This is a genomic window from Streptomyces brevispora (genome assembly GCF_007829885.1).
In the GTDB taxonomy this organism is placed as follows: Bacteria; Actinomycetota; Actinomycetes; order Streptomycetales; family Streptomycetaceae; genus Streptomyces; species Streptomyces brevispora.
Map to the genome: position 1 here is coordinate 5,536,935 of NZ_VIWW01000001.1, position 55,510 is coordinate 5,592,444.

At 71.0% G+C, this 55,510-nt stretch carries 55 protein-coding genes and 4 pseudogenes (2 of these 59 only partly in view); 34 read left to right on the forward strand and 25 right to left on the reverse strand.

The features are described 5' to 3' along the window. Both FHX80_RS25700 and FHX80_RS25705 read right to left on the reverse strand, forming a co-directional pair. On the reverse strand, positions 1-178 hold the 5' portion of the coding sequence (locus FHX80_RS25700) for a nuclear transport factor 2 family protein (protein WP_145766357.1). Its footprint begins 191 nt before the window's first position; 178 of the gene's 369 nt are visible here — the first part of the coding sequence; the start codon lies at positions 176-178; the stop codon falls past the left edge of the window. A 258-nt stretch (positions 179-436) separates the two neighbouring features. Next, the gene (locus FHX80_RS25705; protein ID WP_145767499.1) at positions 437-889 is read right to left on the reverse strand and encodes a DUF5709 domain-containing protein; all 453 of its coding nucleotides are present in this window, start codon (positions 887-889) and stop codon (positions 437-439) included. A 284-nt stretch (positions 890-1,173) separates the two neighbouring features. Between FHX80_RS25705 and FHX80_RS25710 the strand changes: the two genes are divergently transcribed. Together FHX80_RS25710 and FHX80_RS25715 are read left to right on the forward strand one after the other, a co-directional pair. Further along, positions 1,174-1,404: a DUF6296 family protein gene (locus FHX80_RS25710; RefSeq protein WP_145766358.1), complete on the forward strand. Its 231-nt coding sequence runs from the start codon at positions 1,174-1,176 to the stop codon at positions 1,402-1,404. Positions 1,405-1,727: 323 nt separating this feature from the next. Continuing rightward, complete coding sequence (locus FHX80_RS25715; RefSeq protein WP_145766359.1) at positions 1,728-2,312, forward strand: TerD family protein; 585 nt, start codon at positions 1,728-1,730, stop codon at positions 2,310-2,312. Between the two features lie 60 nt (positions 2,313-2,372). Here the strand turns inward: FHX80_RS25715 and FHX80_RS25720 are convergent, their stop codons facing one another. After that, positions 2,373-3,254, reverse strand: coding sequence for a DMT family transporter (locus FHX80_RS25720; protein ID WP_145766360.1), 882 nt, complete (start codon positions 3,252-3,254; stop codon positions 2,373-2,375). 122 nt (positions 3,255-3,376) lie between these two features. Between FHX80_RS25720 and FHX80_RS25725 the strand changes: the two genes are divergently transcribed. Then, the gene (locus tag FHX80_RS25725) at positions 3,377-4,531 is read left to right on the forward strand and encodes a winged helix DNA-binding domain-containing protein (RefSeq protein WP_145766361.1); all 1,155 of its coding nucleotides are present in this window, start codon (positions 3,377-3,379) and stop codon (positions 4,529-4,531) included. 313 nt (positions 4,532-4,844) lie between these two features. On the opposite strand, the gene FHX80_RS25730 is transcribed toward FHX80_RS25725, so the two are convergent. Then, the gene (locus FHX80_RS25730) at positions 4,845-5,687 is read right to left on the reverse strand and encodes a helix-turn-helix transcriptional regulator (RefSeq protein WP_208764727.1); all 843 of its coding nucleotides are present in this window, start codon (positions 5,685-5,687) and stop codon (positions 4,845-4,847) included. A gap of 150 nt (positions 5,688-5,837) precedes the next feature. Between FHX80_RS25730 and FHX80_RS25735 the strand changes: the two genes are divergently transcribed. Continuing rightward, complete coding sequence (locus FHX80_RS25735) at positions 5,838-7,514, forward strand: AMP-binding protein (RefSeq protein ID WP_145766362.1); 1,677 nt, start codon at positions 5,838-5,840, stop codon at positions 7,512-7,514. Next, the gene (locus tag FHX80_RS25740; RefSeq protein WP_145766363.1) at positions 7,511-9,118 is read left to right on the forward strand and encodes an AMP-binding protein; all 1,608 of its coding nucleotides are present in this window, start codon (positions 7,511-7,513) and stop codon (positions 9,116-9,118) included. Before FHX80_RS25735 ends, FHX80_RS25740 begins: the two co-directional genes overlap by 4 nt. 46 nt (positions 9,119-9,164) lie before the next feature. Here FHX80_RS25740 and FHX80_RS25745 read toward each other — a convergent pair whose 3' ends face one another. From FHX80_RS25745 to FHX80_RS25755, 3 genes are all read right to left on the reverse strand, one after another. Next, positions 9,165-9,407 carry a hypothetical protein gene (locus FHX80_RS25745; protein ID WP_145766364.1) on the reverse strand — a complete coding sequence of 81 codons (243 nt, stop codon included), beginning with the start codon at positions 9,405-9,407 and terminating at the stop codon, positions 9,165-9,167. Positions 9,408-9,483: 76 nt separating this feature from the next. Then, positions 9,484-10,020, reverse strand: coding sequence for a GNAT family N-acetyltransferase (locus tag FHX80_RS25750; protein WP_145766365.1), 537 nt, complete (start codon positions 10,018-10,020; stop codon positions 9,484-9,486). 46 nt (positions 10,021-10,066) lie between these two features. Continuing rightward, a complete protein-coding gene (locus tag FHX80_RS25755) occupies positions 10,067-10,789 on the reverse strand; it encodes a hypothetical protein (RefSeq protein ID WP_145767501.1) in 723 nt (240 codons plus the stop codon). A 294-nt stretch (positions 10,790-11,083) separates the two neighbouring features. Between FHX80_RS25755 and gcl the strand changes: the two genes are divergently transcribed. Further along, a complete protein-coding gene (gene gcl / locus FHX80_RS25760; RefSeq protein WP_145766366.1) occupies positions 11,084-12,859 on the forward strand; it encodes a glyoxylate carboligase in 1,776 nt (591 codons plus the stop codon). Positions 12,860-13,234: 375 nt separating this feature from the next. On the opposite strand, the gene FHX80_RS25765 is transcribed toward gcl, so the two are convergent. The 3 genes from FHX80_RS25765 to FHX80_RS25775 all read right to left on the reverse strand — a co-directional run bounded on the left by FHX80_RS25765 (position 13,235) and on the right by FHX80_RS25775 (position 16,782). Further along, complete coding sequence (locus FHX80_RS25765; RefSeq protein ID WP_145766367.1) at positions 13,235-14,692, reverse strand: catalase; 1,458 nt, start codon at positions 14,690-14,692, stop codon at positions 13,235-13,237. 249 nt (positions 14,693-14,941) lie between these two features. Beyond that, a complete protein-coding gene (locus FHX80_RS25770; RefSeq protein WP_145766368.1) occupies positions 14,942-15,841 on the reverse strand; it encodes a 2-hydroxy-3-oxopropionate reductase in 900 nt (299 codons plus the stop codon). A gap of 101 nt (positions 15,842-15,942) precedes the next feature. Then, positions 15,943-16,782, reverse strand: coding sequence for a TIM barrel protein (locus tag FHX80_RS25775; RefSeq protein WP_145766369.1), 840 nt, complete (start codon positions 16,780-16,782; stop codon positions 15,943-15,945). Positions 16,783-17,035: 253 nt separating this feature from the next. On the opposite strand from FHX80_RS25775, the gene FHX80_RS25780 reads away from it, so the two are divergent. The 8 genes from FHX80_RS25780 (at position 17,036) to FHX80_RS25815 (ending at position 24,289) form a co-directional block, all read left to right on the forward strand. Then, positions 17,036-18,211, forward strand: coding sequence for a lactonase family protein (locus FHX80_RS25780; protein WP_145766370.1), 1,176 nt, complete (start codon positions 17,036-17,038; stop codon positions 18,209-18,211). A 90-nt stretch (positions 18,212-18,301) separates the two neighbouring features. Next, a complete protein-coding gene (locus FHX80_RS25785) occupies positions 18,302-18,553 on the forward strand; it encodes a thiamine-binding protein (RefSeq protein WP_244318437.1) in 252 nt (83 codons plus the stop codon). Beyond that, positions 18,550-18,927 (forward strand): helix-turn-helix domain-containing protein, encoded by a 378-nt coding sequence (locus FHX80_RS25790; protein WP_145766371.1) that lies wholly within the window; start codon positions 18,550-18,552, stop codon positions 18,925-18,927. The genes FHX80_RS25785 and FHX80_RS25790 overlap by 4 nt, the downstream gene beginning before the upstream one ends. Before the next feature lie 177 nt (positions 18,928-19,104). Next, a complete protein-coding gene (uraD, locus tag FHX80_RS25795; protein WP_145766372.1) occupies positions 19,105-19,611 on the forward strand; it encodes a 2-oxo-4-hydroxy-4-carboxy-5-ureidoimidazoline decarboxylase in 507 nt (168 codons plus the stop codon). Positions 19,612-19,616: 5 nt separating this feature from the next. Further along, positions 19,617-20,009, forward strand: coding sequence for a hydroxyisourate hydrolase (gene uraH / locus FHX80_RS25800; RefSeq protein WP_145766373.1), 393 nt, complete (start codon positions 19,617-19,619; stop codon positions 20,007-20,009). Positions 20,010-20,016: 7 nt separating this feature from the next. Continuing rightward, on the forward strand, positions 20,017-20,949 hold the full coding sequence (gene pucL / locus FHX80_RS25805; RefSeq protein ID WP_145766374.1) for a factor-independent urate hydroxylase: 933 nt from the start codon (positions 20,017-20,019) through the stop codon (positions 20,947-20,949). 231 nt (positions 20,950-21,180) lie between these two features. Continuing rightward, a complete protein-coding gene (locus FHX80_RS25810; RefSeq protein WP_145766375.1) occupies positions 21,181-22,578 on the forward strand; it encodes an 8-oxoguanine deaminase in 1,398 nt (465 codons plus the stop codon). Positions 22,579-22,813: 235 nt separating this feature from the next. After that, the gene (locus FHX80_RS25815) at positions 22,814-24,289 is read left to right on the forward strand and encodes a nucleobase:cation symporter-2 family protein (RefSeq protein WP_244318438.1); all 1,476 of its coding nucleotides are present in this window, start codon (positions 22,814-22,816) and stop codon (positions 24,287-24,289) included. A gap of 78 nt (positions 24,290-24,367) precedes the next feature. Here FHX80_RS25815 and FHX80_RS25820 read toward each other — a convergent pair whose 3' ends face one another. From FHX80_RS25820 to FHX80_RS25830, 3 genes are all read right to left on the reverse strand, one after another. Next, the gene (locus FHX80_RS25820; protein WP_145766376.1) at positions 24,368-25,231 is read right to left on the reverse strand and encodes a chitosanase; all 864 of its coding nucleotides are present in this window, start codon (positions 25,229-25,231) and stop codon (positions 24,368-24,370) included. 182 nt (positions 25,232-25,413) lie between these two features. After that, a complete protein-coding gene (locus FHX80_RS25825; RefSeq protein ID WP_145766377.1) occupies positions 25,414-26,253 on the reverse strand; it encodes a chitosanase in 840 nt (279 codons plus the stop codon). 197 nt (positions 26,254-26,450) lie between these two features. Beyond that, on the reverse strand, positions 26,451-27,056 hold the full coding sequence (locus FHX80_RS25830) for a TIGR03086 family metal-binding protein (protein WP_145766378.1): 606 nt from the start codon (positions 27,054-27,056) through the stop codon (positions 26,451-26,453). Positions 27,057-27,351: 295 nt separating this feature from the next. Between FHX80_RS25830 and FHX80_RS25835 the strand changes: the two genes are divergently transcribed. Next, on the forward strand, positions 27,352-28,347 hold the full coding sequence (locus FHX80_RS25835) for a fibronectin type III domain-containing protein (RefSeq protein ID WP_145766379.1): 996 nt from the start codon (positions 27,352-27,354) through the stop codon (positions 28,345-28,347). Between the two features lie 179 nt (positions 28,348-28,526). Beyond that, positions 28,527-29,099 (forward strand): annotated as a pseudogene (locus FHX80_RS25840) (glycoside hydrolase family 18 protein); the annotation flags it as partial. 123 nt (positions 29,100-29,222) lie between these two features. On the opposite strand, the gene aceB reads toward FHX80_RS25840, so the two are convergent. Both aceB and FHX80_RS25850 read right to left on the reverse strand, forming a co-directional pair. Next, positions 29,223-30,842, reverse strand: a complete 1,620-nt coding sequence (gene aceB, locus FHX80_RS25845; protein WP_145766380.1) for a malate synthase A — start codon at positions 30,840-30,842, stop codon at positions 29,223-29,225. A gap of 234 nt (positions 30,843-31,076) precedes the next feature. Further along, positions 31,077-31,700, reverse strand: coding sequence for a nucleotidyltransferase family protein (locus FHX80_RS25850; protein ID WP_145766381.1), 624 nt, complete (start codon positions 31,698-31,700; stop codon positions 31,077-31,079). 218 nt (positions 31,701-31,918) lie between these two features. Here FHX80_RS25850 and FHX80_RS25855 point away from each other — a divergent pair, with 218 nt between their 5' ends. Next, entirely contained in the window at positions 31,919-32,221 is a 303-nt protein-coding gene (locus tag FHX80_RS25855; protein WP_208764728.1) for a DUF5955 family protein, read from the forward strand. 114 nt (positions 32,222-32,335) lie between these two features. Here FHX80_RS25855 and FHX80_RS25860 read toward each other — a convergent pair whose 3' ends face one another. Next, a complete protein-coding gene (locus tag FHX80_RS25860; protein WP_145766383.1) occupies positions 32,336-32,968 on the reverse strand; it encodes a response regulator in 633 nt (210 codons plus the stop codon). Then, the gene (locus tag FHX80_RS25865; RefSeq protein ID WP_145766384.1) at positions 32,965-34,170 is read right to left on the reverse strand and encodes a sensor histidine kinase; all 1,206 of its coding nucleotides are present in this window, start codon (positions 34,168-34,170) and stop codon (positions 32,965-32,967) included. Before FHX80_RS25865 ends, FHX80_RS25860 begins: the two co-directional genes overlap by 4 nt. A gap of 110 nt (positions 34,171-34,280) precedes the next feature. Between FHX80_RS25865 and FHX80_RS25870 the strand changes: the two genes are divergently transcribed. From FHX80_RS25870 to FHX80_RS25885, 4 genes are all read left to right on the forward strand, one after another. Continuing rightward, entirely contained in the window at positions 34,281-35,363 is a 1,083-nt protein-coding gene (locus tag FHX80_RS25870) for an ABC transporter permease (protein WP_145766385.1), read from the forward strand. After that, a complete protein-coding gene (locus FHX80_RS25875) occupies positions 35,360-36,040 on the forward strand; it encodes an ABC transporter ATP-binding protein (protein ID WP_145766386.1) in 681 nt (226 codons plus the stop codon). Before FHX80_RS25870 ends, FHX80_RS25875 begins: the two co-directional genes overlap by 4 nt. A gap of 104 nt (positions 36,041-36,144) precedes the next feature. Then, the gene (locus tag FHX80_RS25880; protein ID WP_244318439.1) at positions 36,145-36,438 is read left to right on the forward strand and encodes a hypothetical protein; all 294 of its coding nucleotides are present in this window, start codon (positions 36,145-36,147) and stop codon (positions 36,436-36,438) included. A gap of 113 nt (positions 36,439-36,551) precedes the next feature. After that, complete coding sequence (locus tag FHX80_RS25885) at positions 36,552-36,956, forward strand: nuclear transport factor 2 family protein (RefSeq protein ID WP_145766387.1); 405 nt, start codon at positions 36,552-36,554, stop codon at positions 36,954-36,956. A gap of 179 nt (positions 36,957-37,135) precedes the next feature. On the opposite strand, the gene FHX80_RS25890 is transcribed toward FHX80_RS25885, so the two are convergent. Then, positions 37,136-37,465, reverse strand: a complete 330-nt coding sequence (locus tag FHX80_RS25890) for a hypothetical protein (RefSeq protein WP_145766388.1) — start codon at positions 37,463-37,465, stop codon at positions 37,136-37,138. A gap of 466 nt (positions 37,466-37,931) precedes the next feature. Continuing rightward, positions 37,932-38,732, reverse strand: a complete 801-nt coding sequence (locus tag FHX80_RS25900) for an IclR family transcriptional regulator (RefSeq protein ID WP_145766389.1) — start codon at positions 38,730-38,732, stop codon at positions 37,932-37,934. A 324-nt stretch (positions 38,733-39,056) separates the two neighbouring features. On the opposite strand from FHX80_RS25900, the gene allB reads away from it, so the two are divergent. The 3 genes from allB (at position 39,057) to FHX80_RS25915 (ending at position 41,941) form a co-directional block, all read left to right on the forward strand. After that, positions 39,057-40,400, forward strand: a complete 1,344-nt coding sequence (allB, locus tag FHX80_RS25905) for an allantoinase AllB (RefSeq protein ID WP_145766390.1) — start codon at positions 39,057-39,059, stop codon at positions 40,398-40,400. Positions 40,401-40,402: 2 nt separating this feature from the next. Then, positions 40,403-41,518: an allantoicase gene (gene alc / locus FHX80_RS25910; RefSeq protein ID WP_145766391.1), complete on the forward strand. Its 1,116-nt coding sequence runs from the start codon at positions 40,403-40,405 to the stop codon at positions 41,516-41,518. Positions 41,519-41,611: 93 nt separating this feature from the next. Continuing rightward, positions 41,612-41,941: a putative quinol monooxygenase gene (locus FHX80_RS25915; RefSeq protein WP_145766392.1), complete on the forward strand. Its 330-nt coding sequence runs from the start codon at positions 41,612-41,614 to the stop codon at positions 41,939-41,941. Positions 41,942-42,089: 148 nt separating this feature from the next. Here FHX80_RS25915 and FHX80_RS25920 read toward each other — a convergent pair whose 3' ends face one another. The 3 genes and pseudogenes from FHX80_RS25920 to FHX80_RS25930 form a co-directional block, all read right to left on the reverse strand. Beyond that, the gene (locus FHX80_RS25920) at positions 42,090-42,920 is read right to left on the reverse strand and encodes an aldo/keto reductase (protein ID WP_145766393.1); all 831 of its coding nucleotides are present in this window, start codon (positions 42,918-42,920) and stop codon (positions 42,090-42,092) included. An 80-nt stretch (positions 42,921-43,000) separates the two neighbouring features. Then, positions 43,001-43,231, reverse strand: a complete 231-nt coding sequence (locus tag FHX80_RS25925) for a DivIVA domain-containing protein (protein ID WP_145766394.1) — start codon at positions 43,229-43,231, stop codon at positions 43,001-43,003. 10 nt (positions 43,232-43,241) lie between these two features. Beyond that, positions 43,242-43,734, reverse strand: a pseudogene (locus tag FHX80_RS25930) (SDR family oxidoreductase); the annotation flags it as partial. Between the two features lie 330 nt (positions 43,735-44,064). Between FHX80_RS25930 and FHX80_RS25935 the strand changes: the two are divergent. The 5 genes and pseudogenes from FHX80_RS25935 (at position 44,065) to FHX80_RS25955 (ending at position 47,534) form a co-directional block, all read left to right on the forward strand. Further along, positions 44,065-44,988, forward strand: a complete 924-nt coding sequence (locus tag FHX80_RS25935) for a DMT family transporter (RefSeq protein ID WP_145767503.1) — start codon at positions 44,065-44,067, stop codon at positions 44,986-44,988. Positions 44,989-45,212: 224 nt separating this feature from the next. Further along, positions 45,213-45,473: pseudogene (locus FHX80_RS35955) on the forward strand (sensor histidine kinase); the annotation flags it as partial. Next, positions 45,472-45,834, forward strand: a pseudogene (locus FHX80_RS35255) (LuxR C-terminal-related transcriptional regulator); the annotation flags it as partial. The pseudogenes FHX80_RS35955 and FHX80_RS35255, both read left to right, overlap by 2 nt. Positions 45,835-45,919: 85 nt before the next feature. Beyond that, complete coding sequence (locus tag FHX80_RS25950; protein ID WP_145766395.1) at positions 45,920-47,098, forward strand: cytochrome P450 family protein; 1,179 nt, start codon at positions 45,920-45,922, stop codon at positions 47,096-47,098. 16 nt (positions 47,099-47,114) lie between these two features. Further along, positions 47,115-47,534 carry a PaaI family thioesterase gene (locus tag FHX80_RS25955; RefSeq protein ID WP_145766396.1) on the forward strand — a complete coding sequence of 140 codons (420 nt, stop codon included), beginning with the start codon at positions 47,115-47,117 and terminating at the stop codon, positions 47,532-47,534. A 160-nt stretch (positions 47,535-47,694) separates the two neighbouring features. Here FHX80_RS25955 and FHX80_RS25960 read toward each other — a convergent pair whose 3' ends face one another. Further along, the gene (locus tag FHX80_RS25960; protein ID WP_145766397.1) at positions 47,695-48,714 is read right to left on the reverse strand and encodes a Gfo/Idh/MocA family protein; all 1,020 of its coding nucleotides are present in this window, start codon (positions 48,712-48,714) and stop codon (positions 47,695-47,697) included. Positions 48,715-49,105: 391 nt separating this feature from the next. On the opposite strand from FHX80_RS25960, the gene FHX80_RS25965 reads away from it, so the two are divergent. The 5 genes from FHX80_RS25965 (at position 49,106) to FHX80_RS25985 (ending at position 53,927) form a co-directional block, all read left to right on the forward strand. After that, positions 49,106-50,119, forward strand: a complete 1,014-nt coding sequence (locus tag FHX80_RS25965) for a sugar ABC transporter substrate-binding protein (RefSeq protein ID WP_446447083.1) — start codon at positions 49,106-49,108, stop codon at positions 50,117-50,119. Then, a complete protein-coding gene (locus tag FHX80_RS25970; protein WP_145766399.1) occupies positions 50,116-51,168 on the forward strand; it encodes an ABC transporter permease in 1,053 nt (350 codons plus the stop codon). Before FHX80_RS25965 ends, FHX80_RS25970 begins: the two co-directional genes overlap by 4 nt. Further along, complete coding sequence (locus FHX80_RS25975) at positions 51,165-52,028, forward strand: ATP-binding cassette domain-containing protein (RefSeq protein ID WP_145766400.1); 864 nt, start codon at positions 51,165-51,167, stop codon at positions 52,026-52,028. Before FHX80_RS25970 ends, FHX80_RS25975 begins: the two co-directional genes overlap by 4 nt. A gap of 124 nt (positions 52,029-52,152) precedes the next feature. After that, positions 52,153-53,316, forward strand: coding sequence for an ROK family glucokinase (locus tag FHX80_RS25980; protein WP_145766401.1), 1,164 nt, complete (start codon positions 52,153-52,155; stop codon positions 53,314-53,316). 14 nt (positions 53,317-53,330) lie between these two features. Continuing rightward, positions 53,331-53,927: a hypothetical protein gene (locus tag FHX80_RS25985; RefSeq protein WP_145766402.1), complete on the forward strand. Its 597-nt coding sequence runs from the start codon at positions 53,331-53,333 to the stop codon at positions 53,925-53,927. Positions 53,928-54,009: 82 nt separating this feature from the next. Here the strand turns inward: FHX80_RS25985 and FHX80_RS25990 are convergent, their stop codons facing one another. Beyond that, positions 54,010-54,801 (reverse strand): ABC transporter permease, encoded by a 792-nt coding sequence (locus FHX80_RS25990; RefSeq protein WP_145766403.1) that lies wholly within the window; start codon positions 54,799-54,801, stop codon positions 54,010-54,012. Beyond that, on the reverse strand, positions 54,798-55,510 hold the 3' portion of the coding sequence (locus tag FHX80_RS25995; RefSeq protein ID WP_145766404.1) for an ATP-binding cassette domain-containing protein. 289 nt of this gene lie beyond the right edge of the window; the window shows 713 of its 1,002 coding nt (coding positions 290-1,002); the start codon falls outside the window, past its right edge; the stop codon is at positions 54,798-54,800. Before FHX80_RS25995 ends, FHX80_RS25990 begins: the two co-directional genes overlap by 4 nt.

Consider the following 55,510-nt stretch of genomic DNA (forward strand, 5'->3'; position numbering starts at 1 on the left):
GCTGCTGGGCACCGCTGATCGCGGCCGCCAGCCCGTCGTGTCCCCGCACATCGATGAGCGGGTCGATGTATCCGGCATCGTCGGTGAACGCCGCGGCGACAGCCTTCTCCAGCTCCTCGGGGGTGGCGGCGTTCCAGGCGGCGAAGTAGCGCTGGACGGCGTCGTCGTACGAGGTCATCGTGGGTCCTCTCATCGGTCCCGGCCGATGGGCCGGGCGCGTTGTGCTCATGAGGAACACGATGTCCGACGGAGGGGAACGGGTCGATTACCTCCGGGGTAAGCGCGGGCGGTCGGCTTCGGTCAGCTTCGGTCCGGCCGGCGCCGGGGTTCGTCCAGGAGGCACGTCAGCGCGGTGTTGAGCGCCTCGGCATGGGGCCGGTCGATGGTGTGCGGACCGTGCGCGATCTCCACGGGGCGGCTGTCATGGATGAGGTCGTCATACCTGGCCGTCCAGGACGACGTACATGGCGGCCTCCTCGGCCGATGCCGCGGCGCCGTCGACCCCGACGTCCTCGCCCGCCATGGTGTCCGGGTCGTTCCGGTCCAGTTCCCTGGTGAGGCGCCCGGCGCGTACGGTCCCGACCTCGTCGTCCCAGGGCTCGCCGTCCCCGTCCGGCATGTCGCCCACGCCGTCACCCGGCGTGTCGGTGATCTCGGGCAGTTCCCGGGCCAGCCGGCCCTCCAGGGCCTCGCCGCTGTGCTGCTCGGACGCGGTGGTGCCCAGGTCCTCGACCGCCCACGGGCGCTCGGGCGGGGAGTACCCCTCGTCGAGGACGTCGGCCGGCCCGCGGCTGTCCAGAGTGTCTTCCACGTCGAGCAGATCGGCCGGGTCGGAGGCCTCCGGCTGCTGGGGCTGGTAGACCTCGTCGCCCAGGGCGGCATCCTTCATGATGAGTCCCTTCCCGATGTCGGGGATCCCGGTCATGCCCACCGTACGACGCGGCAGAGAGGGGCACAGCGGCCCAATTCCCTTCGGACTTCCCGTACCTCTTCAGGATAGGGGGCCCGGTGCCGGACCCGCAGCCGTGCGGCCGTGGGCGGGCGGGGACGGCCGGAGTGCGGGAGGATGGAGGGTGTGGGCCGGAGCGCGGAGGGCGCGCACCCGCGGGTTGGGGCCGGCACGGAGAACCACGTGGGCAGGCCGTCCTCGGACGCAGCCACGGAGAGGCCGTCATGGAATATCCGGAGAGCTATCAGCTGGTGTTTCAGTCGTCCGCGGTCGAGGACGACACGGTGATCGTCCGGCGGACCGCACAGGCCGGGGCCGGTGGGTACCCGGTCTACGAGGACGAGACGGGGATCGTCCGGGCGGAGATCAGCGATCGCGGAGAGGTGCGCATGCTCGCCAGCGGCGGGCACCAGCTCCTCGGGACGCCGCTGGTGGTGCGGGTGCCGACCGGTTGAGAACGGGCCGAACTCCTCGTCGAACTGCTCGCCGGGGCCGATGCGTTCGTGCGGAACCCGGGTATCGGCAGCGGGCCGGCACACCGGGCGGATCCTCCCCGGCCCGGACCGCGGCCGCTTCCTCTATCGAGCGGGAATGCGTGAGGAGCCGTCGACTTCGCGGACCCGTATCACGTGCTCATGTCCGATGGCATCCTGCGGACGCAGGACAATCCGACCCGAGGCGTCAAACACTTGGTCGAAATTTTGCCCCTGGTGGGCTGCATGGGGAAGACACCAGGCACACTCGACCTGTAGGAATCTCGCCACGAAGAGGATCACGCATGATCACGTTGAAGAAGGAAGACGGCCCCGCGGATCTGGACGGGGTGACCCATCTGTCCATCGGGGTGTCCTGGGATCCCACAGTCGGCAGCAGTGGCGGGCTGATGGGCAAGCTCCGCCAGAAGAAGGGCACCGACCTCGACCTCATCGCCATCGCGGTGCAGGGCGCGGAGCCGGTGCGGCTGGCCGGGCTGGACTCGCTGGACCCGCTGGGCAACGGCTCGCTGGCGCACAGCGGCGACAACCAGACCGGGCGTGGTGACGGCGACGACGAGACCGTGACCGTCGACTTCGCCCGGGTGCCGTCCAACATCACGTCCATCGTCTTCATCGCCGCGGCGTACAAGAAGCGCAGCTCCTTCCAGGACGCGCGCAACATCAGCTTCAAGGTGTACGATGCGACGGGCGGCACCACCCAGCAGGTCGCCGACATCTGGCCGAGCCTGCTCAGCAACGACAACGGCTGCGCCGTGGCCAAGGCGTTCCGTGTCGGCGGGAGCTGGAAGCTTGAGGTGATCAACGAGACCGGGAAGATCAAGCAGGGCGACGAGCAGGCCCTGATGCGTTTCGCCGTGAGCAAGTAGCCGACGGGCAGCCGGGGCGTGTTCCTGGAGCGAGGCGCCCCGGCCGGTACGCGCGGTGGCTCAGTCCACCCGGCGCTTGCGGGCCGGGGACGTCGCGTTTCCGGTGGCCAGCGGTGACCGCGCCAGCTCGATGCAGCCCGCGGTGATCAGGCCCAGGGCCAGCAGTTCGGGGAGCAGCCACCAGCCGGTGCGCAGTTGCTCGCCGAACAGGGTCACCCCGTACAGGACGCTGATCAGGGCGTCGCCCAGGGTCAGGCACGGCTGGACCGCGACCAGCGTGCCTGCCTGGAGGGCGTTCTGGAGCAGGAACAGGGAGCCGACGCCCGCCGCGGCGGTGCCGTAGAGCTGCCAGGACTCGAGGAGCGCCACCACCCCGCCGCCGTCGCTGAGCCGGGCCATGGCGTCCTTCATCAGGGCGGCGGTGAGCGCGTATCCGCAGGCCGCGGCCAGGCCGAGCAGCGCGGCCCGGAGATTGCCGCGGGTGGCTCGTGCCCCGGCGATCAGGGCCGCCTCGAAGAGGCCGGTCAGGATCAGCGCCGGAACCCACGCCGCCCCGTGCACCGTGGCGCTGCCGCCGCCCGGAGCGGCCGAGGCCATCCCGAGGGCCAGACCGGCCGTCACGGCGGCAGCGCCGTACCAGACGGGCCGGGGCAGCCGCACCCGCATCACGAACCCCGCCAGCAGCAGTGTCGCCGGCAGTTCGATCACGAAGATCGGCTGGACCACCGCGATCGGCCCGGTGGCCAGCGCCACGGCCTGGCAGACGGCCGCGACGATCACCATGGCGATCCCCGCGAGCCACACCTTCTGGCGCAGCAGATGGCCGATCAGGGACACCCGCATCGCCTCCCTGTCGGGGACGTTGATGGCGGCGCGGCGCTGGAGGACGGACGCGGTTCCGTTGCTGAGCGCGGTCAGGATGGCGAAGAAGACACTGATCACCGGTCCATGATGCGGGCGGACGGCGCGGGGACCCGGGTCCCGGCACTCGGCGGCATGGCGGCGGGCCGAGGGCCGCGCGATCAGGACAGAATCCGACCTGATGACCGCGTAGCGTGCCGCCCATGGCCGTGAAGAAGAAGACCTCCGCCACCGCCCCCGCGGTGCTCTCGCCGCGGGCACTGGGGCGCGCGACCCTGGAACGCCAACTGCTGCTCCGCCGCGCCACGATGTCGGCCAAGGAAGCGATCGGGCACCTCGTCGGCCTCCAGGCGCAGAACACCAAGCCGCCGTACTTCCAGCTCCTGGCCCGGCTGGAGGGCTTCGGCCCGGCCGAGCTCGCCGGGTTGATGGAGTCGCGCGAGGCCGTCCGCATCGTCACCCTGCGCTCCACCATCCACACCCACACCGCCGACGACGCCCTCACCCTGCGCCCCCTCGTTCAGGAGGCCCGCGACCGGGAGCTCAGGATCTTCCGGAAACGGCTCGTGGGCGTGGACCTGGACCGGCTCCGGGACATCAGCAGGGCGTACGTCGAGGAGACCCCCCGCACCTCGAAGGAGATCCGCGAAAGGCTGCTCGACGAGTGGCCCGACGCGGACCCGCAGGCCCTGAGCACGGCGGCCCGCTGTGTGCTGCCGCTGGTCCAGGTGACCCCGCGCGGGGTGTGGGGAAGGAGCGGCGGCGTCGCGCTGACCACCGCCGAACGCTGGCTCGCCAGGCCATCCGAGCCGGTGCCCGCGCCCGACGCCACCGTGCTGCGCTACCTCGGCGCCTTCGGGCCGGCGTCGGTGCGGGACATGCAGTCATGGGCCGGCCTGACCCGCCTGGGGGAGGTCTTCGACCGGCTTCGTCCGCGACTCGTCACGTTCCGGGACGAGAACGGCGTCGAGCTCTTCGACCTGCCCGACGCCCCGCGCCCCGACGAGGACACCCCCGCCCCGCCGCGCTTCCTGCCCGAGTTCGACAATGTGCTGCTCGGCCACGCGGACCGCACCCGCGTCATCCCGCCGCAGTTCAAGGGGCGCAACGGGGTGGGGAACCAGACGTACGGAAGCGTGCTGGTCGACGGCTTCCTCGCGGCGGTCTGGCGGCTGGACGCCGGACGGCGCGGCGCACCGACGACCGTCACCGTGCAGGAACTGCGACCGCTCGGCGCGGCCGGGCGCGACGCCGTCACGGAAGAGGCCGTGGCGCTGCTCTCCGCGATGACGCGGGCGACCACGGACGGCAGCGGATACGACATCAGGTTCGCCTCGTTCATCGACTTCGACAGGTGAACGAGGCGCCACGGAACGCCGAACCCGGCCGGTACGCGCGGAACGCCGAACCCGGCCGGTACGCAGGGGACACCGAACCCTGGCCGGTGCACGTGGAACGCTGAACCCGGCCGGTACGCAGGGGACGCCGAACCCTGGCCGGTGCACGTGGAACGCTGAACCCGGCCGGTACGCAGGGGACGCCGAACCCTGGCCGGTGCACGTGGAACGCTGAACGCGGCCCGTACGCACGGAACGCGAAGCCCGGCCCGCACGCACGGGCCGCAGCGCCCGGCCGTACGCCCCGGCGCCTCGTCCGTCCGCCCGTCCCGGACTACGGCAGCAGCCCCGCCCGCCGGGCCGCGACGACCGCCTCCAGCCGGGTGTGCGCACCGAGCTTCCGCATCGCGGAGCGCAGATAGCCCTTCACCGTCTCCGGGCGCAGCCCGAGCCGGTCCGCCGCCACCGCGTTCGTCGCGCCCGCCGCGACACAGGCGAGGACATCGATCTCGCGCGGGGCCAGCTGCACCTCCCCGGACCTCGGCACCCGGGCACCGGCCGCCGACGCGAGCCGCCCGCACACCGCGAGCAGTTCGTCGCGCAACGCCGGGTCGAGGACCTTCGGCACCAGGGCGCGCAGTTCCCGGTGCGCCTCCCTGACGTCCTCCCAGGCATCCGGGGCGGCCCGCGGGTCGGTCACCTCCTCCCGGGTCAGGGCGAGCAACTGCTGCACCTCGTCCCGGACGGCCAGCGCCTGCTCCACATCGCGGGCCGCCGCCACCGCGGCGTCGAACGTGCGGTCCCCCAGCGTGAGGGGCTCGCGCAGCGCCCCGTACAGCACGCCCCGCACCTGGCGCCGTACGACGACGGGTACCGCGACGACCGAGCGCAGGCCCTCCGCGGCCACGGCCGTGTCGTACTCGTGGCTGATGTGGCGCGAGGAGTGGTAGTCGGTCACCGCGCACGGCCGGGACAGTGCGATCGCCTTGCCGCCCAGACCACTGCCGGCCGAGATCACCAGCCCGCGCAGCGCCGCGGTGTGGGCCCCGTTCAGCTCGGCGATCCTGGCGTGGCGGGTGTCGGAGAGCAGTCCGCCGAACGCCACGGGCAGCCCGCTCGTCCGGCGCAGCCGCAGCAGCGCGGCCTGCATCTCCACCGTATCGACGGATTCCGGCACGATGACGCCTCTCTGCCCGGCCCCAGGGGTTCGGCTGACTGCGCAGCACCCCCGTTCGGGGGTGGTGAGACCTGGGTCACTGTTTACATCATGTTCAGACCGACCGGCAATCGGGGCGGGTGAGAGACCGGTCCGCAATGAGGAGGGCACATGTCGGCAACCAGTGCGACGGAGACGTTCCGGGCCGCCCGGGACTTTCTGCTGAAGCACCGCGAGGACTACAGCGCGGCCTACGAGGGCTTCAGCTGGCCCCGGAGCGACCACTTCAACTGGGCCCTGGACTGGTTCGACGTCATCGCCCGGAACAACGACCGCACCGCCCTGCACATCGTGGAGGAGGACGGCGGGCGCACCGAGATGTCCTTCGCCAGGATGTCCGTCCGCTCCAACCAGGCCGCGAACTGGCTGCGCGCCCAGGGCGTAAGGGAGGGCGACCGGATCCTGGTCATGCTCGGCAACCAGGTGGAACTGTGGGAGACCGCCCTCGCCGCGATGAAGCTGCGGGCCGTCGTCATCCCCGCGACTCCGCTGCTGGGCCCGGCCGACCTGCGCGACCGGGTCGAGCGCGGCCGGGTCCGTCATGTGCTGGTCAGGGACGCCGACACCGCCAAGTTCGACGAGGTGCCCGGCCGCTACACCCGGATCTGTGTCGGCGCCGACACCGAGGGCTGGCTCTCCTACAGCGGGGCCGACGAGCAGCCGGAGACCTTCACCGCGGACCGGGAGACCGACGCCGACGAACCGCTGATGCTCTACTTCACCTCGGGCACGACCGCCAGCCCCAAACTCGTCGAGCACACCCATGTCTCGTACCCCGTCGGCCACTTGTCGACGATGTACTGGATCGGACTGAAGCCCGGAGACGTCCACCTCAACATCTCCTCGCCCGGCTGGGCCAAGCACGCCTGGTCCAATCTCTTCGCCCCGTGGAATGCCGAGGCGACCGTCTTCATCTTCAACTACACGCGTTTCGACGCGGCCCGGCTGATGGCCGAGATGGACCGCTGCGCGGTCACCAGCTTCTGCGCGCCGCCCACCGTCTGGCGGATGCTCATCCAGGCCGACCTCTCCCAGCTGACGACCCCGCCGCGCGAGGTCGTCGCGGCGGGCGAACCGCTCAACCCGGAGGTCATCGAGACGGTACGGCGCGCGTGGGGCGTCACCATCCGGGACGGTTTCGGCCAGACGGAGACGGCCGTCCAGGTCGCCAACACCCCCGGCCAGACGCTGAAGGCCGGCTCGATGGGGCGCCCGAGCCCCGGCTTCAAGGTGGTGCTGCTGGATCCGGTCAGCGGGGAGCCCGGCGCCGTCGAGGGCGAGATCTCCCTCGATCTGTCGGCCCACCCGGTCGGCCTGATGACCGGCTACCACGGCGACCCGGACCGCACCGCCGAGGCCATGGCGGGCGGCTACTACCGCACCGGGGACATCGGCTCGCGCGACGAGGACGGCTACATCACCTACGTGGGCCGCGCGGACGACGTCTTCAAGGCCTCCGACTACAAGATCTCACCGTTCGAGCTGGAGAGCGCCCTGCTGGAGCACGAGGCCGTCGTCGAGGCCGCGGTGGTACCGGCCCCCGACCCGGTACGGCTCGCGGTCCCCAAGGCGTACGTCGTGCTCGCAGAGGGCTGGGAGCCCGGACCCGACACGGCCGAGGCGCTCTTCGCCCACTCCCGCGCCGTCCTCGCCCCGTACAAGCGGATCCGGCGGCTGGAGTTCGCCGAGCTGCCCAAGACCGTCTCCGGCAAGATCCGCCGGATCGAACTGCGCGAGGCCACGGCCCGGGGCACCGGCACCGAGTACAACGAGGGGGACCTGACGTGACGGCACTGTCCTACGCGCACGGCACCGGAACCACGGCCCTGCTCGGCGACACCATCGGACGCAATCTCGACCGGGCGATCGACGCGTTCGGCGAGCGCGAGGCGCTGGTCGACGTGCCCTCCGGGCGACGCTGGACGTACGCCGAGTTCGGGGCGGCCGTCGAGGAGCTGGCCCGCGCGTTGATGGCGTCGGGGGTGGCCAAGGGGGACCGGGTCGGCATCTGGGCGGTCAACTGCCCCGAGTGGGTGCTCGTCCAGTACGCCACCGCCCGGATCGGCGCCGTCATGGTCACCATCAACCCCGCCTACCGGGCCCACGAGTTGGAGTACGTGCTGAAGCAGGCCGGCATCTCACTGCTGGCCGCCTCGCTCTCGCACCGCACCGGCGACTACCGGGCGATGGTCGACGAGGTCCGCGCCAACTGCCCCGCGCTGCGCGCCGCGCACTACATCGGCGACCCCACCTGGGGCGAGCTGCTCGCGACTGCCGGATCGGTGACCCCGGAACAACTCGCCGCACGCGAGGCCGGGTTGTCCTGCGACGACCCGATCAACATCCAGTACACCTCCGGTACCACCGGCTTCCCCAAGGGGGCCACCCTCTCCCATCACAACATCCTCAACAACGGCTATTTCGTTGGGGAGTTGGTCGCCTACACCGAACAGGACCGGGTCTGCCTGCCGGTCCCCTTCTACCACTGCTTCGGCATGGTCATGGGCAACCTCGGCATCACCTCGCACGGCGCCTGCATCGTGATCCCGGCCCCGGCCTTCGAGCCCGCCGCCGTGCTGGCCGCCGTTCAGCAGGAGCGCTGCACCTCGCTGTACGGCGTTCCCACCATGTTCATCGCCGAGCTGAACCTCCCCGGCTTCGCCTCGTACGACCTCTCCTCGCTGCGCACCGGCATCATGGCCGGATCACCCTGTCCGGTCGAGGTGATGAAGCGGGTCGTCGCCGAGATGCACATGGACGAGGTGTCCATCTGCTACGGGATGACGGAGACCTCCCCGGTCTCCACCCAGACCCGCCGCGACGACGATCTGGAGCGACGCACGGGCACCGTCGGCCGTGCGATGCCGCATATCGAGATCAAGGTCATCGACCCGGCGAAGGGCGTGACGCTGGAGCGCGGCGCCTCCGGCGAACTCTGCACCCGCGGCTACAGCGTGATGCTCGGCTACTGGGAGCTGCCCGAGCGGAGTGCCGAAGTGATCGACGCGGGCCGCTGGATGCACACCGGGGACCTCGCGGTGATGCGGGAGGACGGCTACGTGCAGATCGTCGGCCGGATCAAGGACATGATCATCCGCGGTGGTGAGAACGTTTATCCGCGCGAGATCGAGGAGTTCCTCCACGGCCACCCCAAGATCGCGGACGTGCAGGTCGTGGGGGTGCCGGACGAGCGGTACGGCGAGGAGATCCTGGCCTGCGTCATCCCCGGGGACCCGGCGGACCCGCCGACCCTGGAGGAGGTGGCGGAGTTCTGCCGCGGACGGCTGGCGCACTACAAGGTGCCGCGCCTACTGGAGATTCTCGAAACCTTCCCGATGACGGTCAGCGGGAAGGTCCGGAAGATCGAACTGCGTGAGAACCACGGCCGGTAGGGCCGGCCCCGGGACCTCGTCCGCCTGAGCGGGGCCCGGGGCGCCGTCAGGCGGCTTCGATGATGTTGCCCGTGGCGGCGTTTTGGGTCGCGGACGCCCATTCGATCAGGAGCACCTCGTATGCGGCGGACTCCACGGAGGACCAGTCCTGTCCGGCGCGGGCGTCGACGAGTGCGCGGATCGCCTCGTTCGCCTCGACCGCGGCGGGGTGGGACGGCTGTGCGAGGTATGCGGGCTGCGGGGTGTGCGGCGGATCCGTGGGTGGAGAAAGCCGTGGAGTTAAGACCATGCGCCCCACTGTAGGGCCCGCCACCGACAACAGACCGAACATTTGTGTCCACTGGCTCGAACGTGACCGATAGCACTCACTGTGGCCGGGCGGTTTCTGTGAGCTGCGGCACGTCCCGGCGCATGCAGACCCTCGGCCACCGGTCCAGGCCGTGTTCCGCCTCCTCCGCCCGGATCTTCCGCAGCCCGTCGGTGAGTTCGGATTCCGTCAGCACGCGGAAGCCGAGCCGCGCGTAGTACGGCGCGTTCCACGGAACGTGGGAGAACGTCGTCAGGGTGAGCCCGCCCAGGCCCTCGGCCGCCGCCCAGCTGCCCGCATGCCCGATGAGGCCACTGCCCAGTCCGCGCCGGGCGGCCGACGGATGGACCGAGACCTGCTCGATATGGCCGGCGCCGTCGACCGGATCGGCGACGAGATAGCCCAGCGGCCGGTCGTCGGCGCGGACGGTCACCCAGGCGCGGCCGGCCCGGCGGTACTCGTCCAGAACGTCCAGGGACGGCGGCTCGTCGTCGGCCACGAGGGACATGCCGACGGTGCGGAAGGGTTCGCCCGCGGCACGCTCGATGTCCTGAAGCAGGGGGAGATCCGAGCGTCGTGCGGGGCGGATACGCATGTCTCAGTATGGCGCGTGATGCCCGCGGAGCGGTACGGGCAGGAGCTCAGGCGCCGGGGCTGACCAGTTCTTCCGCCGGGCCGTTCACCGGCTGCGGGGTCCCGGTCAGATCCATGACGAAGAGCGGGATGACGAGTCCGTCCGCACGCTGCCGGGCATCCGGCGCGTACCCGGCGAGCGAGAAGAACACACCGGACACCGAGGCGCTCAGCGCGTTGAGCCACAGGCATTCGACATCGCGCAACGCGGTCGGCCGGGTGGTGGAGTCGACCTGGGCGATCAGCCCCGCCGCCCGCAGATCGATCCGGGACGAGGGGCGTCCGGCGGGCTGGACGACCTCGCGGTACCCGAGCCACTTCAGATACAGGGCGGCGGCGCCGACCGCGTCCTGTGCGGTACGGATCGTCAGTGGCCGGAAACCCGGCCGCGGGGCCGCGGCCGTGCGCGGCAGCAGGATGTGCGACGGCCGCACCGGCCGGGACGCGGTCCCCGGCGCACGGCCGGGAGCCGCCACCGGGCGGACCGGGATCCGCAGCACCGCCCCGCACGGGCAGCACAGTTCGGGCTGCGGCCACTGGTCGTGCCGCCCGCAGGCGCGGCAGCGCGCCGTCACCCAGTCGTCGGTCCAGGTGCGGTGGGTGATTCTCGTGACGGGGGCGCCGCGCAGCAGCGGCGTGGTGGTCGGGGCGCCGCACGGGCACGGGTAGGCGGGTGTGGCGTACATGTGGTCGCGGCGGCAGACCGGGCACCGTACCGGCAGTGACTCCACCATGACCTCCCTCCGCCGCGCGGACCGCGGGCGGCCCCGGAATCCGGGCCGACTCCGCTCCGTACCCCCATGCTCCACCAAGAGCGAGGTCCCGGGGAGGAAGTTGAGGCACTTCGCGGGACCGCCCCCCGTTCGGGCCGCACCCCCGCCGCCTCTCTTGACGGCGGTCCGGGCGCACTTTAGATTTGCTTCCGTATAGCAGAATCAATATTCCGTAATGCGGAATTGGTGCTCTCAGGTGGCGCGACAGAGCCCGACTCCACCCAGGTCCGAGCAGGAGCACTCATGCCTCGAATGACCGCTGCCCGAGCGGCAGTTGAGATCCTCAAGCGCGAAGGCGTCAGCAACGCGTTCGGTGTGCCGGGCGCGGCGATCAACCCCTTCTACGCGGCCCTCAAGGCCTCCGGCGGGGTTCATCACACGCTCGCCCGCCATGTCGAGGGCGCCTCCCACATGGCGGAGGGCTACACCCGGGCCCGCCCGGGGAACATCGGCGTCTGCGTCGGTACGTCGGGACCGGCCGGCACCGACATGATCACCGGCCTCTACTCCGCCATCGCCGACTCCGTCCCGATCCTGTGCATCACGGGCCAGGCCCCGACCGCGGTGCTCCACAAGGAGGACTTCCAGGCCGTCGACATCGCGTCGATCGCCAGGCCGGTCACCAAGGCGGCCACCACCGTCCTGGAGGCCGCGCAGGTCCCCGGCGTCTTCCAGCAGGCCTTCCACCTGATGCGCACCGGCCGTCCCGGCCCGGTCCTCATCGACCTGCCGATCGACGTGCAGCTCACCGAGATCGAGTTCGACCCCGATCTGTACGAGCCGCTGCCGGTGCACAAGCCCGCCGCGACCCGCAAGCAGATCGAGCGCGCCCTGGAGATGCTGAACGACTCCGAGCGGCCGCTGCTCGTCGCGGGCGGCGGCATCATCAACGCCGACGCGTCCGAACTCCTGGTGGAGTTCGCCGAACTGACCGGTGTCCCGGTCGTCCCGACCCTGATGGGCTGGGGCGTCCTGGCCGACGACCACGAGCTCAACGCGGGCATGGTCGGCCTCCAGACCTCGCACCGCTACGGCAACGCGAACTTCCTGGAGTCCGACTTCGTCCTCGGCATCGGCAACCGCTGGGCCAACCGCCACACCGGCCGCCTGGACGTCTACACCCGGGGCCGCACGTTCGTCCACGTCGACATCGAGCCCACCCAGCTGGGCAGGATCTTCGCCCCCGACCTCGGCATCGCCTCCGACGCCAAGGCCGCGCTGGAGCTGTTCGTCGAGGTGGCGCGCGAGCTGAAGGCGGCCGGCGGGCTCAGGGACCGCTCGCAGTGGGCCGCGTCCACGCAGGAGCGCAAGGCCACCCTCCAGCGGCGCACGCACTTCGACAACGTGCCGCTGAAGCCGCAGCGGGTGTACGAGGAGATGAACCGGGCCTTCGGGCCCGAGACCCGGTACGTCACCACGATCGGCCTCTCCCAGATCGCGGGCGCGCAGATGCTGCACGTCTACCGGCCGCGCCACTGGATCAACTGCGGCCAGGCGGGCCCGCTCGGCTGGACCGTCCCGGCCGCGCTGGGTGTCGCGACGGCCGACCCCGGGGGCTCAGTCGTCGCGCTCTCCGGCGACTACGACTTCCAGTTCATGATGGAGGAGCTCGCGGTCGGCGCGCAGCACCGCATCCCGTACGTGCATGTCCTGGTGAACAACTCCTACCTGGGGCTGATCCGCCAGGCGCAGCGCAACTTCGACATCGACTTCCAGGTCAACCTGGAGTTCGAGAACATCAACTCGCCGGAGCTGGGCGGCTACGGGGTGGACCACGTCAAGGTCGTGGAGGGCCTGGGCTGCAAGGCGATCCGGGTCACCGAGCCGGACCGGCTGCTGCCGGCCTTCGAGGAGGCCAAGAAGCTGGCGGCGGAGTTCCGGGTGCCGGTGGTCGTCGAGGCGATCCTGGAGCGGATCACGAACATCTCGATGAGCGGTACGGACATCGCCTCGGTCAACGAGTTCGAGGACGTCGCGTCGGAGCCGGGCCACGCGCCGACGGCGATCCGCCCGCTGGCCACGGCCTGACCCGTCGGGCCGCGGCCCCCGCCTCCCCGATACGGGTGGCGGGGGCCGCGTCGTCGTGTCCGCCATCGCCGGACGGGCTCGAGCGATGTCCTCCAGCGCCGGAGGGCTCGATGCGCGGGCCCACCGCGGCATGCCGAAAGGGCGTGGAGCACGGGACCGTGATCCGTGCTCCACACCCTGGTGAGGGGAGTGACTGGGGCCGCGGCGGCGGGGCGAGGAGGCGGCGGGCCCCGGCTCCTTCAGGTCAGGAGACGGGGTCCGCCGCCCACACCACCGCACTGGCGTCGCACAACCGCCGCGGCCTCGTCCTGCCCGCGACGTGCGCGACCCCTCATCCGGGCGGGCGCAACGGTGCGGGCAGGGCAGGTGGGAGGCTCAGTCCTCGCGCAGGGCGTGGACGGCCTCCTCCACGCGCTTGCCGTACTCGGCGTCCGCGGCGTGGAAGTGGGCGAGGTTCTTCTCGATCACGTCGTCCCGGGTGACCTGGGACAGGCTGCCCGCGATGTTGGCGATCAGCCGGCCCTTCTCGTCGTCCGACATCAGCCGGTACAGCTCGCCCGCCTGGAAGAAGTCGTCGTCCTTGGCGTGGGCGGGCGCCTGGTGCGTGCCGGTCCAGCCCTGGACGGCCAGCGGGGCGGAGTGCGCCGCGCCCGTCTGGGCCGGGCCCGCGTACGAGTTGGGCTCGTAGTTCTTGTCGTGCCGCGCACCGTGACGCGTGGCGTGCAGTCCGTCGCGGCCGTAGTTGTCGACGACGGCCGTACGCGGCGCGTTCACCGGCAGCTGGGTGTGGTTGACGCCCAGCCGGTAGCGGTGTGCGTCCGCGTACGCGAACAGCCGGCCCTGGAGCATCTTGTCCGGGGACGGGCCGATGCCGGGCACGAAGTTGTTCGGGGAGAACGCGGCCTGCTCGACCTCGGCGAAGACGTTGTCCGGGTTGCGGTCCAGGACGAGCCGGCCCACCCGCTGGAGCGGGTAGTCGCTGTGCGGCCACACCTTGGTCAGGTCGAACGGGTTGAAGCGGTAGTCCGCGGCGTCGGCGGCCGGCATCACCTGCACATGCAGCGTCCAGGACGGGTTCATGCCGCGCTCGATCGCCTGCAGCAGGTCCGTCTGGTGCGAGGAGGCGTCCTTGCCGACGAGCTCCGCGGCCTGGCCGGCGGAGAGCGAGCGCACGCCCTGGTTGGTCTTGAAGTGGTACTTGACGAAGAAGGCCTCGCCCGCGGCGTTCGTCCACTGGTAGGTGTGCGAGCCGTAACCGTTCATGTGGCGGTACGAGGCCGGGATGCCCCGGTCGCCCATCAGCCAGGTCACCTGGTGCGTCGCCTCGGGAGCGTGGGCCCAGAAGTCCCAGACGTTGTCCGGCTCCTGACGGCCCGTGAACGGGTCGCGCTTCTGCGAGTGGATGAAGTCGGGGAACTTGATCGGGTCCTTGATGAAGAACACCGGGGTGTTGTTGCCGACCAGGTCGTAATTGCCCTCGTCCGTATAGAACTTGAGGGCGAAACCGCGCGGGTCGCGCACCGCGTCCGCGCCACCGAGCGAGTCGGCGACCGTCGAGAACCGGATGAAGGTCTCGGTGCGGCGGCCCACCTCGGAGAGGAAGTCGGCGCGGGTGAAGCCGGTGACGTCGTCGGTCACCTCGAAGTAGCCGTACGCGCCGGAGCCCCGGGCGTGCACCACGCGCTCCGGGATGCGCTCCCGGTTGAAGCGGGCGAGCTTCTCCAGGAGGTGACCGTCCTGGAGGAGGATCGGGCCACCGACGCCTGCGGTGGCGGAGTTCTGGTTGTCGGCGACCGGGGCGCCTGACTCGGTCGTAAGCACACGCTGCGTCATGGTGTCGGGGTGACCTTCCGTACGGGAGCTGCTGAACTGCGAGGTCCTGGGGGCTCCAGGAGCGTAAGGACGCCCCGAACCTGACGTCAACAGTTTGTTGAAATTCTCGGTGGAGTGGTGTTCCGGACGGCGTCGGCGCCTGGGCGCGACAGGACAGGTGTCAGCGCCGACGCCGTCCGGAAGTCTGTGGGCCGGAGCGCGAGCACCCCGGGCGGGGGGAGAGTGCCGGCGGGGCCCGGCCGCGGTGGATCAGGCCCCGACGGGCCGGCCGGAGAGGCGCTCGACCGAGCGGAGCAGCGCCGAGTGGTCCAGGCCGCCGTCGCCCTGTGCGCGCAGCGAGGCGACGAGCTGGGCGACGACCGCGCCCACCGGCAGCGCGGCCCCGACGTTGCGGGCGGCGTCCGTGACGATGCCCATGTCCTTGTGGTGCAGGTCGATCCGGAAGCCGGGTGCGAAGTCCCGGTTCAGGAAGTTGGCCTTCTTGCGGGTCAGCACGGTCGAGCCGGCCAGTCCGCCGTTGAGGACGTCGAGCGCGGCGGCGAGGTCGACCCCGGACTTCTCCAGGAAGACGACGGCCTCGGCGCAGGCCTGGATGTTGACCGCGACGATCAGCTGGTTGGCGGCCTTCACCGTCTGGCCGCAACCGTGCGGACCGCAGAGCACGATGGTCCGGCCCAGTGCGTCGAGCACCGGCCTGGCGGCGTCGAAGTCGGCCTGCTCGCCGCCGACCATGATGGAGAGCACGGCCTCGATCGCGCCGGCCTCGCCGCCGGAGACGGGGGCGTCCAGCACGCGGATGCCCTTGTCGCGGGCGCGCTCGGCGAGGTCCACGGAGGTCTGCGGGGTGATCGAGGACATGTCGACCAGCAGCGCGCCGCGCCTCGCGTTCTCCAGGATGCCCTCGGGGCCGTACGCGATGGCCTCGACCTGCGGGGAGGCGGGCACCATCGTGACGATCACGTCGGCGTCCCTGACCGCCTCGGCGATCGAGGAGGCACCGGTGCCGCCGGCCGCGGCCAGCCGGTCCACCTTGTCCTGCTCCAGGGTGTAACCGGTGACGTCGTAACCGGCCTTGATCAGGTTCTCGGACATGGGCGAGCCCATGATGCCGAGCCCGATCCACGCAACCTTGGGGAGGTTGTTGCTCATGAGGGTGCCTTCCGATCGGCGTGTGTGGTGGGGGTCGTCGAACTGCCGTCCGTGCGACGGACGGCAGTTCGATGACAGGCCTCAGGGGGAGCCGGCCACCCTCAGCGGGCGGCCCGCGCGGCAGCCGGGAGCCACCCGACGGACTCGGCGCTCGACCGGTCGCCCGGCTTGTACTCCAGGCCGACCCGGCCGTCGTAACCGGCCTCGGCCAGCTCGTCGAGGAGCTGCTCCAGCGGGAGCGAGCCGGTGCCGGGCGCGCCGCGCCCCGGGTTGTCGGCGATCTGCACGTGGCCGGTCCTGCCGGCGTACGCGGTGATGACCTGGCTGAGGTCCTCGCCGTTCATCGACAGGTGGTACAGGTCCATCAGGAACTTCGCGTTGCCGAGGCCGGTCGCCGCGTTGATCCGGTCGACGACCTCGATCCCGGCCGGCGCGCTGACCAGCGGGTAGCGCGGTGACTCCGGCGCGTTCAGGGTCTCGATCAGCAGGACTGCCCCGATCCGGTCCGCCGCGCGGGCGGCGAGGACCAGGTTCTCCAGGGCGAGTTCGTCCTGCACCGCCGGATCCACGCCGTCGATCCGGTTGCCGTAGAGCGCGTTGAGCGCCTTGCAGCCGGTCGCGGCGGCGAAAGCGGCCGCCACCTCGATATTGGCGCGGAAGCGGTCCGACTCGGTGCCGGGCACGGAGAGTGCGCCGCGGTCGGGGCCGGGCAGCTGTCCGGCGTAGAAGTTCAGGCCCACCAGTTCGGTGCCCGCGTCGTCGAGCGCCTTCTTGAGGGCGTCGAGTTCGGCCTGTGGAGGAGTGGGGGTCTCGGTCCACGGCCACCACAGCTCGACCGCGGTGAAGCCCGCCGCGGCTGCTGCCGCCGGGCGCTCCAGGAGCGGGAGTTCCGTGAAGAGGATCGAGAGGTTCACATCGAAGCGCTGGTCCGGGTAGCCCATGAGGGTTTCGGTGCTCCTTCCGTATTGCGGAAGTTAGTTTCTGCTCAACGGAAGATTGCCCGGGGGGTCGATGGGCTGTCAAGGGGGTGCCCGGAATTCGGGCCGGTCGGCGACCGTCGGGGCCGGTCGGGGCGGGGCGGCGCAGGACGTGGTTGCGCCCTGCGCAATGGCCGGTGCAGCTCTTGCGGCAGCTGTTCGGGCAGGTCACTGTGGCTGACACATCCGACGCAGCCGACCCCACGAGGTGCCTCGCATGACCACCCCCACGAACCGCCGCACCCTCCTCGGAGCACTCCTGGCGGGCGGTGTCCTCGCCGCCGCCCCCTCGCGTCCACGCTCCGGACATCCCGGCCGGGCGCCGCGCACCGCCGAAGAGGGGGCGCGCGCGACCGCCACGCTCTTCCTCGGCACCTACACGTCAACCACCCCCGGAGGCACCGGAATCGGCGTCGCCTCGTACGACCCGGTGGCCGGGACCATCGCCGCGGGCACCGTCGTCACCGGCGTCCAGAACCCCTCGTACCTCGCGCTGCACCCCACCGGCGGCACGCTCTACGCCGTTGACGAGCAGCAACGGGGCGGCATCACCGCGGTGGCGCTCGCCGACGACGGGACCTTCCGGGTGCTGGGGACGCGGGACACCGGTGGCGCCGGACCCTGCCACCTCTCGGTCCACCCCGGCGGAAAGTGGCTGTTCAGCGCCAACTACACCTCCGGCAGCGTCGCCGTGCACCCGCTGGCCGCCGACGGCACACCGGGGGAGCGCACCGGCCTGGTCGCCCACACCGTCCCCGCACCCGGACCGGGTCAGGACGGTCCGCACGCCCACCAGATCGTCACCGCCCCGGACGGCGGCCACGTCCTCGCCGTCGACCTGGGGAACGACACGGTGTACACCTACCGGCTCGACGAGGACCGCGGCACCCTGGAACAGCTCTCGTACGCCGCGCTGCGCCCCGGCGCCGGACCGCGCTCGCTCACCTTCCACCCCGGCGGCCGCCACGCCTATCTGGCCTGCGAGGTCGACAACACGGTCGTGGTCTGCGGCTACGACCCCGCCACCGGTGTGCTCACCCCGGGCACCCCGCAGTCCACCGGAACGGGCAGTGGCACCAGCTACCCCGCCCAGCTGCTGGTCACCGGTGACGGCCGCTTCGCCTATCTGGCCAACCGCGGGCACAACAGCCTCACCCGGTACGCGGTCGAGGACGGCGGGGCCACGCTGCGGCTGCTCGACACGGTGCCGGTCGGCGGCGACTTCCCCCGGCACATCGCCTTCTCCCCGGACGGGGCGCTGCTCCTCGCCGCCAACCAGAAGTCCGGCACCGTCACGGTGTTCCGGGTCGACGGGGAGAGCGGCGCCCTGGCGTCCGTGGGAACGCCCTTCGCGGCCCCTGCCGCGGTCTGCGTGCTGCCGCTGCCGCGGTAGCGGTCGCCGGGGTGTGCCGGTGCCCGTCCGTTAGGGTCGTGCCCGAGCCGCGGGGTTCCCCGCCGCGGGGACACGCACCATGGAGGCACAGTGCGCTTGCGCGTGGAGTTCACCACCGAGCCCTTCGATCTCGACGAGGCGCCGGCCCACGCGGTCGTCGCCCGCGAGGTCGTCCAGTCGGCCCACCTGGACGCCGTGGACGTCGGCCCCTTCGGCAACACCGCCGAGGGGGGCGCCGACGAGGTGCTCACCGCGGTGGACTCCCTCCTGCGCCAGGCCCTGGCATCAGGTGCCACCCGGGTCTCCCTCCAGGTCAACGTGATCGGGGAGGACTCCAAGTGACCGCGCCCTCGGACCACCCCCTCGTCGCCGCGGTCAAGCCGCTCGTCGACGCCATGGGCGCCGAACTGCTCGGACCCGAGCAGGCGCAACCCGACGACGTCGTGCTGTCCTGGGAGGGGCTGGACGTCGTGGCGGTCCGACTGCCGCAGCTCTCGGACTCGCTGGATCACATCCTGGCCGCCATGGAGCGCCGGCACGGCATGCCGCTCGCCGAGCTGGACCGCAGAACCAAGCAGGCGGTCGTGCGGACCCTGGAGGCGCGTGGTGCCTTCTCCGTACGCCATGGCGTGGAGACGGTGGCCGGGGCGCTGGGGGTCAGCCGGTTCACCGTCTACAACTACCTGAACAGGGATATCGCGCCGAAGAGCGAGTAGTCGGGCCTGCTGACGGGTGCGGTCCGGGCAGCGTCACGGCAGGCCGTCGTCCGGACCATCGGGTGACGGCCTTTTACGTGAACGTAATTTCAACAAAGTGTTGACGTGGTGTTGTTGAGGGCGTTAGCTATCCGCAGCCCGACCGACGCACAGCGAAGAACAGCCACGGAGGCTCCCGTGACTTCGAGCTCCACACCGGGCCTGGCCCGGTTCAACACCCTGGCGGACCACGAGGCGGCCGCCGCTCTCCACGAGGTGTGTGCCAGCGCGGCCTGGGGGAGGAAGATCCTCTCCGGGCGGCCCTACACCACGGCGGAAGCCCTGCTCTCCGCGAGCGACACCGCCACAGCGGCCCTCGACACGGCGGACCTGGCCGAAGCCATGGCCGGTCACCCGCCCATCGGCCGCCCGAAGCCCGGGGACCCGACCTCCTCCCGCGAACAGCGGGGGATGGCCGGCGCCACCGAGGAGCTCAGGGCCGAGATGCTCGAACTCAACCTGGCCTACCAGGAGCGGTTCGGACATGTCTTCCTGATCTGCGCCACCGGCGCCACCGGAGAGCAGATGCGTGACGCGCTGAAGGCCCGGTCCGGCAACTCGCCCGAGCAGGAGCGCGGACATGTGCGCACCGAACTGGGCAAGATCAACCGCATCAGGCTGAACCGTCTCGTCGAAGAGGAGTGAGGGGCTTGAGCACCTTCGCCACCGCATCGGTGTCCACCCACATCCTGGACACCAGCATCGGCCGCCCCGCCGCAGCCGTCGCCGTCGCACTCGCCGCCCGCACGGGCAGCGACGCCCAGTGGGTGGCGCTCGGCGGTTCCGCGACCGATGCGGACGGGCGCTGCAAGGACCTGCCGGCCCTGCCGGAAGGAACCACCCACGTACGGCTCGACTTCGAGACCGAGCCGTACTTCGCCAGCAAGAAGCAAGCCGAGGCGCAGCAGGACGCCCCCCGCGCAAGGGACAGCGGTGCGTTCTTCCCGGAGGTGGCGATCACGTTCGCCGTCACCCCGGGCGAGCACTTTCACGTACCGCTGCTGCTCAACCCGTTCGGCTACTCCGTATACCGAGGGAGCTAGCAGACACATGCCCACGATTCTCGGCCAGAACCAGTACGGCAAAGCAGAGAACCGCGTCGTCAGGATCACGCGGGACGGCGACACCCACCACATCAAGGACCTGAACGTCTCGGTCGCCCTCTCCGGTGACATGGCCGACGTCCACTACTCCGGCTCCAACGCGAACGTCCTGCCGACCGACACCACCAAGAACACGGTGTTCGCGTTCGCCAAGAAGTACGGCATCGAGTCCGCCGAGCAGTTCGGTATCCACCTCGCCCGCCACTTCGTGTCGTCGCAGGAACCGATCCAGATCGCCCGCATCCGGATCGAGGAGTACTCCTGGGAGCGCATCGAGACCTCCGGAGGCAACTCCCGGTTCATCGGCGCCGACGAGGTGAAGCACTCCTTCGTGCGCAAGGGCCAGGAGACCCGCACCGCCCAGATCACCTACGACGGTGAGAAGTGGGAGGTCATCTCCGGACTCAAGGAACTCTCGGTGCTGAACTCGACGAACTCCGAGTTCTGGGGCTACGTCAAGGACGAGTACACGACGCTCAAGGAGGCACACGACCGCGTCCTGGCCACCGACGTGTCCGCCAAGTGGCGGTACAACTGGACCAGCGACGAGGCTCGCATGCCGAACTGGGAGAAGTCCTACGAGCAGGCGCGCAAGCACATGCTCGAAGCCTTCGCGGAGACGTACTCCCTCTCCCTCCAGCAGACCCTCTACCAGATGGGTTCGCGCATCATCAACAGCCGCAGCGAGATCGACGAGATCCGTTTCTCGCTGCCGAACAACCACCACTTCCTGGTGGACCTGGAGCCGTTCGGGCTGAAGAACGATACCGCTGACGGTGCGGTCTACTTCGCGGCCGACCGCCCGTACGGGCTCATCGAGGCGACCGTGCTGCGGGACGGCATCGAGCCGCGTATCCCGGTCGACCTGACCAACCTCTGACGCGGCGCCGCGCGGTTCCCGTCCGTTCGCGGCGGACGGGGACCGGCCGATCGCGGTGTGCCGGCGGCCGGCTGCCGTGCGTCAACGGTGCCCGGTCCGCCGGGAGCGCTCGTCGCGGTCCTGCTCAGTCTGTTCCTCCACCATCTCGGCACCCACAGCCGCACGGCCGTGGCACTCAAATCCTCCTGGGGTCCTGCCGTGCCCGCATCGTTGATGAGAGAAGGAAGCACCATGGCAGCACCGGCAGCCTCCGATCGTGTGGAACGCATCGTCATCGAGAACTGCTCGATCGCGACCGTCGACGCCGACGACACCGAGTACGCCTCGGGCCACGTCGTCGTCGCGGGCAACCGCATCGAGTCCGTCGGCGCCGGCCGGGCGCCGGAGGGCCTGGAACACGTCGTACGCCGGATCGACGGCACCGGGCATCTCGTCACGCCCGGTCTGATCAACACCCATCACCACTTCTACCAGTGGATCACCCGCGGTCTGGCCACCGACCACAACCTCTTCGAATGGCTGGTCGCGCTGTACCCGACGTGGGCGCGCATCGACGAGCCGATGGCCCGTGCCGCCGCGCAGGGTTCGCTCGCCATGATGGCCCGCGGCGGTGTGACCACCGCCATGGACCACCACTACGTCTACCCGCGGGGCTCCGGCGACCTGTCCGGCGCCATCATCGGCGCCGCCCGTGACATGGGCGTACGGTTCACGCTCGCCCGCGGTTCGATGGACCGCAGCGAGAAGGACGGCGGGCTGCCGCCGGACTTCGCCGTGGAGAGCCTCGAAGGCGCCCTGGCCGGCACCGAGGCGGCCATCGACGCGCACCACGACGCCTCCTTCGACGCGATGACCCAGATCGCCGTCGCACCCTGCTCACCCTTCTCCGTGTCCACCGAACTGATGCGACAGGGAGCCGAGTTGGCACGCCGTCGCGGAGTGCGGCTGCACACCCACGGCTCGGAGACCGTGGAGGAGGAGAAGTTCTGCCACGAGCTGTTCGGCATGGGCCCGACCGACTACTTCGAGTCGACCGGCTGGCTCGGGGACGACGTGTGGATGGCGCACTGCGTCCACATGAACGACTCCGACATCGCCGCCTTCGCCCGCACAGGCACCGGCGTCGCGCACTGCCCGTCCTCCAACGCCCGGCTGGCCGCGGGCATCGCCCGGGTCCCGGACATGCTCGCCGCGGGCGTCCCGGTCGGCCTCGGCGTCGACGGCACCGCGTCGAACGAGTCCGGCGAGCTCCACACCGAACTGCGCAACGCCCTCCTCATCAACCGCCTCGGTCCGCACCGGCAAAGGGCCCTGAATGCCCGTCAGGCCCTGCGCCTGGGCACGTACGGCGGCGCCCAGGTCCTCGGCCGCGCCGCCCAGATCGGCTCCCTGGAGCCCGGCAAGCTCGCCGACCTGGTCCTCTGGAAGCTGGACACCCTCGCTCACGCCTCCATCGCCGACCCGGTGACCGCCCTGGTCTTCGGCGCCGCGGCCCCGGTCACCCTCTCCCTCGTCAACGGCAAGCCGGTCGTCGAGGGCAACCACCTCGTCACCGTGGACGAGGACGCCGTCGCCCGCGCCACCCGCGAAGAGGCCCGCCGCCTCGCGCGGATCGCCGCCGGGGCCTGACGGCCCGGCGCCCCCGAACCGGCCGGCCGAGGGGGACGGCCCTCGACCGGCCGCCGCGGACCCGAGCGGGGTCCGCGGCAACCGGTACGGGGGGTGCGTACCCATGCGTACACGCCTCCCGTACCGCTGAACCGAGCTGCCCGCACCAGCTGCACGACCTGCACGACCTGCACCAACGCACCACCTCCCTGACACCCATGTCGCCGCAGACGTGTACCCGACCGGAGGAACCGCCGTGGCAGCCACACCCAGGTTTCGCAATGACGCAGACAAAGACACAGAAGCAGCAGCAGGAGCAGAGGCAGGGGGAGGTAAAGGCGCAGCACCCGACCGGATCCATCCGGTCGACGAGGCGCTTCCCCCACTGAAGATGTTCACCAGCGGCCTCCAGCACGTGGCCGCGATGTACGCGGGTGTCGTGGCCCCGCCCATGATCGTGGGTCCCGCCGTGGGCCTCACCCCGAAGGAGACCGCCTTCCTGATGGGGGCGAGCCTGTTCACCGCGGGCATAGCCACCCTGCTCCAGACCCTCGGCTTCTGGCGTATCGGCGCCCGGCTGCCGTTCGTCAACGGCGTCTCGTTCGCCGGGGTGACGCCCATGGTGGCGATCGGCAAGGACCGGGGACACGACGGCATTGCCGTCATCTTCGGCGCGATCATCGTCGCGAGCCTCCTCGGCTTCGTCCTCGCCCCCTACTTCTGCAAACTGGTCCGCTTCTTCCCGCCCGTCGTCACCGGCACGGTCATCACCCTGATCGGTGTCTCCCTGCTGCCGGTCGCCTTCAACTGGTCCCAGGGCGGCAACGCCACGGCCGACGACTACGGCTCCACCACCAACATCACCATGGCGGCGGTCACCCTGGTGATCGTCCTCGCGCTGAGGAAACTGCTCCGCGGCTTCCTCCAGCAGATCGCGATCCTGCTCGGACTCATCGCCGGCACACTCATCGCGATCCCGGTCGGCATCACCGACTTCGGCGCCATCAAGGACGCCGACGTGGTCGGCTTCCCCACCCCGTTCCACTTCGGGGCACCGCAGTTCGAGATCGCCGCGATCGTCTCGATGTGCATCGTCATGCTCGTCTGCATGACCGAGTCGACCGCGGACATGCTGGCGCTCGGCAAGATCGTCGGTCGTCCGGCCGACGAACGGACCATCGAGGGAGGTCTGCGCGCCGACACCCTGGGCAGTGCCGTCAGCCCGCTGTTCAACGGCTTCATGTGCAGCGCCTTCGCCCAGAACATAGGGCTGGTCGCGATGACCAAGGTCCGCAGCCGCTTCGTCGTCGCCGCGGGCGGCGGCATCCTCGTCCTGCTCGGCCTGTTCCCGGTGGCCGCGTCCGTCATCGCGCTGGTACCGCTGCCGGTTCTCGGCGGCGCCGGGATCGTGCTCTTCGGGTCGGTCGCCGCGAGCGGCATCCAGACGCTCGCGAGCGCCGCTCTGGAGAAGGGCGAGAACGCGCTGATCGTGGCCGCCGCCGTCGGCATAGGCCTGATACCGATCGCCGCCCCGGAGTTCTACCACGCGTTCCCCGAGGACCTGCTCGTCGTGCTGGACTCCGGGATATCCACCGGGTGCGTCGTGGCGATCGTCCTCAACCTGGCCTTCAACCACCTGGGCCGGAAGCCGGACACCGAGGAGGGTGCGGAGGGGAACGCCGACCCGGAGAGCCGGGAAACCGTCAACGCGGCACCCGTGGGCGCGCACTGACAGTTGGTCAAAGCGCCGTGGCGCGCCCGGTCCCACCCGTGAGGGGGACCGGACGCGCCACAGCCGGGTACGGGCAGGTCAGCCGATGTGGAAGCTGTCGCCGTACACCTTCCAGTTGAGCGGCGGGTTCAGGTTCAGATTGCCGTTCTTCAGGAAGACCCGCTGGGCGGTGTCCACCCGGCTGGTGTCCGAGTGGGCCTCCTCCTGCTGCATGGCCCAGACCCGCGCGTCCAGGAACGCATTGAGGTAGGTGACCTCGTTGCCGCCCTGGGCCGGCGGCTTCGCCTTCGCGAGGGCCCGCTTGCGGATGCTGCTGAAGCTCGTGCTGTCGCCGCCGTCGCCGTGCATGACGATGGCGTCGTAGTACGCGAACTGGCCGAGCGTGCCCAGCCCGTCACTCTTGCCGCGGCTCACCGCCGGGTTGAAGTAGACCCGGTCGCGCTCGTCGTTCTGCGCCTGCTGGAACGCCGAGTCAGCCGCGGCCTTCTTCCAGTCGGCCTGGAAGCCCGGGTCGAGGCCCTTGTGCGAGTCGGTGCCGTGCACCTGGCGCAGGGCGGGCAGGTACTTCGCCAGGACGTTGCCCGGCTTCCGCGCGGTGTACAGCTCCACCAGGTCCAGCATGTCGCCGGTGCCGGAGCAGAAGCCGATGATGCCCGCGGTGTAGCCGCGGCCGTCCTTGATGTCCTCGATGTACTTGTACTGGGACTTCCAGTCCAGCGAGGAGTTCTCCGCGCTGGAGACCAGTTGCATGGCGATGTCCTTCTTCGCCGGGTCGTCGAGCCCGGTCGCGGCGGCGGCCCGGAGGTGTGCGGCCGAGGGTGCGGGGGTGGTGCCGGCGAACGCGGTGGCGGGAACCGCCGTGAGCGTCAGCCCGAGGGCGACGAGCGCGGCGCGCAGTGTTCGGGTGTTTCGACGTGCGGTGCGCTTGTGGGGAGCCTTCACCAGTCCTCCAAGGGAGTTCGTCGTTCCGAGTCCTCTGTTAGGAAGCTTTCCTATCAGAGTCGAACGACTGTCGTACACCCCTGCGACGCAGATGAGTCAAGGACGGCCCGGAGGACACGGAAGGCCCCGCACCGGACGCGCGGACGCCGGGTGCGGGGCCTTGGACGGGGCCGGCCGGTCGGCTACGGACTCTCGATCCGGTAGCTGTCGCCGTACACCTTCCAGCTCAGCGGCGTCTCCAGGCCGAGCTTGCCCTGGCGTACGAAGACCCGCTGAGCCGTCTCGATCCGGCTGGTGTCGGTGTGCGAGGGCTCCTTGCGCATCGCCGCGATCCGGGCATCCAGGAACCCGTCGAGATACGCCACCTCGGCGCCGCCCTGCGCGGGGGTGCGGGCCTTCGCGAGCGCGTGGCGGCGCATCGTACGGAAGCCGACCGTGCCGTCCGCGTCGGCGGAGCCGTGCATCACATAGGCGTCGTAGTAGATGAACTGACCCAGTGCGCCGAGCCCGTCCGCCTTCGCCTGTGCGACCGCGGGGCCGAAGTACGAGGCGTCCCGCTCGGCGTCCTGCGCCGACCGGAAGGCCGCGTCGCCGGCCGCGTCCGCCCATGCCGCGGTGAACGGGCGGCCGAGCCCGGTGTGCGCGTCGGTGCCCTCCACCGCCCGCAGTGCCGACAGGAACCGCTCCAGCGGATTCCCGGGCCGGGCCTTCGCGTACCGCTCGACGACGCGTCGCATGTCGCCGGTGCCGGAGCAGAAGCCGATGATGCCCGCGGTGTAGCCGCGGCCGTCGTCGATGTCCTCGATGTACTTGTACTGGGACTTCCAGTCCAGCGAGGAGTTCTCCGCGCTGGAGACCAGTTGCATGGCGATGTCCTTCTTCGCCGGATCGTCGAGCCCGGGCGCCGGGACATCCTTGCCGTAGGCGGTGTCCGGTCCGGCTCCCGAACATCCGGAGAGCACGGCCACGGCCATGACGAGGGCGGCGACCGGTGCGATCAGGGAACGCGTGCTGAGCTTCACCCCTCAAGCCTGCCAGGCCGCGGGAGCGATCTTCGCTCATTCGGCGGCAGTGTCACGGGCGGGGACGAGCCGACGGAGCCACCCCGCAGGCCGTCCGGGGTGTCCGGCGGTCGGGGGCTCGTCGGTCGCGGGCCCGACGGACCGTCGGGCCCAACGGTCCGGGCGCCCGGCGGCCTGGGTCTCCTGGCGCCCGGATGTCAGCCGCCCGGCTTCCAGTCGGGGCGCCGGCCGCTCCGGGCGACCGCCCGGTCCAGCAGCGGAGCATCGTCCGGCACCGGGACCCGCGGGCCGAACGGAGCGCCGGCCGGAGGGCTGTCGCCCATCGCGGCCAGCAGGCCCAGCGTGGAGTGCAGATGCGCATCCTCGGCCCGGAACGGCTGCCCGGTCGCCCTCGCCAGGTCCCAGCCGTGCAGCACCAGTTCGTTGAGCGCGACCATGCCCGCCACCTCGCCCGGCAGATCCACGCTGCCCGCCCGGCTCATGCCCTGCCAGGCGTCGGGGGAGCGCCAGGCGTTGACCATCCTGTCCAGCGCCACGGGCAGCGTGCCGCGCCAGTCGTCACCGAGCACCATCTCCCTCACCGCGGGTGCCGTGTCGGTCGCCGGTCCCGGCTCCTTGTGCGCGGCATCGCGGAAGGCCACGGCGAGTCCGCCGATGTGGGCGAGCAGGGCGCTCACCGTGACACCGGGGCAGGGGGTCGGTGCGGACAGCCACGTGTCATCGACCGCGTCGAGCAGCCCGATGATCTGCCGGGCCGCCGGTTCCAGATCCTGCGGGGGAGCGGTCTTCGTCTCGTTGTCCATACAGTGCGGACTCCCCGCGCGCGCCGAACTCATCGCCCGGCGACACGCCGGCTGCCCCGGACCCGTGGCCCGGCGCACCACGCGCGCCCCCGCAGGACGATCCGGCTCGGTGATCCAGTACCGCCGGATCGACGGTCCGACGCGCGGCGCGGCCCGACCGTACGCCAACCGGCCCTGCCGGGAACGCGGTCCGGTCCGGGCGCGGTGCACACCGGCATATTGCGGAACGTTCTGCTCCGCCCCCTTGTCGGAGACCCCCGCCTCATGCGATACAGGTCTGGACCATTGCTGCCGGATGGAAGGCAAGACCGTGCAACGTCCCCACGCACCTGCGGCGTTGGCCAGTTCAGCCGCCCTGCTCCTCGCCGCGCTCACCGCCTGTGGCGGTTCCGGGACCGCGGCCGACACCCGTGGTCCCACGACACCGCACGGGGTGACGGTGCAGGCCAGTAGCGCCACGTCCGCGCATGTGATGTGGGAGGCGGCCACCGACGACAGGGCCGTCACCGCGTACGAGATCTACCGCAAGGGCAAGAAGGTCAAGACCGTCCCGGCGGCCAAAGTGATGATCGACATCGACGGGCTGACCGCCTCGACGGCGTACACCTTCACCGTTCGCGCCCGCGACGCCGCCGGGAACCTCTCCGCGCCGAGCGCCGCCGCGTCCGTCACCACTCCCGCACCGACCCCGGCCGACCACGAGGCCCCGACCCGGCCGGTGAAACTGCGCGGCAAGGCGGATGGAAGCCGGGCGGCCACGCTGTCCTGGGGTGGCTCCACGGACGACGTCGGCGTCACCTCGTACGACATCTACCAGGAGGACTCGCGCATCCACAGCGTGCCCGGCACGCGGACCACGGCACATCTGACCGGGCTGCGGCCCGGCACGGTCTACACCTTCACCGTTTGCGCCCGCGACGCCGCCGACACCTCGTCGAAGGACAGCAACGCCTTCGACCTCACCACCGCCTCCGCCCCCGGAGCGCCCGCCTCCACCGCCCCCACCGACCTGCGGATCACGAGCGGCGCCCAAGGCAAGGAGTACGTCGTCGATCTGGACTGGAAGCAGCCCGAGACCGGCGGCGAGATCCCGGCCTACCAGCTCTATCTGGACGGCCGGCTGACCACCACGATCGTCTGGGGAGGCAAGCCGCCCACGGGTCGCGCGAGCTACCGGCTCACCGTCAGCGACCCCCGCGGCACCCGTTACTCGATGAAGATCCGCGCCAAGCTGCCGGACGGGAAGTGGGGGGACTTCTCCGCCCAGCGCACGGTGATGCTCGGCGGCTGACCGGCCTTCAGGCGTGCCGAGGCCTGCTCCATATGGTCGGACCTCTCGCCCGCAGTGGTCGGCGGTCTCGTCGTGGCCGGTGTGCGACGGCCAGAAAATGCCAAGGGGTCTGTACCTCTTGACGATGTGGTCCAGACCACTTGGTTTCCGCTGTGCTCCATGGAACCAAGTTCACCCGCTGGGACCTGAGCAAGGTCTTCGACTTCCTCGACGTGGCCAACGTCCAGGGCTACGACTTCCACGGCTCCGGCAGCGACAACTCCTGGGAACCGAACCGCACCGGCCACCAGGCCAACCTCTACTCCGACGCCCAGGACCCGTACGACTTCCACTTCAGCGCGGACGCCGCGATCAAGGCGTACACGGACGCGGGCGTCGAACCCGCAAGCTGACCCTGGGCATCCCGTTCTACGGCCGGGGCCGGCAGAACGTCACCGACGGCGGGGCGGCGGGCGAATGGCAGTCCGCGGGCGGAGCGGCCTTGGGCCAGTTCGCCGAGGAAGCCGGCACCCGCGGGTACTCCAACCTCATCGGCGCCTACCCGATGATGACAGTCCGTCACGACGAGCAGTCGGTGTCCACGTACGGCTACACCGGGAACCAGTGGTGGTCCTTCGACGACACCTGGTCCATCGGCAAGAAGGCGGCCTACGTCAAGAACAAGGGCTTGCTCGGCGTCATGGTCTGGGAGATGTCGGGGGGACACCCCGCAGGGGACCCTCCTCAACGCGCTCGACACCGGGCTGAAGTAGCGGTTCCCCCCGTGACGGGAAGCCCGCTTCCTGTCACAGGCAGTCCGTGGCCCGGGAGATGACGGCTTCGCCCCCGGTGCCGTGCGGTACCGGGGGCGAAGCACGTCACTGGTGCGAGAGGCGTCAGCCCAGCCGCTCGTACGCCGGCAGCGTCAGGAAGTCCGCGTAGTCCTGGTCCAGGGAGACCTGGAGCAGGAGGTCGTGGGCCTGCTGCCACTTGCCGGCGGCGAAGGCCTCGTCGCCGGTCTCGGCGCGGATCGCGGCCAGTTCCTCGGCCGCGATCCTGCGGGCCAGCTCCGCCGTGGCGTGTTCGCCGTTCTCGAAGACCACGTCCGCGTTGATCCACTGCCAGATCTGCGAGCGCGAGATCTCCGCGGTGGCCGCGTCCTCCATCAGGTTGAAGATGGCGACCGCGCCCATGCCGCGCAGCCAGGCCTCGATGTAGCGGATGCCGACCGCGACGGCGTTGCGCAGACCGTCGTAGGTGGGCTTGGCGTGCAGGGTGTCGATGGCGATCAGGTCGCCGGCGGCCACCGAGACGTCCTCGCGCAGGCGTTCCTTCTGGTTCGGCTTCTCGCCGAGCACCGCGTCGAAGGAGGCCATGGCGATCGGGACCAGGTCGGGGTGGGCGACCCAGGAGCCGTCGAAGCCGTCGTTCGCCTCGCGGTCCTTGTCGGCCTTCACCTTCTCGAACGCGACCTTGTTGACCTCGGCGTCACGGCGGGACGGGATGAACGCAGCCATCCCGCCGATCGCGTGGGCACCGCGCTTGTGGCAGGTGCGGACGAGCAGTTCCGTGTACGCCCGCATGAACGGGGCCGTCATCGTCACGGCGTTGCGGTCCGGCAGGACGAACTTGGTACCGCCGTCACGGAAGTTCTTGATGATGGAGAAGAGGTAGTCCCAGCGGCCCGCGTTCAGCCCGGAGGCGTGCTCGCGCAGCTCGTAGAGGATCTCCTCCATCTCGTACGCGGCGGTGATCGTCTCGATCAGGACCGTGGCGCGGACGGTGCCCCGGGGGATGCCGAGCCGGTCCTGGGCGAAGACGAAGATGTCGTTCCAGAGTCGGGCCTCCAGGTACGACTCCGTCTTCGGCAGGTAGAAGTACGGGCCCTTGCCGAGGTCGATGAGGCGCTGGGCGTTGTGGAAGAAGTAGAGGCCGAAGTCGACCAGCGCGCCGGGCACCGGAGTGCCGTCGAGCTGGAGGTGCCGCTCGTTCAGGTGCCAGCCGCGCGGGCGGGTGACGACGGTCGCGAGCTCGTCGGCGGGCTTCAGGGCGTACGACTTGCCGGACCTCGGGTCCGTGAAGTCGATCGCGCGGTTGTAGGCGTCCATCAGATTGAGCTGGCCGAGGACGACGTTCTCCCATGTGGGGGCGGACGCGTCCTCGAAGTCGGCGAGCCAGACCCTGGCGCCCGAGTTCAGGGCGTTGATCGTCATCTTGCGGTCGGTCGGACCGGTGATCTCCACCCGGCGGTCGTTCAGGGCCGCGGGGGCCGGTGCGACCATCCAGGAGTCGTCCGCACGGATCGCCGCGGTCTCCGGCAGGAAGTCCAGCGTGGAGGTACGGGCGATCTCGGCGCGGCGCTCGCCGCGGCGGGCGAGCAGCTCGTTCCGGCGCGGGGTGAACCGGCGGTGCAGCTCGGCCACGAACGCGAGGGCCGCGGGGGTGAGGACCTCGTCCTGCCGGGGCAGGGGCTCGGCATCGACGATGGCCAGCGAGGACGGCGCTGGTGCGGACATGAGCTGTCACTCCTTCAGCGGGCGGTGCGGGCGGCGTCTCACGGCCGTCGGGTCGCCTGAAACGGCACGGCGTGCCATGGCTCCGGGATACGTCCGTGGTCGCCGTCTGAGGTGCAGAGGGCTTCTGACCAGTGGATAGTAGTTTCCTCATGGTGGAAGTTCAATGGTTTGTTGACGTCGAGACTCTCCGGGTCGACAGAAGTGGACCCGTGCTGGCGCAGCGTGCCATCACACTCACTCAAGGTGGGTCAGGTCCTCCGTCGTGTCGATGTCGTACGCCTGAGCCACATCGGAACACTCGACGAGCCCGATCGCATCGCGGTGCGCCCGCAGATAGGCGCGCGCGCCCTGGTCGCCCACCGCCCCCGCCGCGATGTCTGCCCACAGATCGGCCCCGAACAACACCGGATGCCCGCGTTCCCCCTCGTACGAGGCCGCGGCGAGACTCGTCCGGGAGCGGTACGCCGACCGCACCCGCGCCACCGCCTCCGCGCCGATGCCGGGCTGGTCGACGAGCAGGACGAGGACCGCGTCCGCGTCCGTGCCGGCGAGGGCGCCGAGGCCGGCCCGGAGCGAGGAGCCCATGCCCGCGGTCCACTCCGGGTTGACCGTCACCGTGCAGCCGGACAGCTCCGCCCTGGCCCGCACCTCGTCGGCCGCCGCGCCGAGCACCACGTGGACCGGACCGCAGCCGCCGTCCCGCAGCGTGCGTACCGCGTGGTCGGCGAGGAGGCGGCCGCGGTGCTCCAGCAGCGCCTTGGGGCGGCCGCCCAGCCGGCGCCCGCCGCCCGCGGCGAGGAGCAGCCCGGCGACGACCGGGGCGGCGGACGGGGAAGGGGGAAGCGATGCGCTTGTCATGCGGACTGGATACCTCAGACGGACGGCTTCCGCACAGGCGTACCGTTTCTGCAACCCACTGTGATCGCGTGGGACACACCGAGTTCCGTCCGCGGAGTGGCGCCCGGCACCTGTCATGGCGTTAACTTGCCCGCACCCCCGGACACTTGACCACGGTTCGGGGTTTGGCCGAGACGCTGGCACAAGGATGTGCGAGGGGGAGTGCTTTGTTGAAAAGTGTGGGGCAGGCGCGCGTGACCAGCAGCAACGAGGATCCGCGGGTGACGGAGTTGCGTACGGCTGTCTCCCGGCTCCGCCGGGAGCTGGCCGGACATCCCGCGGAGTTCCCGGACCGCGTGATCGCCGAGGACGAACTGGCGGCGCTGGACGCGATGGCGGTCAGCGGCGTGCCCGAGATTCCGCGGCTGCGCCGGTCGCTGCTGCTGATCGCGGGGGCGATCGGCTCCGTCAGCGCCCTGGCGTCGGCGCTCAGGGACGTACGGGTGGCCGTGGACCTCTTCGGCGAGCCGCCGCGCCGCTGACCCGGAACGCACGGATCCCGGCTCGCGCGCTCAGGACGGTGCCCATGCTCCAGCGTTCGTGGCTCACGGGCTCAGGACGGTTTCCGGCTCGCGCGCTCGGTGGAGGGCGGCGGTTCAGCGGCGGATGAGCCTGCGGGCCGTCGCCGCCGCGACCGCCGCCGTACGCGAGTCGACGCCCAGCTTGGCGTAGATGTGCACCAGATGGGACTTCACCGTCGCCTGGCTCAGGAACAGCTTCTTGCTGATCTGCAGGTTCGACAGGCCCTCGCCGACCAGTTGCAGGACCTCCAGCTCTCGCTTGGTGAGGGCCTCCGCAGGGGTCCGCATGCGGTCCATCAGCCGGTGCGCGACGGCAGGGGCGAGAGCGGACCGGCCGGCCGCCGCCGTACGGACCGCGGCAGCCAGCTCTTCGGGCGGGGCGTCCTTCAGGAGATAACCGGCGGCGCCCGCCTCGACCGCGGCCAGGATGTCGGCGTCCGTGTCATACGTGGTGAGGATCAGCACCCGGGGCGCGTCCGGCACCGCGGTGATCGCGGCGGTGGCCTCGGAGCCGTGCAGACCCGCACCGAACTGCAGGTCCATCAGGACGACGTCGAACTCGCCGGTCGCGGCCAGCGCGACGGCCTGTTCGGCGGTCGCGGCCTCGGCGGCGACCTGGAAGTCCGGCTCGGTGTCCAGGACGGCCCGCAGCCCCGCCCGGACCACCGGGTGGTCGTCGGCGAGCAGCAGCCTGATCGGCTTGGTCATGCGGAGTCCTGTCCGTTCGGGCCGACGGGGAGCGGCAGCGTGAGGGCGACGGCCGTGCCCTGGCCGGGCGCCGACTCGACGCTCAGCGTGCCGCCCAGGGAGCGGGCCCGGGACCGCATGGCGGGCAGCCCGAAGCCACCGGTTCCGGTGCCGTCGCCCGCGGTGGCGGTGCCGGGCGAGAAGCCGCGGCCGTCGTCGACCACGTCCAGCGACACGGAGGTGCCCATGAAGCTCAGCGTGATCTCGGCCCGCCGCGCCCCGGCATGCTGCACGGTGTTGGCCAGTGCCGACTGCGCGGTACGCAACAGCGCCACCTCGTACGGGGTGGGCAGCTCCACCGGGGTGCCGCTGACGGCGAACTGCGCCGTGAGCGCGGAGTCGGTGGTGCGGGCCGAGAGCCGTTCCAGGGCGGCCGCCAGTGAGCCGTTCTCCAGGTCGGGCGGGGTCAGGGCGCGGACGAAGCGGCGGGCCTCGGCGAGATTGTCCTGGGCGGCCTCGCGGGCCTGACGGACATGGGGGGTGGCGGGCGCGTCCGGCTCCAGGGTGCGTTCGGCGGCGCGCAGCAGCAGCTGAATGCTGGAAAGCCCCTGCGCGAGCGTGTCGTGGATCTCCCGTGCCAGCCGTTCGCGTTCGGCCAGCGTGCCGGCGGTGCGTTCGGCCGCCGCGAGCTCCGCCCGGGTCGAGACGAGCTCCTCGATGAGTTCGCGGCGCCGCTCGCTCTCCCGGAACAGTGCGTCGTACCCGAGCACCGTGGCGACGGCGACCGCCGCGCCGAGCAGCGGACCGATGAAGGTGCCGGGCGTGACCGCCTGCCCGTGCACCAGGAAACTGGTGATGGCGGCGGCCGCGGTCACCACGACGGCGGGCAGGCCCCAGCGCATCGGCAGCAGATGCAGCTGAAGGAAGTAGAGCGGGAAGGCCACCCACAACCCGTCCGGCGAGAAGGCCAGCAGCACGAGCCAGAGCGCCCCCAGTGCGGCGAGCCAGCACGCCCCCGCCCGGGTCCCCGGCTGTACGGCGGGGGCGAGCGCACCCGCCGCGTACACCGCGGCCACTACGCAGGAGACCGTGACGACGGCGGCGGAGTGCGGGTCCCCGCCGCTGACGGCCTTGACGGCGGCCAGCGTCAGCAGCCCCAGCAGCAGGGCGTGCAGGCACAGCCGCAGCGCGGCGGCGACCGGCGGGTGGACACGTGTATCCATGATTCGTCCAGCGTAGGCGTGGGGCGCCCGGTGCCGGTCAACCGAAAGGTTGATGTCGGGCCCAGCGGGTGGGCGATGTTTCTCCGGCCGCGCGGAGCGACGCTGGAGTCATGTTCGTTGCATGGAGAGATCTTCGGTTCGCCAAGGGCCGTTTCGCGCTCATGGGCACGGTCGTGGTGCTGATCACGCTGCTCGTGGGTCTGCTGTCCGGTCTCACGGCCGGACTGGCCCGGGAGAACACCTCGGCCGTCACGGGGCTGAGCGCCGACCACCTGGCGTTCGCCGCCCCGCCCGACGGCCAGTCGGTGTCCTTCACCAATTCCACCGTCAAGGAGACCGCCTGGCGGAGCTGGGCGGGGCAGCCCGGTGTCGAGAAGGCGCAGCCGCTCGGCATCCGCACGCTCAACGCCGCCACGGCGACGGGGGAGCGGACGGCAGCCGTCTCGGCGTTCGGCGTCGAGCCGGACGGCGGCCTGGCACCCTCCGGCGCCCCGGTGGGACCGGGAACGGTCGTGCTCTCCGACCAGGCCGCGGAGGATCTCTCGGCACGGGCCGGTGACCGGCTGCGGCTCGGCGGCGACGAGGTCACCGTCGCGGCGGTCGCCGGCGATGCCTCGTACAGCCATACGCCGGTCGTGTGGACCGCGCTGGCCGACTGGCAGCGGCTCGGGGCCGACGGCGCGGCCGGCGCCACCGTGATCGCCCTGACCACCACCGACGGCGCCGATCTGGCGGCGGGCGACCGCGCGGCCGGCACCAGCACGCTCACCCTGGACGACTCCCTCACCGCCATCGGCTCCTACCAGGCCGAGAACGGGTCGCTCCAGCTGATGCGCGGCTTCCTCTTCGCCATCTCCGCCCTGGTCATCGGCGCCTTCTTCACCGTCTGGACGATCCAGCGCAGTGGCGATGTCGCCGTCCTCAAGGCACTGGGCGCCTCCACGCCCTATCTGCTGCGCGACGCACTCGGGCAGGCCGTGGTGATGCTCGCCATCGGTACGGGAATCGGTACCGCGCTCGCCGCCGGCATCGGAGCCCTGGTCAGCGGCGGGGCGGTGCCCTTCGTCCTGGAGGTGTCGACCGTACTCGTCCCGGCGGCCGTCATGATCGTCCTCGGCGCCGTCGGGGCGGCCCTGTCCATCCGGCGGATCACCGCCGTAGACCCGCTCACCGCACTCGGGAGTGCCCGATGACCCTCACGCTCACCGATGTCACCCTCACCTACCCCGACGGCGACGGGCGGCTCACCGCCCTGGACCGGGTCGGACTGGAGGTGCCCGCGGGCACCCTCACCGCGGTCGTCGGCCCCTCCGGCTCCGGCAAGTCCAGCCTGCTGGCCGTGGCCGCCACGCTGGTCACCCCGGACGAGGGCGCCGTCGTTGTCGCCGGAACGGACACCGTGGGGCTCAGCCGCGCGGACAAGGCGGCGCTGCGCCGCGAGCGGATCGGCATCGTCTTCCAGCAGCCCAACCTGCTGCCGTCGCTGACCGCCGCCGAACAGCTCCAGGTCATGGCGCATCTGTCGGGCGGCGCGGCCCGGACCGCCCGGACCCGGGCGCTGGAACTGCTCGACGCCGTCGGTCTCGCCGACAAGGCCGACCGCAGGCCGCACCAGCTCTCGGGCGGCCAGCGCCAGCGGATCAACATCGCGCGGGCCCTGATGAACGACCCGGCGGTCCTGCTCGTCGACGAACCGACCAGCGCACTGGACCACGAACGGGGTGCGGCGGTGCTGGATCTGCTCGTCACACTGACCCGGGAGCGGTCCACGGCGACCGTCATGGTCACCCACGACCGGACCCATCTGGACCGGATGGACCTGACGGTCATGATGCAGGACGGCCGGCTGACCGCCCCGGCTCTGAGCTAGGAGTTGCCGTCGAATGCCACGTCCACATCAAACGAGAGGGTGAGGAGGCTCCGGACTGCTCCCCCGGATTCACGGACACCGCACCCAGGCCGTACCTGGGTGCGGTGTCCGTGATCGCCGATCCACGCTCGTGGGCGGACCTGGGAATCGTCAAGGCCGACCTCCTCGGCAGGGCCGGCCGTCTTGACGCCGCCGCCGATGAACTGCGAGCCCTGGGCACGATCAAGGCACGCGAAGAACTGTGCGAGATTCTGATCCTGGAAGGGCGGGCGGCCGAGGCGGTCACCGTCCACCCCACGGTGACCGAACAACGCGCTGCCGAACCGAAGCCAGCCCCTCGCGGTGAGAACGGGTATTGCCTGGATCCGCCCTTTTTGAGGTCGTTTCGCCTAAACTGAACGCCCTCCAGGAACTCTCGAATCCGAGACAGCATCACCCGCCACGGGACAAAGCCCCACCACAGTGGTCCCGCCTCTCGATCTCTCATCTCATGACACGGAAGGGCGGAGCCATGGATACGGATCCCCGGACCAAAGCCGCGATCGAGGAGCATTGGCGGGCTTCGGAACGCGGAGACACCGAAGCCGAGCACGCCATCTACGCCATGGACGCGATCCTGGACTACCCGCAGTCAGGTGAGCGGTTCCGGGGCCGCGCGGCGATTTCGGCGCAGCGCGGCGGGCACCCGGCCGACCGGCACTTCGCCGTCCAGCGGATCACCGGCCATGCGAATCTATGGGTGAGCGAATGCGTCATCACCTACGACGGTGTGCCTTCCTATTCGGTGAGCATCATGGAATTCGCCGACCAGCGCGTGGTGCACGAGACGCAGTACTTCGCCGCCCCCTTCGGCGCACCGGTCTGGCGGGCCGCACTCGCCGAGCCGATGCCGGGCCGAATCATCGCCAGAGCCTGAATTTGTTTGCAAGCACGTGTCCGGCTCCAGTGCACGGATTTCTTCGGCTCGGACAGTTCTCCCCCCGCCCGGCGGTTGGGTGACCGTCCGAGCCGGCGAGGCAAGGCCGCCAGGAGCACGGGCGAGCCGTCCTCGTCCGGTCAGCACAGTGATTCGAGAGGAACCGCCCAGGCCGTTTTCTAGAAGTCGATGACCTGCCTCGTTGGCTGTCCGGGGAAGTCGCGGGCGGCCATCCAGATGGTGAGGTCCCGGGCGATGTCGTCGATGCCGGTCGCGGTGGTGACCTCGTGCTCGTTGCGGGTGGTGTCACGGCGGACGATCTCGTATCCGCCTTCGTCCAGGACGGCCACGGACGCGGACCAGACGGGGTCGTCCTCGTCGGGCCGGACGGCCACGAACGTGTTGTCGGAGTCGTTGAGGTCGCTGATCATCATGAACAGCGCGTCCTCGGAGGGGTCGTCGATGCGGTCGCCGTCCTCGCTGTCGGCGCCGTAGTACTGAGCCCCCATGGTTGCCTTCCCCTCGCCTGTTCACCTGAATCGTGGTCAGCATGGCAGGAGGAACCGAGCTCGGGGCGGTCACGGCCATGCGCCGATCGCGGCGATCGGGACGGTGGCTTCGAAGGGGACGGCGAGTTCGTCGAACCGGGTGGCGGCCGACCGGTTGCGCTTGAGCCGATTGATCCCGCACTCGACCGCGTGCCGGGCCGTGCAGTCCTCGCGGTCGAAGGCCGGAGGTTGGAGGCCGCTCGCCGTCGTGCTGATGGGCCCGGCAGATCGTGGAGTCCGCGTTGACCTCCCGGACGATCAGCCCAGCAGCGTCCGCCCGGACCCGCAGCCGGGTCAGTGGCTCGGGCCAGGTGCCGTCACGCTGCCGGGGCGGAAGGGGGAGTTGCCCGGAGCTCTCGCGGATGGTGTCGGCCGACAGCATCCGTTCGCGCTCCGGGCCACCCCTTCGTCGTCAGTGCACCGCGGCTCAGCCGGACGTTCCGCTGCCGGCCAGCGCCTCAGAGAGATCCTTGGCGGCCTGCTGGAGGATCGGCACGATCCGTTCGGTGGCCGCCTCGGTCACCCTGCCCGCCGGACCGGAGATCGAAATCGCGGCCGAGGTGGGCGAGTTGGGTACCGGGACCGCGAGGCAGCGGACCCCTATCTCCTGCTCGTTGTCGTCCACCGCGTAGCCCGCCCTGCGGACCTGGTCCAGCGCGTCCAGGAAGCCGTCGGGGCTGGTGATCGTCTTCTCGGTGGCGGCCGGCATCCCGGTGCGCGCGAGCAGTGCCCGTACCTCGTCCGGCGGGGTGTGCGCGAGCAGCGCCTTGCCGACGCCGGTGGAGTGCGGCAGCACCCGCCTGCCCACCTCGGTGAACATGCGCATCGAGTGCTTGGACGGCACCTGCGCCACGTAGACGACCTCGTCGCCGTCGAGCAGCGCCATGTTCGCGGTCTCGCCGGTCTCCTCGACCAGCCGCGCGAGATACGGGCGGGCCCAGGTGCCGAGCAGCCGTGAGGCGGACTCGCCGAGCCGGATCAGGCGCGGGCCGAGCGCGTAGCGCCGGTTGGGCTGCTGGCGTACGTATCCGCAGACCACGAGCGTGCGCATCAGCCGGTGAATGGTGGGCAGCGGGAGTCCGCTGCTCGCGGAGAGCTCACTCAGGCCGACCTCGCCCCCCGCATCGGCCATCCGCTCCAGCAGATCGAAGGCGCGCTCAAGGGACTGCACACCACCGCTGGGTCCGGCGGGCTTGGAGTCGGATGTGCTGGCGTCGGACGGCGGCACGTCAACGGTCCTTTCGAAGCGGATGAGCAAGGCAGCAGCCTACCGGGCGCTTCCCGATCGGCCCACTGTTCCCGGGCGGCGTCCTGGCCGGTCAGGGCACGTTTGTCCGGGTGTCCGCAGGCGGCCCGGCGGTTCCGCGACACCGCGTCCGACCCACTCTACGTTCCGTTCAGCGAAATAAGTCTTCTGCTTTGTGGAAATTGCCAGGCGCTGTTCCGGGTGGTCCGCCAGGTGGGCGGCGCGGAGGACGGGGTCTTGACGGGCTGCTTTCCCGAGTGAAGACTCCTTCAACAGTTCGTTGAATTGTTGAAGTGGGGAGCACGGGTGTCCGGTACGGACGTGAAGCTGGTACTGCGCTCGACGCGCGTCGTCACCCCCGGAGGGACACGGCCCGCCACGGTCGCCGTCGCCGCGGGGACGATCGACGCCGTCCTGCCGTACGACGCCGAGGTGCCGCCGGGTGCCCGGCTGGAGGACTTCGGTGACGATGTCCTGCTGCCCGGGCTGGTGGACACCCATGTCCATGTGAACGACCCAGGGCGCACCGAGTGGGAGGGCTTCCACACCGCCACCCGCGCCGCCGCGGCCGGCGGGATCACCACCCTGCTCGACATGCCGCTCAACTCCCTCCCGCCGACCACCACCGTCGAGCACCTGCGCGTCAAGCAGCGGGTGGCGGCACCCAAGGCGCACATCGACACAGGTTTCTGGGGCGGCGCGATCCCTTCGAACGTGAAGGACCTGCGCCCGCTGTACGACGCCGGGGTCTTCGGCTTCAAGTGCTTCCTGTCGCCCTCCGGCGTCGAGGAGTTCCCCGAGCTGGACCAGGAGCAGCTGGCCCGGTCGATGGCGGAGATCGCCGGTTTCGGCGGGCTCCTGATCGTGCACGCCGAGGATCCGCACCATCTGGCGTCCGCGCCGCAGCGCGGCGGCCCCGCCTACGCCGACTTCCTCGCCTCCCGGCCGCGCGACGCCGAGAACGCCGCCATCCAGGGGCTGATCGGCCACGCCAAACGGCTGAACGCCCGCATCCATGTGCTGCATCTGTCCTCCAGCGGCGCACTGCCGCTGATCGCCGCCGCCAAGCGCGAGGGTGTACGCGTCACGGTCGAGTCCTGCCCGCACTTCCTCACCCTCACCGCCGAGGAAGTCCCGGACGGCGCAACCGAGTTCAAGTGCTGCCCGCCCATCCGCGAGGCGGCCAACCAGGACGCGCTGTGGCAGGGGCTCGCCGACGGCACCATCGACTGCATCGTCTCCGACCACTCGCCCTGCACCACCGACCTCAAGACGCCGGACTTCGCCTCCGCATGGGGCGGCATCTCCTCCCTCCAGCTCGGGCTGCCCGCCATCTGGACCGAGGCCCGCAGGCGAGGCCACTCGCTCGACGACGTCGCCCGCTGGATGTCGGCGGCCCCCGCCGAACTGGCCGGACTGCGCGAGAAGGGCGCGATCGAAGCCGGCCGCGACGCCGACTTCGCCGTCCTGGGACCCGACGCCACCTTCACCGTCGACCCGGCCGAACTCTTCCACCGCAACCAGGTCACCGCGTACGCCGGCCGGACCCTGCACGGCGTCGTCAGGTCGACCTGGCTGCGAGGCGTGCGGATCGCGGCTGACGGCACCCTGGCCGAACCCACCGGCCGCCTCCTCGAAAGGACCCGCTGACCATGACGGCGACAGCGCACTTCACCGGCGACGCCAACCCCTACGGCGGCGGCGACCCGTACGCCGACTACCGCACCGCCGACTTCCCCTTCACCCACCTCGTGGACCTCGCCGACCGTCGCCTCGGCGCCGGTGTGATCGCCGCCAACGACGAGTTCTTCGCGGAGCGCGAGAACCTGCTGAAGCCGGAGCCCGCCCACTTCGACCCCGAGCACTTCGGGCACAAGGGCAAGATCATGGACGGCTGGGAGACGCGCCGCCGCCGCGGCGTGAGCGCCGCACAGCCCCATCCCGTGGACGAGGACCACGACTGGGCGCTGGTCCGCCTCGGGGCGCCCGGTGTGGTGCGCGGGATCGTCGTCGACACCGCCCACTTCCGGGGCAACTACCCCCAGGCCGTCTCCGTCGAAGCGGTCTCACTGCCCGGCTCCCCGTCGCCCGAGGAACTCGGCGCACCCGAAGTGAAGTGGACAACGCTCGTACCCCGCACGGCGATCGGCGGTCACGCGGCCAACGGATTCGCCGTCGACGAGGGGCGCCGCTTCACCCATCTGCGGGTCAGCCAGCACCCCGACGGGGGCATCGCCCGGCTCCGGGTGTACGGCGAAGTCGCCCCGGATCCGGCCTGGCTGACGGCGCTCGGCACCTTCGACCTCGTCGCGCTGGAGAACGGCGGCCGGGTGGAGGACGCCTCCGACCGCTTCTACTCCCCGGCGACCAACACGATCCAGCCCGGCCGGTCCCGCAAGATGGACGACGGCTGGGAGACCCGCCGCCGGCGGGACAAGGGCAACGACTGGATCCGCTACCGCCTCGTCCAGCAGGCGGACATCCGGGCCGTCGAGATCGACACGGCCTACCTGAAGGGCAACTCGGCGGGCTGGGCAAGCCTTTCGGCCCGTGACGGCGAGAGCGGCGACTGGACCGAGGTGCTCCCCAGGACCCGGCTGCAGCCCGACACCAACCACCGCTTCGTACTGCCGGGGGCCGTGCGGGCCGAGCAGGTGCGTATCGACATCTTCCCGGACGGCGGGATCTCCCGGCTGCGGCTCTTCGGCTCACTGACCGAGCGGGGCGCGGGGCGGCTGGCCGCGCGCCATGCCGGGCTGGGCGGCTGAACCGGACCCCTCCGGCGACTGTCCGTATTCGGGGGATACGGTGGGGATACGGGACCCTGCCCGGGTTGCCGCACGTCCCGAGCAGGAGTCGTCATGATCTTCATCGCCGTCAGGTTCACCGTCCGCAGCGCCGAGCGCGACAAGTGGCTCCCGGCCGTCGAGGACTTCACCCTCGCCACCCGGCAGGAGCCGGGCAACGTCTTCTTCGACTGGTCCTACAGCGTCGAGAACCCGGACCAGTTCGTGCTGCTGGAGGCGTTCGCGTCGCCCGAGGCGGGTGCGGCGCACGTGCAGTCCGAGCACTTCGCCGCGGCCATGGACCGGATGGCGGACCTGGTGGCGGAGACGCCCGAGATCATCAACGTCGAGGTGCCGGGCGAGGGCTGGTCCCGGATGGCGGAGCTCCAGCCGCGCACGAGCTGAGCCCTGTGGCGCCGCGCTTGGCCGTGCGCGGGCTGAGTACCCGTCGCGCCGAGCCGTGCACGGGCTGAGCTGTTCGGTGCCGCGCTGAGCCGTGCCGCGCTGAGCCGTGCCGCCGCGCCGCTCGCGACTCGGCCCGTCGGGGCGCCGCTCAGAACTCCTCGTGGGTCTCGGGGTCCCCGCCGAACCGCTGCCGCGGCCCGGCCGCGATGCGCTCCAGTTCCCGAGCCGTCAGCTCGAAGCCGAAGAGGTCCAGGTTCTCGCGTTGCCGTCCCGGGTCGGCGGACTTCGGGATCGGTACGGCTCCGAGCTGGGTGTGCCAGCGCAGCACCGCCTGCCCCGGCGACACGCCGTGCGCCCCGGCGATGGCGAGAAGCCCGGGATCGGCCAGCAGATCGCGGCCCCGGCCCAGCGGGCTCCAGCTCTCCGTGACGATGCCCTTGGCTGCGTGCACGGACCGCAACTCCTCCTGCGGCAGACGTGGATGCATCTCGATCTGGTTGACGGCCGGCAGCACCCCCGTCTCCCGCTCCAGCCGGTCGAGCTGGTCCGCGGTGAAGTTGGACACCCCGATCGACCGCACCAGCCCCTCCTCGCGGAGCCGGATCATCGCCTTCCAGGTGTCCACGTACAGATCGACGCGGGGCAGCGGCCAGTGGATGAGGTAGAGGTCCACGTAGGAGAGGCCGAGGTTGCGGCGGGACTCCTCGAACGAGGCCAGCGTCTTCTCGTACCCCTGGTGGCGGCCCGGCACCTTGGTGGTGACGAAGACGTCCTCCCGGGGCACACCGCTGCGGGCGATCCCGCGTCCGGTGCCGGTCTCGTTGCCGTAGTTCAGCGCGGTGTCGACGAGCCGGTAGCCGAGCCCCAGGGCCCCGGCGACGGCCCGCTCCGCCGCGTCGTCGTCCAGCGGCCAGGTGCCGAGTCCGACCGCGGGGACACTACGGCCGTCGTTCAGGCGATGCGCCGGGGTCTCGGACATGATCTTCCCTCTTCTCCTGATGGTGGTGCGGTCAGTCTGGACCGGATGGGGGCGAGGGGCAGCGCGGAGGCGGGGCCGGCCTATCGCCCCAGGCCCGCCTCGCGGCGCAACCGGGTGATGACCTCGTCCACCCGGCCCCGCTCGTAGCCGCGGCGGACCAGCTCGAAGCCCACGACACCGGCCGGCGGGGAGTCGCCGCGCAACTGGGTGATGTAGGCGTCGACCTGATCGCGGTCGTATCCGCGCCGGGCGATGGTGAATCCGAACTCCTCGTGCAGCGGAAGTTCGTATTTCCCGCGTGACCCGAACATGGGTGCCTCCTCAGGAGCGAAATCGTCCGCCCACCCTGCCACGGAACTCGGGCGGCACGGCCCCGTCCACCAGGATCTCCGTGCCCGTGATGTACGCGGCCTCGGCACTGGCCAAGTAGGCGATGAGCGAGGCCACTTCACCGGCCGTGCCGAACCGGTCCAGTGCGGTCGCAGCCCGCTGTCCGGCGTCGAACGGACCGTCGGCCGGGTTGAGGCCGGTGTCCACCGGTCCGGGCCGGACCGGACCGACGGTGATCCCGCGCGGGCCGAGTTCGCGGGCGAGCGGCTTGGTGAGTCCCGACAGCGCCGACTCGCTCATCGCGTAGAGCGTGCCGCCCGGTCCGCCCGCGAACCGGCTCGGGGCCGTCCCGAGGGAGATGATGCGGCCGCCGCGCTCCATCGCCCCGGCCGCCCCGCTCCATCACCCCGGCCGCCGCCCGGCAGGCCAGGAAGACGGCCCGCACGTCGACGGTGAGTACCCGGTCGTGCTCCGCCGCGGCAAGCGGCTGTTCCCGTACGGCGGACTGCCGACCGCCTTCGAGCCGACCGGTGCCCGTACGACCTCCCACGGCAGCGCGATCCAGACCCACCGGCCCACCGGGCGGGCCGCATCCGGTTCCGTCCCGGACGGTACGGGAGCGGCCGCGCGGTCAACCGCCGTTCCGCCGGGGCCCGGCCCGGCGAAGCGGCCGAGTGCCGACGGCACGAACCGGAAGGTGTCCTCGTCATCCCCACCCGGGGCTCGCCATCGCGGGACGGTGGCCGGTACCGTGATCGCTCGTGCGAGCCAGTGAGGTCTCCACATCGCGCCTGTGGAGAACCAGGAGATCCGGGTGTCCTCGATCGCCGTGCCCGCCCTCGCCCCGCCGCGCCGGGCGTGGCTCACGGATCTGCCCGTCCTGCTGGTCGCGGTGGTCTGGGGCTCCAGCTATCTGGCCGCCAAGGGCATCACCACGCCGCAGACCGTCATCGCCGTGCTCGTTCTCAGATTCGCCGTCGTGCTGCCCGTCCTGGTGGTCGCCGGGTGGCGCCGGCTGGCGGCGCTGACCGGGGCCCAGTGGCGGGGCGCGGGGCTGCTGGGCCTGGTGCTCAGCGGGATCTTCCTGGTGGAGACGTACGGCATCGTGCACACCTCGGCGACCAACGCCGGGCTCATCATCAGCCTCACCATGATCTTCACCCCGCTCGCCGAGGCCGCGGTCAACCGCGTCCGGCCCACCGGGACCTTCCTCGCCGCCGCCGCGCTCTCCGTGGCCGGCGTGGCACTGCTGACCCAGGGCGGCGGAATCACCAGCCCCTCGGCGGGCGATCTGCTGATGCTCGTCGCCGCCCTCGCCCGCACCCTCCACGTCCTGCTGATGGCGCGCATCAGGTCCGTCCGGTCGGCGGACTCGCTGTCACTGACGACCGTCCAGCTGGGCAGCGCGGTCGCCGTCTTCGCGCTGCTGGCCGCCGCCCCCGGAACGGGGGAGTCGCCGTGGTCGGTCGCCGCCGGATTCGGCGTCCGCGAGTGGGGCGGGCTGCTCTTCCTGTCGGTCTTCTGCACGCTCTTCGCGTTCTTCGTGCAGATGTGGTCCGTACGCCGCACCTCGCCGTCCCGGGTCAGCCTGCTGCTCGGTACGGAACCCCTCTGGGCCGCCGCCGTCGGCATCGCGATCGGCGGCGAACGGCTCGGCGTCCTCGGAGTGGCGGGCGCGGTCCTGGTCCTGGCCGGTACGGCCTGGGGGCGCCGCAGCGTGGCCGCGGATAGTCCTTGACCGTGCCGCTTCGGCGTGGCCGCGACTGCTCCCTGAACGTGCCGGCTCAGGAGCGGCCGCGGCTGCTCCCTGACCGTGGGAGCGAGCCCGGCGGGCCGGGCGCCGCCACCGCGTCGGCCGGTTGTCCGTACCGCTGCGCCGAAATTCTTCCCTTCCGCGACTTTGGCCGCCTCCTGGTCCCGAACCGCCGGAAGCCGCGATTTCCGCTGCGTAGCTTTGTCGATATGACGCGTACGGAGTACCCCTGGCTGCCCTCGGCGATGGCCGATCCCGAGCTGCCCGGTGACCGGGACGCCCGTTTCCGCCGTACCGTGCGGGACCGGGTCGTCGACATCACGGCGTTCCTCTGTGCGGCGGGCCTCGGGATGCTGACCGTCTCCACGATCGACGCCGACCACAGCACCCCCGACGTCTACGTCTTCGTCGACGCGCTGATCGGCGCCGCGGCCTGCTGCGCGCTGTGGGTCCGGCGGCGGTGGCCGGTCACAGATCGTCGACTCCGTGCGGCGCGTGGCCGCCGGTGACCCGGTCCTGTCGCCCGCGGTCACCCGGCAGCTCATGGCCCAGGCCGCGGACTCCGGCCGGGAGGAGAGGGCGGACCGCGCACAACGGGCCCGCCAACGCATCACGTTGCTCGCCGAACGGGAGCGCGAGGTGGCGATCGCCGTCGGGCACGGCCGCTCCAACGCCGAGATCGCCGCGGCGCTCCATCTGAGCGTGGCCACCGTGAAGACCCAGGTGTCACGCATTCTCGCCAGGTTCGACTTCAACAACCGCGTCCAGATCGCGCTGCTGGTCCACGACGCGGGTCTCCTGGACGACGGCGACGGGGCCGGCCCGTCCTGAACCCTGCGGTCGCAAAGAGCCGGGCAGCATACGCTGATCGGGCCGGTCCTGGTGGCCGGCCCGATCAGACCGGGAGGGTGGGCCCATGTCCGATGTCGAGGCAGATCTGCGCGGGGTGGCGGACTTCACCGCGAATCCGTATCCGTACTACGCGAAGTTGCGCGCCGCGGGCCCGGTGCACACCGTCCGGACCGACGACTTCGACCGGGTGCGGCTCGTCGTCGGGTACGACGAGGGGCGCGCCGTCCTGGCCGACCAGCGCTTCGGCAAGGACTGGCGGACGCTGCCCGGGCAGTCGGGCGTGGGCAATCCGATCAACGCCAACATGCTGGAGATGGACGCACCCGACCACACCCGGCTGCGCAAGCTGGTCGTCCGGGAGTTCACCCCGCGACGGATCGAGGCGCTGCGGCCCCGCGTGCAGCAGATCACCGACACGCTGCTCGACGCGATGCTGCCCGCCGGGCAGGCGGATCTCGTCGACGCCCTCGCCTTCCCGCTGCCCATGACCGTCATCTGCGAACTCATCGGCGTCCCCGACCTGGACCGGGACGCCTTTCGCCGGCTGTCGAACGCCGTGGTCTCCCCGGCCGGTGCGCAGGAGGAGAGCGACGCGGTCCAAGCCATGGGCGGCTATCTCGCCGAACTGATCGAGGACAAGCGCTGCTCACCGGGCGAGGACCTGATGAGCGCGCTGATCGCCGCGCGGGACGAGGACGACGACGCGCTGTCGCCCGACGAACTGGTCGGCATGGCCTTCCTGTTGCTCGTCGCGGGCCATGAGACGACGGTCAACCTGATCGCCAACGGGGTGCGGGCCCTGCTCGACCACCCTGATCAACTGGCAGACCTGCGAGCCGACTTCGGGCTGCTCGACTACGCGGTGGAGGAGATGCTCCGCTACGAGGGGCCGGTGGAGACCGCCACCTTCCGCTTCGCCCGGGAGCCCGTCACGATCGGCTCCACCACCATCGCGGCCGGTGAACCGGTCCTGGTCGCCCTGGCGGGCGGCGACCGCGACCCCGGCCGCTATCCGAAGCCGGACGTGTTCGACATCCGCCGCGACACGCAGGGCCACCTGGCCTTCGGGCACGGGACGCACTTCTGCATGGGCGCGCCGCTGGCCCGGATGGAGGGCCGCATCGCGATCCGGACACTTCTGGAACGGTGCCCCGGACTCGTACTCGATCCGGCCGCCGGGGAACCGGACTGGCTGCCCGGCATGCTGATCCGCGGGGCGCGCCGGCTCCCCGTGCGCTGGTGAGACGGAGAGGGACGTCATGACCGCACTCGACCTGGAGACGGCACAGAAGGTGCTCGACAGCCAGCCGTTCAGCAGGCTCGTCGGCGCACGGATCACCGCGTTCGGCGGCGGCGCGGCGACGCTGGAGATCGACGGCCGGGAGGAACTCCAGCAGCAGAACGGCTTCCTGCACGGCGGAGTGCTCGCCTACGCCGCCGACAACGCGCTCACCTTCGCCGCCGGAACGACGCTCGGCCCGGCCGTGCTGACCGGCGGCTTCTCGATCCAGTACCTCCGGCCCGCCACCGGCACCGGGCTGGTCGCCCGAGCGGACGTCGTGCACACCGGCCGCCGGCAGGCGGTGGCGCGCTGCGAACTGTTCACCGTGGGGGAGGACGGCACCAGGACCCTCTGCGCGGTCGCCCAGGGCACCGTGCTGAATGCCATGTCCTCCTGAAAGAGCCCGACTTGACGTCCTGATCGCGATGGCCGACGCCAACCGATACCCGGACCGACACCCGGACGCGGATCCGGGCAGCGCCGACCCGGCGTACGGGGATGCGCATCCGGGGACCGGAAGAACTTGCCGGTCCGGTGGTGACGGCCGTCGGGGCCGTTCACGCAACCGTACTCAGCCCCCCGGGGATCTCCGTCAGCTCCACCGGCCGGAGCTCCCGGCGTGAGACCTCGCACGCCTCCGCGACCCGCAGGGCGTGCAGGGCCTCCAGGCCGTCACACGGATTGGCGTCCTCGCCCCGCACCAGCTGCACGAAGGCGTCCAGTTCGGCCTCGTACGCCGGGGCGAAGCGCTCCAGGAACCCCGGCCAGGGCTTGGCCGGGGCGGCGGGGCCCTGCGGCTGCGCCGAGGTGAGCGGGGTGCGGTCGTCCAGGCCGACCGCGATCTGGTCCAGCTCTCCCGCGAGCTCCATCCGTACGTCGTACCCGGCGCCGTTGCAGCGGGTCGCCGTCGCCGTGACGAGGGTGCCGTCGTCGAGGGTCAGCAGCGCCGCTGCGGTGTCCACGTCGCCGGCCTCGCGGAACATCGGCGGCCCGCCGTCCGAGCCGGTGGCGTACACCCGCGTCACCTCCCGGCCCGTCACCCAGCGCACCATGTCGAAGTCATGGATCAGACAGTCCCGGTACAGCCCGCCGGAGAGCGGCAGATAGGCCGCGGGCGGCGGCGCCGGATCGGAGGTCACCGTCCGGACGGTGTGCAGCCGGCCGAGCGCTCCGCCGCGCACGGCGGCGCGCGCCGCCATGTACCCCGCGTCGAACCGGCGCATGAACCCCAGCTGGAGCACGCTCCCCGCCCCCTGCGTCGCGCGCAGCGCGTCCAGCGTGCCCGCCAGGTCCAGGGCGACGGGCTTCTCGCAGAACGCGGGCAGCCCGGCTCTCGCGGCCCGGACGATCAGCTCGGCGTGCGCGGCGGTGGCCGAGGCGATCACCACGGCGTCCACGCCCGCGCCGAACACCTCCGCGGCGGAGCCGACGGCACTCGCCCCGGTCCGGTCCGCGACCGCGGCCGCGCGGACCGGGTCGGTGTCCGTCACCACCAGGGCGTCCACCGAGGGGTGGCGGGACAGCACGCCCGCGTGGAAGGAGCCGATCCGGCCGGTGCCGATGAGTCCGATGCGCATGGACCCAACGTGCCGGTCACCGGCAACGCTGTCAACTATATGTCCTGACAAAGCGGGTTCGGTGTCGGGGCGCGGCCCGCGACCGCCCGCTGCCGCGGACCGGAGCGTTTCGCCCCCCGCCCCCACCGGGCCGGGCGCCACTGCTGCGATTCCCGCCTCCCCGTACGGTGACAGCGCCGCGCGACTTCCGTACGGTGTCGGAGGCTTTCCCGGCTTCTCGTACGGTGACGACGGCGGCAGACCGCCGCCCCGGCGCCGTACCGACACACGCGCCGCGCCCTGCCGGGCGGCGGCGACGACGGCTCGGGGATACTTGCCCAGCCGGGCCGGGACCGCACAGGCCCCGGCTCCACCAGCAGCACAACGAGCAGCACAAGAAGGGCACGCAGTCGTGGCAAGGGTTCGGACAGGGGTACGTGCGATGGGCGCCGTGCTTGCGGCGGTGCTCGGGGCTTCCCTCATGGGATGCAGCAGCACCGGCGGCAAGCGGGCGGAGGACCGGGCGGCGCAGGCCGCCGCCGAGAGCCGGTCCGCGGTGAACACGCCCCGCTGGACCTTCGCCATGGTCACCCACTCGGGCGACGGCGACACCTTCTGGGACATCGTCCAGAAGGGCGCCAAGATGGCGGCCGGCAAGGACAACATCAACTTCCTGTACTCGCACAACGACGAGGCGCAGCAGCAGGCCCAGCTGATTCAGGCCGCCATCGACAAGAAGGTCGACGGGCTGATCGTCACCCTCGCCAAGCCCGACGCGATGAAGGACGTCGTCGCCAAGGCCGTCAAGGCCGGCATTCCGGTGATCACGGTGAACTCGGGCTCCGCGGAGTCCAAGCAGTTCGGCGCGCTCACCCACATCGGCCAGGACGAGTCCATCGCGGGCGAGGCCGTCGGCGACGAGCTCAACAAGCGCGGCCGCAAGAAGGCCCTGTGCATCCTGCACGAGCAGGGCAACGTCGGCCATGAGCAGCGCTGCGCCGGTGCGAAGAAGGCCTTCGACGGCGAGATGCAGAGCCTGTACGTCGAGGGCACCAACATGCCCGACGTCCAGGCCTCCATCGAGGCGAAACTCCAGGCCGACAAGGACATCGACGCGGTCGTCACCCTCGGCGCGCCGTTCGCCGACGCCGCCGTCAAGGCGAAGCGGACCGCGGGCAGCAAGGCCGAGATCGACACCTTCGACCTGAACGCCAAGGTCGCCACCGCGCTCCAGGACAAGACCCTCGGCTTCGCCGTCGACCAGCAGCCCTACCTCCAGGGGTACGAGGCCGTCGACCTGCTCTGGCTCTACCGCTACAACCGCAACGTCCTCGGCGGCGGCCGTCCGGTCCTCACCGGCCCGCAGGTCATCACCGCGCAGGACGCCGCCCAGCTGGCCGAGTACACCAAGCGGGGAACGCGATGACCGCGACGCCGGGGCAGCCCGCTCCCGCCGGGGCGGACGAGCGGCTGCTGCGCACCTCGCAGCTCCGCAAGCTGCTGGGCCGCCCCGAGCTGGGTTCGCTCGTCGGGGCCGTGGCCGTCTTCATCTTCTTCTCGATCGTGGCCGACAGCTTCCTGCGCGCCACCAGCCTCGGCACGGTGCTGTACGCGGCCTCCACCATCGGGATCATGGCGGCGCCGGTCGCGCTGCTGATGATCGGCGGCGAGTTCGACCTCTCCGCCGGTGTGATGGTCACCAGCTCGGCGCTGATCTCATCGATGTTCAGCTACCAGATGACGGCCAACGTCTGGGTCGGCGTCTTTGTGTCGTTGCTGGTCACGCTGGCCTTCGGGGCATTCAACGGCTTCATGCTGACCCGTACCAAACTGCCGAGCTTCATCATCACGCTCGGTACGTTCCTGATGCTGACCGGTCTCAACCTCGGCTTCACCAAACTGATCAGCGGGACCGTCTCGACGAAGGCCATCGGGGACATGGAGGGCTTCGCCTCGGCCCGCAAGGTCTTCGCCTCGGAGTGGACCGTGGGCGGCGTGGAGCTCAAGGTGACCATCCTGTGGTGGGCCCTCCTCGTCGCGGTCGCCACCTGGATCCTGCTCCGCACCCGCTTCGGCAACTGGATCTACGCGGTCGGCGGCGGGGCCGACGCGGCCCGCGCGGTCGGTGTCCCGGTGATCCGGACGAAGATCGGGCTCTACCTCGGGGTGGCCTTCGCCGCCTGGGTCTCCGGGCAGCACCTGCTGTTCAGCTACGACGTGGTGCAGTCCGGCGAGGGCGTCGGCAACGAGCTGACGTACATCATCGCGGCCGTCATCGGCGGCTGCCTGATCACCGGCGGCTACGGCTCCGCCATCGGCTCGGCGGTCGGCGCCTTCATCTTCGGCATGACCGGCAAGGGCATCGTGTACGCGGAGTGGAACCCCGACTGGTTCAAATTCTTCCTCGGAGCCATGCTGCTCCTGGCCACCCTGCTCAACGCATGGGTACGCAAGCGCGCGGAGGCGACGAAATGACGGCCCCCCAGGCATCGAACGGGCCGGCGGAGACCGACCGGCGGGCGCTGGTCGAGCTCGACCACGTCAGTAAGTACTACGGCAACATCAAGGCGCTCCAGGACGTCTCGCTGGAGGTCCGGGCGGGCGAGATCTCCTGCGTCCTCGGGGACAACGGCGCCGGCAAGTCCACCCTCATCAAGATCATCGCGGGGCTGCACCGGCACGACGCCGGCACCTTCCTCGTGGACGGCGAGGAGACCACGCTCGCCAACCCGCGCGACGCCCTCGACCGGGGTATCGCCACCGTCTACCAGGACCTCGCCGTGGTCCCGCTGATGCCGGTCTGGCGGAACTTCTTCCTCGGCTCCGAGCCGACGACCGGCGCGGGCCCCTTCAAGCGCCTCGACGTCCGGCTGATGCGCGAGACGACCCGCTCCGCGCTGCTGCGGATGGGCATCGACCTGCGCGACGTCGACCAGCCGATCGGCACCCTGTCCGGCGGTGAGCGCCAGTGCGTGGCCATCGCGCGGGCCGTCCACTTCGGCGCCAAGGTGCTGGTCCTGGACGAGCCGACCGCGGCGCTCGGCGTCAAGCAGTCCGGCGTCGTCCTCAAGTACGTCGCGGCGGCCAGGGACGCCGGACTGGGCGTGGTTCTCATCACGCACAACCCGCACCACGCGTATCTGGTCGGTGACCGCTTCGTGCTGCTCAAGCGGGGTGCCATGGCCGGCAGCCACACCAGGGGCAGCATCACGCTGGATGAGCTCACCCGCCAGATGGCGGGCGGCAGCGAGCTGGAGGAGCTCAGCCACGAGCTCGAACGCTCCCCCGGCCCGGACGCCCAGGGCGGCCCCCCGGCGAAGGGCGACACCCCGTAGCTCCGCCGCCCGGTCGCCCCGTCCGGCAGCCCCGTCCCCCCGGCAGTGGCAGAATCGGGGCCGACGGGCGCCGTCCGCCGCCGGGATCCTCTTCGCCCCGGCCACTCCAGACCCCTCAGGGACGATGAGCACGTACCGCGACTTCACCCACCGCGGCTCCGCCCGCGCCACCGTCCTGCGGACCGTCGGCACCCGGGAGCGACGCTCGCACCTGACCGCGCCGCGGGTCCCCACCGTCGGCATCGACATCGGTGGGACGAAGGTGATGGCCGGGGTCGTCGACGCCGACGGCAACATCCTGGAGGCCCTGCGCACCGAGACGCCGGACAAGTCCAAGAGCCCCAAGGTCGTCGAGGACACCATCGTCGAGCTGGTCCTGGACCTCTCCGACCGCCACGACGTGCACGCGGTGGGCATCGGCGCGGCCGGCTGGGTCGACGCGGACCGCTCCAAGGTGCTGTTCGCCCCGCACCTCGCCTGGCGCGACGAACCCCTGCGCGACGCCATCGCCTCCCGGCTGGTCGTCCCGGTCATGGTCGACAACGACGCCAACACCGCCGCCTGGGCCGAATGGCGCTTCGGCGCGGGGCGCGGCGAGGACCACCTCGTCATGATCACCCTCGGTACCGGCATCGGCGGCGCGATCCTGGAGGACGGCCAGGTCAAGCGCGGCAAGTACGGCGTCGCCGGTGAGTTCGGCCACATGCAGGTGGTGCCCGGCGGCCACCGCTGCCCCTGCGGCAACCGCGGCTGCTGGGAGCAGTACAGCTCCGGGAACGCACTCGTCCGGGAGGCCAGGGAGCTGGCCGCGGCGGACTCCCCGGTGGCCCACGGAATCATCGAGCGGGTCAACGGCAACATCCCCGACATCACCGGACCGCTCATCACCGAACTGGCCCGCGAGGGCGATGCGATGTGCATCGAGCTCCTCCAGGACATCGGCCAGTGGCTCGGCGTCGGAATCGCCAATCTGGCCGCCGCGCTCGACCCCTCCTGCTTCGTCATCGGAGGGGGTGTCAGCGCCGCCGACGACCTGCTGATCGGGCCGGCCAGGGACGCCTTCAAACGCCACCTCACCGGCCGCGGCTACCGCCCCGAGGCACGGATCGCGAAGGCGCAGCTCGGCCCCGAGGCGGGTATGGTCGGCGCCGCCGACCTCGCCAGACTGGTGGCCCGCAGATTCCGCCGTACCAACCGGCGCCGCGTCGAGCGGTACGAGCGGTACGCGCAGATCTACGACCAGGCCGCGAGCACCATCCGTAACACCCGCAACACCCGCACTTCCTAGGGATTCCCAGACCCATGACCGCAGCCGAGCACCCCGTCGTGCCGCGTCAGTCCCAGCCGCCCGAGCAGGGCGACGGGCGGCCGCCGCAGGACCGGCGCAGAACGATCCGCCGACGCCTGATCACGGCGACCATCATCGTGCTGCTCATCGGCATCCCGGCCGGATATCTGCTGATCTCCGCCGGACAGAGCCGCCGCTCCGGCCAGGACAAGGAGGCCGAGGCCTCGGCACAGGGACTCCGTGAGGGCTGGCCGTCCCGGATGCAGCGCCGGATCTTCGAGGTACCGATCCCCGGCGGTGCCGTGGATGTCCAGTACTACGAGACCAACAACTGGAAGGCCAGCCGGATGTACGTGCAGTTCCGCACCACGTCCAGCGGCCTGGACCGGTTCCTGACCCAGGTCGGCACCGGCCGCGCCGCCCTGACCGCGGGCAAGGTCACCGTCGGCGACCGCGACACGAAGATCGCGGACTGGTACTTCGGCGACGGCGTTTCATGGGCGGGCACCACGCACACCAACAAGGACCCGCGCCCCACCCAGGACATCACCGTCGACATGACCGACCCGGTGTCCCCGGTCGTCTACGTCGTGTCCGCGGCCACCCCCTGACCCGGACCCGGAACACCGGCCACCGCCCCGGGTACCCGGGGCGGTGATATCTGGGTGAGCACGGGCGAGACGCCACGGGCTGCTACTTCGGGTCGCGGTTGAACTTCGAGGTCGACCAGAAGTAGCCGAGCACCGCGAGACCCAGGCACCAGAGGACCGCGAGCCATCCGTTGTTGCCGATCTCGCTGCCGAGCAGCAGCCCTCGCAGCGTCTCGATGGCGGGCGTGAACGGCTGGTACTCGGCGATCGGCCGGAACCAGCCCGGCATCGTGTCGACCGGGATGAAGGCGCTCGACAGGAGCGGCAGCAGGATCATCGGCAGCGCGTTGTTGCTGGCCGCCTCGGCGTTCGGGCTGATCAGCCCCATGCCGACCGCGATCCAGGTGAGCGCCGTGGCGAAGAGCACGAGCAGCCCGAACGCCGCCAGCCACTCCAGGACGCCGGCATCGGTGGACCGGAAGCCGATGGCCACGGCCACGGCGCCCACCAGCACCACGCTGATGACCGACTGCAGCACGCTGCCGACGACGTGCCCGATGAGCACCGAACCGCGGTGGATCGCCATCGTGCGGAAGCGGGCGATGATGCCCTCGGTCATGTCGTTGGAGACGGACACCGCCGTACCGACGACGGTGCCGCCGATGGTCATCAGCAAGATGCCCGGGACGATGTACGCGATGTACTCCGAGCGGTCCGCGCCACCACCGCCGATGCCCGCGCTCATCACGTCGCCGAAGATGTAGACGAAGAGCAGCAGCAGCATGATCGGCGTGAGCAGCAGGTTCAGGGTGAGTGACGGGTAGCGCCGCGCGTGCAGCAGATTGCGGCGCAGCATCGTGGACGAGTCGCGTACGGCGAGGGAGAGGGCACTCATCGGACTTCCTCCCTGGTCTGGCTGGGCACGTCGGTGTCGCCGGTGAGGGCGAAGAACACATCGTCGAGGTCGGGGGTGTGCACGGTCAGTTCGTCCGCCTCGATACCGGCCGCGTCCAGCCGGTCGAGGACGGCGCGCAGCTCGCGCTGACTGCCGTCGCTGGGGATCCGCAGCGACAGGGCCTCGTCGTCCCCGGTGCCCTCGTGCAGGGCGAGGGCGGCGGAGCGGTACGCGGACGAGTCGGAGAACCGCAGCCGTACGTGCCCGCCCGGGACGAGCCGCTTCAGCTCGTCGGCGCTTCCCTCGGCGGCGATCCTGCCGTTGCTCAGTAACGCGATGCGGTCGGCGAGCTCGTCGGCCTCCTCCAGGTACTGGGTGGTGAGGAAGACGGTGACGCCGCCGGAGACGAGCTCGCGGATGATGCGCCACATGGAGTGGCGGCTGCGCGGGTCGAGACCGGTGGTCGGCTCGTCGAGGAAGATGATCCGCGGGTTGCCGACCAGCGTCATGGCGATGTCGAGGCGGCGCTTCATGCCGCCGGAGTAGGTGGAGGCGGGCTTCCTCGCCGCCTCCGTCAGGTCGAAGCGCTCCAGCAGCTCGGCCGCGGTGCGCCGTCCCTCGCTGCGGGAGAGGTGGTGCAGGTCCGCCATGAGGAGCATGTTCTCCTCGCCGGTGATCAGGCCGTCGACGGCGGAGAACTGTCCCGTGA

Coding starts and splice junctions, on each gene's coding strand:
- FHX80_RS25705 (WP_145767499.1), bottom strand. CDS start 889: ATGAAGGATGCCGCCCTGGGCGACGAGGTCTACCAGCCCCAGCAGCCG.
- FHX80_RS25710 (WP_145766358.1), top strand. CDS start 1,174: ATGGAATATCCGGAGAGCTATCAGCTGGTGTTTCAGTCGTCCGCGGTC.
- FHX80_RS25715 (WP_145766359.1), top strand. CDS start 1,728: ATGATCACGTTGAAGAAGGAAGACGGCCCCGCGGATCTGGACGGGGTG.
- FHX80_RS25725 (WP_145766361.1), top strand. CDS start 3,377: ATGGCCGTGAAGAAGAAGACCTCCGCCACCGCCCCCGCGGTGCTCTCG.
- FHX80_RS25735 (WP_145766362.1), top strand. CDS start 5,838: ATGTCGGCAACCAGTGCGACGGAGACGTTCCGGGCCGCCCGGGACTTT.
- FHX80_RS25745 (WP_145766364.1), bottom strand. CDS start 9,407: ATGGTCTTAACTCCACGGCTTTCTCCACCCACGGATCCGCCGCACACC.
- FHX80_RS25750 (WP_145766365.1), bottom strand. CDS start 10,020: ATGCGTATCCGCCCCGCACGACGCTCGGATCTCCCCCTGCTTCAGGAC.
- gcl (WP_145766366.1), top strand. CDS start 11,084: ATGACCGCTGCCCGAGCGGCAGTTGAGATCCTCAAGCGCGAAGGCGTC.
- FHX80_RS25765 (WP_145766367.1), bottom strand. CDS start 14,692: ATGACGCAGCGTGTGCTTACGACCGAGTCAGGCGCCCCGGTCGCCGAC.
- FHX80_RS25770 (WP_145766368.1), bottom strand. CDS start 15,841: ATGAGCAACAACCTCCCCAAGGTTGCGTGGATCGGGCTCGGCATCATG.
- FHX80_RS25775 (WP_145766369.1), bottom strand. CDS start 16,782: ATGGGCTACCCGGACCAGCGCTTCGATGTGAACCTCTCGATCCTCTTC.
- FHX80_RS25780 (WP_145766370.1), top strand. CDS start 17,036: ATGACCACCCCCACGAACCGCCGCACCCTCCTCGGAGCACTCCTGGCG.
- pucL (WP_145766374.1), top strand. CDS start 20,017: ATGCCCACGATTCTCGGCCAGAACCAGTACGGCAAAGCAGAGAACCGC.
- FHX80_RS25810 (WP_145766375.1), top strand. CDS start 21,181: ATGGCAGCACCGGCAGCCTCCGATCGTGTGGAACGCATCGTCATCGAG.
- FHX80_RS25830 (WP_145766378.1), bottom strand. CDS start 27,056: ATGGACAACGAGACGAAGACCGCTCCCCCGCAGGATCTGGAACCGGCG.
- FHX80_RS25835 (WP_145766379.1), top strand. CDS start 27,352: ATGGAAGGCAAGACCGTGCAACGTCCCCACGCACCTGCGGCGTTGGCC.
- aceB (WP_145766380.1), bottom strand. CDS start 30,842: ATGTCCGCACCAGCGCCGTCCTCGCTGGCCATCGTCGATGCCGAGCCC.
- FHX80_RS25850 (WP_145766381.1), bottom strand. CDS start 31,700: ATGACAAGCGCATCGCTTCCCCCTTCCCCGTCCGCCGCCCCGGTCGTC.
- FHX80_RS25860 (WP_145766383.1), bottom strand. CDS start 32,968: ATGACCAAGCCGATCAGGCTGCTGCTCGCCGACGACCACCCGGTGGTC.
- FHX80_RS25865 (WP_145766384.1), bottom strand. CDS start 34,170: ATGGATACACGTGTCCACCCGCCGGTCGCCGCCGCGCTGCGGCTGTGC.
- FHX80_RS25870 (WP_145766385.1), top strand. CDS start 34,281: ATGTTCGTTGCATGGAGAGATCTTCGGTTCGCCAAGGGCCGTTTCGCG.
- FHX80_RS25875 (WP_145766386.1), top strand. CDS start 35,360: ATGACCCTCACGCTCACCGATGTCACCCTCACCTACCCCGACGGCGAC.
- FHX80_RS25885 (WP_145766387.1), top strand. CDS start 36,552: ATGGATACGGATCCCCGGACCAAAGCCGCGATCGAGGAGCATTGGCGG.
- FHX80_RS25890 (WP_145766388.1), bottom strand. CDS start 37,465: ATGGGGGCTCAGTACTACGGCGCCGACAGCGAGGACGGCGACCGCATC.
- alc (WP_145766391.1), top strand. CDS start 40,403: ATGACGGCGACAGCGCACTTCACCGGCGACGCCAACCCCTACGGCGGC.
- FHX80_RS25915 (WP_145766392.1), top strand. CDS start 41,612: ATGATCTTCATCGCCGTCAGGTTCACCGTCCGCAGCGCCGAGCGCGAC.
- FHX80_RS25920 (WP_145766393.1), bottom strand. CDS start 42,920: ATGTCCGAGACCCCGGCGCATCGCCTGAACGACGGCCGTAGTGTCCCC.
- FHX80_RS25925 (WP_145766394.1), bottom strand. CDS start 43,231: ATGTTCGGGTCACGCGGGAAATACGAACTTCCGCTGCACGAGGAGTTC.
- FHX80_RS25950 (WP_145766395.1), top strand. CDS start 45,920: ATGTCCGATGTCGAGGCAGATCTGCGCGGGGTGGCGGACTTCACCGCG.
- FHX80_RS25955 (WP_145766396.1), top strand. CDS start 47,115: ATGACCGCACTCGACCTGGAGACGGCACAGAAGGTGCTCGACAGCCAG.
- FHX80_RS25960 (WP_145766397.1), bottom strand. CDS start 48,714: ATGCGCATCGGACTCATCGGCACCGGCCGGATCGGCTCCTTCCACGCG.
- FHX80_RS25970 (WP_145766399.1), top strand. CDS start 50,116: ATGACCGCGACGCCGGGGCAGCCCGCTCCCGCCGGGGCGGACGAGCGG.
- FHX80_RS25975 (WP_145766400.1), top strand. CDS start 51,165: ATGACGGCCCCCCAGGCATCGAACGGGCCGGCGGAGACCGACCGGCGG.
- FHX80_RS25980 (WP_145766401.1), top strand. CDS start 52,153: ATGAGCACGTACCGCGACTTCACCCACCGCGGCTCCGCCCGCGCCACC.
- FHX80_RS25985 (WP_145766402.1), top strand. CDS start 53,331: ATGACCGCAGCCGAGCACCCCGTCGTGCCGCGTCAGTCCCAGCCGCCC.
- FHX80_RS25990 (WP_145766403.1), bottom strand. CDS start 54,801: ATGAGTGCCCTCTCCCTCGCCGTACGCGACTCGTCCACGATGCTGCGC.